Source organism: uncultured Maribacter sp. (assembly GCF_947496775.1).
In the GTDB taxonomy this organism is placed as follows: domain Bacteria; phylum Bacteroidota; class Bacteroidia; order Flavobacteriales; family Flavobacteriaceae; genus Maribacter_B.
Window position 1 is genome coordinate 922,742 of record NZ_CANMDU010000001.1, and the last position, 57,671, is coordinate 980,412.

Annotated in this window: 41 protein-coding genes (2 of these 41 running past the window's edge); 19 read left to right on the top strand and 22 right to left on the bottom strand. The window is 32.9% G+C overall.

Going from position 1 to position 57,671, the window contains the following annotated elements; all coding sequences use genetic code 11:
• Positions 1–1,239: the 3' portion of an NAD(P)/FAD-dependent oxidoreductase gene (locus tag Q0856_RS04075; protein ID WP_298502867.1), read on the top strand. It extends 3 nt beyond the left edge of the window; the window shows 1,239 of its 1,242 coding nt (coding positions 4–1,242); the start codon falls outside the window, past its left edge; the stop codon is at positions 1,237–1,239.
• A gap of 68 nt (positions 1,240–1,307) precedes the next feature.
• Here the strand turns inward: Q0856_RS04075 and Q0856_RS04080 are convergent, their stop codons facing one another.
• From Q0856_RS04080 to metG, 6 genes are all read right to left on the bottom strand, one after another.
• Positions 1,308–3,008, bottom strand: a complete 1,701-nt coding sequence (locus tag Q0856_RS04080) for a hypothetical protein (protein WP_298502870.1) — start codon at positions 3,006–3,008, stop codon at positions 1,308–1,310.
• A gap of 68 nt (positions 3,009–3,076) precedes the next feature.
• Complete coding sequence (locus tag Q0856_RS04085) at positions 3,077–3,916, bottom strand: phosphatase PAP2 family protein (protein ID WP_298502873.1); 840 nt, start codon at positions 3,914–3,916, stop codon at positions 3,077–3,079.
• Positions 3,917–3,952: 36 nt separating this feature from the next.
• Positions 3,953–6,070 carry a Tex family protein gene (locus Q0856_RS04090; RefSeq protein WP_298474510.1) on the bottom strand — a complete coding sequence of 706 codons (2,118 nt, stop codon included), beginning with the start codon at positions 6,068–6,070 and terminating at the stop codon, positions 3,953–3,955.
• 349 nt (positions 6,071–6,419) lie between these two features.
• Positions 6,420–6,938 carry a ferritin gene (locus Q0856_RS04095; protein ID WP_298502876.1) on the bottom strand — a complete coding sequence of 173 codons (519 nt, stop codon included), beginning with the start codon at positions 6,936–6,938 and terminating at the stop codon, positions 6,420–6,422.
• A gap of 18 nt (positions 6,939–6,956) precedes the next feature.
• Complete coding sequence (locus Q0856_RS04100) at positions 6,957–8,438, bottom strand: hypothetical protein (protein WP_298502879.1); 1,482 nt, start codon at positions 8,436–8,438, stop codon at positions 6,957–6,959.
• A gap of 33 nt (positions 8,439–8,471) precedes the next feature.
• Entirely contained in the window at positions 8,472–10,538 is a 2,067-nt protein-coding gene (metG, locus tag Q0856_RS04105) for a methionine--tRNA ligase (RefSeq protein WP_298502881.1), read from the bottom strand.
• Between the two features lie 177 nt (positions 10,539–10,715).
• On the opposite strand from metG, the gene Q0856_RS04110 reads away from it, so the two are divergent.
• Positions 10,716–10,889 (top strand): hypothetical protein, encoded by a 174-nt coding sequence (locus tag Q0856_RS04110; RefSeq protein WP_298474516.1) that lies wholly within the window; start codon positions 10,716–10,718, stop codon positions 10,887–10,889.
• A gap of 63 nt (positions 10,890–10,952) precedes the next feature.
• Here the strand turns inward: Q0856_RS04110 and Q0856_RS04115 are convergent, their stop codons facing one another.
• Complete coding sequence (locus tag Q0856_RS04115; RefSeq protein WP_298502884.1) at positions 10,953–12,692, bottom strand: DUF1501 domain-containing protein; 1,740 nt, start codon at positions 12,690–12,692, stop codon at positions 10,953–10,955.
• Positions 12,693–12,704: 12 nt separating this feature from the next.
• The gene (locus Q0856_RS04120; protein ID WP_298474520.1) at positions 12,705–14,207 is read right to left on the bottom strand and encodes a DUF1800 domain-containing protein; all 1,503 of its coding nucleotides are present in this window, start codon (positions 14,205–14,207) and stop codon (positions 12,705–12,707) included.
• A 179-nt stretch (positions 14,208–14,386) separates the two neighbouring features.
• Here Q0856_RS04120 and Q0856_RS04125 point away from each other — a divergent pair, with 179 nt between their 5' ends.
• Positions 14,387–14,746 (top strand): YraN family protein, encoded by a 360-nt coding sequence (locus Q0856_RS04125; protein WP_298474522.1) that lies wholly within the window; start codon positions 14,387–14,389, stop codon positions 14,744–14,746.
• Between the two features lie 55 nt (positions 14,747–14,801).
• Complete coding sequence (locus Q0856_RS04130) at positions 14,802–15,461, top strand: aspartate kinase (protein WP_298474524.1); 660 nt, start codon at positions 14,802–14,804, stop codon at positions 15,459–15,461.
• Between the two features lie 11 nt (positions 15,462–15,472).
• Here Q0856_RS04130 and Q0856_RS04135 read toward each other — a convergent pair whose 3' ends face one another.
• Both Q0856_RS04135 and mfd read right to left on the bottom strand, forming a co-directional pair.
• Positions 15,473–16,792, bottom strand: a complete 1,320-nt coding sequence (locus Q0856_RS04135) for a TlpA disulfide reductase family protein (RefSeq protein WP_298502887.1) — start codon at positions 16,790–16,792, stop codon at positions 15,473–15,475.
• Between the two features lie 76 nt (positions 16,793–16,868).
• On the bottom strand, positions 16,869–20,231 hold the full coding sequence (mfd, locus tag Q0856_RS04140) for a transcription-repair coupling factor (protein WP_298502889.1): 3,363 nt from the start codon (positions 20,229–20,231) through the stop codon (positions 16,869–16,871).
• A gap of 171 nt (positions 20,232–20,402) precedes the next feature.
• Between mfd and Q0856_RS04145 the strand changes: the two genes are divergently transcribed.
• Entirely contained in the window at positions 20,403–20,834 is a 432-nt protein-coding gene (locus tag Q0856_RS04145; RefSeq protein WP_298474529.1) for a TerB family tellurite resistance protein, read from the top strand.
• Between the two features lie 57 nt (positions 20,835–20,891).
• Here Q0856_RS04145 and fbp read toward each other — a convergent pair whose 3' ends face one another.
• On the bottom strand, positions 20,892–21,899 hold the full coding sequence (gene fbp, locus Q0856_RS04150) for a class 1 fructose-bisphosphatase (protein ID WP_298474531.1): 1,008 nt from the start codon (positions 21,897–21,899) through the stop codon (positions 20,892–20,894).
• 194 nt (positions 21,900–22,093) lie between these two features.
• On the opposite strand from fbp, the gene Q0856_RS04155 reads away from it, so the two are divergent.
• From Q0856_RS04155 to Q0856_RS04165, 3 genes are all read left to right on the top strand, one after another.
• The gene (locus Q0856_RS04155; protein ID WP_298474533.1) at positions 22,094–22,567 is read left to right on the top strand and encodes a GNAT family N-acetyltransferase; all 474 of its coding nucleotides are present in this window, start codon (positions 22,094–22,096) and stop codon (positions 22,565–22,567) included.
• Positions 22,568–22,610: 43 nt separating this feature from the next.
• Positions 22,611–23,861 carry an aspartate kinase gene (locus Q0856_RS04160; protein ID WP_298502891.1) on the top strand — a complete coding sequence of 417 codons (1,251 nt, stop codon included), beginning with the start codon at positions 22,611–22,613 and terminating at the stop codon, positions 23,859–23,861.
• 83 nt (positions 23,862–23,944) lie between these two features.
• Positions 23,945–25,756, top strand: a complete 1,812-nt coding sequence (locus Q0856_RS04165) for a lysophospholipid acyltransferase family protein (RefSeq protein ID WP_298502893.1) — start codon at positions 23,945–23,947, stop codon at positions 25,754–25,756.
• 294 nt (positions 25,757–26,050) lie between these two features.
• On the opposite strand, the gene Q0856_RS04170 is transcribed toward Q0856_RS04165, so the two are convergent.
• On the bottom strand, positions 26,051–27,418 hold the full coding sequence (locus Q0856_RS04170) for a glycoside hydrolase family 71/99-like protein (RefSeq protein WP_298502896.1): 1,368 nt from the start codon (positions 27,416–27,418) through the stop codon (positions 26,051–26,053).
• A gap of 179 nt (positions 27,419–27,597) precedes the next feature.
• On the opposite strand from Q0856_RS04170, the gene Q0856_RS04175 reads away from it, so the two are divergent.
• The 3 genes from Q0856_RS04175 (at position 27,598) to Q0856_RS04185 (ending at position 29,096) form a co-directional block, all read left to right on the top strand.
• On the top strand, positions 27,598–28,170 hold the full coding sequence (locus tag Q0856_RS04175) for a pentapeptide repeat-containing protein (RefSeq protein ID WP_298502898.1): 573 nt from the start codon (positions 27,598–27,600) through the stop codon (positions 28,168–28,170).
• Between the two features lie 80 nt (positions 28,171–28,250).
• Entirely contained in the window at positions 28,251–28,742 is a 492-nt protein-coding gene (locus tag Q0856_RS04180; RefSeq protein WP_298502901.1) for a DUF6265 family protein, read from the top strand.
• A gap of 3 nt (positions 28,743–28,745) precedes the next feature.
• Positions 28,746–29,096 carry a hypothetical protein gene (locus Q0856_RS04185; protein ID WP_298474545.1) on the top strand — a complete coding sequence of 117 codons (351 nt, stop codon included), beginning with the start codon at positions 28,746–28,748 and terminating at the stop codon, positions 29,094–29,096.
• Between the two features lie 11 nt (positions 29,097–29,107).
• Here Q0856_RS04185 and Q0856_RS04190 read toward each other — a convergent pair whose 3' ends face one another.
• Complete coding sequence (locus Q0856_RS04190; protein WP_298474547.1) at positions 29,108–29,572, bottom strand: CBS domain-containing protein; 465 nt, start codon at positions 29,570–29,572, stop codon at positions 29,108–29,110.
• Positions 29,573–29,757: 185 nt separating this feature from the next.
• Between Q0856_RS04190 and Q0856_RS04195 the strand changes: the two genes are divergently transcribed.
• The 4 genes from Q0856_RS04195 (at position 29,758) to Q0856_RS04210 (ending at position 34,171) form a co-directional block, all read left to right on the top strand.
• Complete coding sequence (locus Q0856_RS04195) at positions 29,758–32,037, top strand: M28 family peptidase (protein ID WP_298502904.1); 2,280 nt, start codon at positions 29,758–29,760, stop codon at positions 32,035–32,037.
• Positions 32,037–32,843 (top strand): SDR family oxidoreductase, encoded by an 807-nt coding sequence (locus Q0856_RS04200; protein ID WP_298474551.1) that lies wholly within the window; start codon positions 32,037–32,039, stop codon positions 32,841–32,843. The genes Q0856_RS04195 and Q0856_RS04200 overlap by 1 nt, the downstream gene beginning before the upstream one ends.
• A gap of 122 nt (positions 32,844–32,965) precedes the next feature.
• Positions 32,966–33,340, top strand: a complete 375-nt coding sequence (locus Q0856_RS04205) for a hypothetical protein (protein WP_298502906.1) — start codon at positions 32,966–32,968, stop codon at positions 33,338–33,340.
• A gap of 135 nt (positions 33,341–33,475) precedes the next feature.
• Positions 33,476–34,171 carry a hypothetical protein gene (locus tag Q0856_RS04210; protein WP_298474555.1) on the top strand — a complete coding sequence of 232 codons (696 nt, stop codon included), beginning with the start codon at positions 33,476–33,478 and terminating at the stop codon, positions 34,169–34,171.
• A 69-nt stretch (positions 34,172–34,240) separates the two neighbouring features.
• On the opposite strand, the gene Q0856_RS04215 is transcribed toward Q0856_RS04210, so the two are convergent.
• The 8 genes from Q0856_RS04215 to Q0856_RS04250 form a co-directional block, all read right to left on the bottom strand.
• Positions 34,241–34,744: a hypothetical protein gene (locus tag Q0856_RS04215; RefSeq protein ID WP_298474557.1), complete on the bottom strand. Its 504-nt coding sequence runs from the start codon at positions 34,742–34,744 to the stop codon at positions 34,241–34,243.
• A gap of 167 nt (positions 34,745–34,911) precedes the next feature.
• The gene (locus Q0856_RS04220; protein ID WP_298502909.1) at positions 34,912–36,561 is read right to left on the bottom strand and encodes a glycerol-3-phosphate dehydrogenase/oxidase; all 1,650 of its coding nucleotides are present in this window, start codon (positions 36,559–36,561) and stop codon (positions 34,912–34,914) included.
• 48 nt (positions 36,562–36,609) lie between these two features.
• Positions 36,610–38,097: a glycerol kinase GlpK gene (gene glpK / locus Q0856_RS04225; protein ID WP_298502912.1), complete on the bottom strand. Its 1,488-nt coding sequence runs from the start codon at positions 38,095–38,097 to the stop codon at positions 36,610–36,612.
• 19 nt (positions 38,098–38,116) lie between these two features.
• On the bottom strand, positions 38,117–39,769 hold the full coding sequence (locus Q0856_RS04230) for a solute:sodium symporter family transporter (RefSeq protein WP_298503051.1): 1,653 nt from the start codon (positions 39,767–39,769) through the stop codon (positions 38,117–38,119).
• Positions 39,770–39,794: 25 nt separating this feature from the next.
• The gene (locus Q0856_RS04235; protein ID WP_298502915.1) at positions 39,795–41,555 is read right to left on the bottom strand and encodes a glycoside hydrolase family 36 protein; all 1,761 of its coding nucleotides are present in this window, start codon (positions 41,553–41,555) and stop codon (positions 39,795–39,797) included.
• A 91-nt stretch (positions 41,556–41,646) separates the two neighbouring features.
• Entirely contained in the window at positions 41,647–43,236 is a 1,590-nt protein-coding gene (locus Q0856_RS04240; protein WP_298502917.1) for a RagB/SusD family nutrient uptake outer membrane protein, read from the bottom strand.
• 17 nt (positions 43,237–43,253) lie between these two features.
• Positions 43,254–46,265, bottom strand: coding sequence for a TonB-dependent receptor (locus tag Q0856_RS04245; RefSeq protein WP_298474567.1), 3,012 nt, complete (start codon positions 46,263–46,265; stop codon positions 43,254–43,256).
• 212 nt (positions 46,266–46,477) lie between these two features.
• Complete coding sequence (locus Q0856_RS04250; protein ID WP_298474569.1) at positions 46,478–47,425, bottom strand: GntR family transcriptional regulator; 948 nt, start codon at positions 47,423–47,425, stop codon at positions 46,478–46,480.
• Between the two features lie 364 nt (positions 47,426–47,789).
• Here Q0856_RS04250 and Q0856_RS04255 point away from each other — a divergent pair, with 364 nt between their 5' ends.
• From Q0856_RS04255 to Q0856_RS04270, 4 genes are all read left to right on the top strand, one after another.
• A complete protein-coding gene (locus Q0856_RS04255; protein ID WP_298502920.1) occupies positions 47,790–51,080 on the top strand; it encodes a TonB-dependent receptor in 3,291 nt (1,096 codons plus the stop codon).
• 45 nt (positions 51,081–51,125) lie between these two features.
• Positions 51,126–52,670: a RagB/SusD family nutrient uptake outer membrane protein gene (locus Q0856_RS04260; RefSeq protein WP_298502922.1), complete on the top strand. Its 1,545-nt coding sequence runs from the start codon at positions 51,126–51,128 to the stop codon at positions 52,668–52,670.
• 23 nt (positions 52,671–52,693) lie between these two features.
• Entirely contained in the window at positions 52,694–54,142 is a 1,449-nt protein-coding gene (locus Q0856_RS04265) for a carbohydrate binding domain-containing protein (protein WP_298502925.1), read from the top strand.
• 88 nt (positions 54,143–54,230) lie between these two features.
• A complete protein-coding gene (locus tag Q0856_RS04270; protein ID WP_298502928.1) occupies positions 54,231–57,566 on the top strand; it encodes a VCBS repeat-containing protein in 3,336 nt (1,111 codons plus the stop codon).
• 41 nt (positions 57,567–57,607) lie between these two features.
• On the opposite strand, the gene Q0856_RS04275 is transcribed toward Q0856_RS04270, so the two are convergent.
• A protein-coding gene (locus Q0856_RS04275) for a two-component regulator propeller domain-containing protein (RefSeq protein ID WP_298502931.1) crosses the window boundary here: on the bottom strand, positions 57,608–57,671 show its end. 4,154 nt of this gene lie beyond the right edge of the window; only the last 64 of its 4,218 coding nucleotides appear in the window; its start codon lies beyond the right edge, outside the window; the stop codon is at positions 57,608–57,610.

Sequence of the window (57,671 nt, forward strand, 5' to 3'; positions counted from 1 at the left end):
AAAGGGGAATTGATTGATGTTTTAATAATTGGCGCTGGTCCTTCTGGGTGTGTAGCCGCTTCTTATTTACACAAAAAAGGGTTGAAAATAAAAGTTGTAGAAAAAACTATTTTTCCAAGATTTGTTATTGGCGAAAGCCTATTACCAAGATGCATGGATCATTTTAAAGAGGTAGACCTACTACAACCCTTAAAAGATTATGGCTTTGAAGTAAAGTCTGGTGCTCGTTTTTTACAAGGAGACGTTGTATGCAATTTTGACTTTAGCAAAAAACATACTGCTGGTTGGGATTGGACTTGGCAAGTACCAAGAGCAGATTTTGATGAAGTGCTTACCAATACTCTTATAAAAAGAGGGGTAGATATTTCTTTTGAACAAGAAGTTGTTGATGTAAAATTAACAGACGAAGGTTCTGAAACCACCATAAAAGATAAAAATGGAAATTTAAATCAAATTACGGCTAAGTATATCATAGATTCTAGTGGCTACGGAAGAGTACTTCCTAGGTTTTTAGATTTAGAAAAACCTTCTCCGCTACCAAAACACTCTTCTATTTTTGCTCACGTACAAGACAAAAATAGACCAGAAGGAACCGAAGGAACCTTAATAACTTTTGATGTTCTAAGCAAAGAAACTTGGTTATGGGTAATTCCGTTTTCTAACGGACATACTAGTATCGGTTTAGTTGGTCCAACGGAATACTTAGAATCCTTTACGGGTACAAATGAAGAAAAACTACGAGAAATAATTAGGTTATCAGATTTTTACAAAGATCGTTTTGAAGATGTAGATTTTGATTTTGAACCTAAAATGATAAAGAATTATTCTAAAGCTGTAAAACAAATTTATGGTAAAGGATATGTTTTAACAGGCAATAGTGCCGAATTTTTAGACCCAGTTTTTTCATCTGGCGTAACATTTGCTACAGAATCTGCACTTTTAGCTTCTAAATTAATTGCCAAAGAATTAAGAGGCGGAAAAATTGATTGGGAAGACCAATATTATAATTATATAAAACAAGGAGTGGATGTATTTTCCACCTATGTAAATGAATGGTATTCAGGAAATTTACAAAAAATATTCTTTCATAGACCCGAAAATCCTGAGATTAAAAAACAAATATGCGCAGTTTTAGCTGGTTATGTATGGGACCAAACTAATCCTTTTGTAAAAAATCATAATCGCTTGGTAAAAACGGTTGCGAAGGTTATTGATATGGAATCTGAAGTAATAAATTAATAAGTATAAAAAAAGGGAGATCTATTTTTTTTAGACTCCCTTTATATACAACTAGACAGATAGTTTTTTTAGTTAATTTTGACCTTTATTAAAACATCTTCTTTTTTCTTTTTGTAAAACTCAATTACAAATTCATTTTCATCTGTTTTTACTACACGATTGTTACTAAACTGATGAACTTCTAATTTATCTCCTACATTTCTTGTGTCAAAAATATTGTCTTTTGATACATTTCCGGTAACATCATCTATTTTATATGCAGTTAAATATCCTCCATGACCATCACTATGTCTAGCTGGAACTTCATTCAATTTCAAATCTATATTTTTTACATTATCTAAATACACTAAATAATGATTCCCATTTGTAAAGAAGTGAGAATAAGACATCCCTCCTTGGTATGTTTTACTTGTGTCATAAACTTGCCCCAATTTTGGTGCTCCAGATTGTCGCTTTGGTAATTTTTTCATCCAAGCCAACTCTCCTGATGTATCAATTTTAGAAATTAACATATCATTATTATGAAAAGTATAATACACCCTTCCTTTACTTGTAGTATGCCTTACAACAAAAGACTGTTCTCCAATCAAAATTAAACTACCATCAGAAATGTTAATAAGTAAATCTCGCAACTTTAAATCTGCAAACTCTGCTTTGTCTTTTTTGTCCTTTTTTTCAATCTTCTTTTTGGTTCTATTACTTACGTATTGATTTAAGACTTCTACAGGAATTTCATAAGAGTTTTTATCTATTAGACTTCCTTCCTTATCAATTTTAAAAGTAAAAAGGCCGTCAGAATTTCCTAACCTATTATTCAATCCATTAGTATAAAAACCAGCACAAATCATCAAATTAGAAGAAGATTCGAACAAAGAAATACCATTAATAAATTTATCATCTAAAGCTATTTTGCTTATTCCTATATTACTCGAACCATCTAACAATCGAAATAATTCTATATGATAATTAGCTTCGGTATCTTTCTTTCTTTTCTTGTCATCATTACTGTCATCATGAAAAACTTTAGCCAATATATACCCGTAACCTCCTGAATCTACAGCAAAGTCAAGTAAATCCATTCGTCTCTCTGTGTATGGCATTGTATATTCGTTACCCCATAACGTATTTAAATCAACATCAAAGACATTCACACCTATAATATCAAAACTTTTAGTATCTCTTTTAACTTCGGGTTTTTTCCTATACTGTACCAGTAATTTTGATTCGTCTTTGGACTTTAAAAAATCAAATTTATCCGTTACTCCAAAACCTCCAAAGTTCGCAAAGCCTCCAAAGTTGCCAAAACTCATTCCAGTAGTATAAGTTGCCATAGGCGAGCCAGCTAATTTTCCAGGAACATCAATTAATTTAACAGGGTCTCCCTTAAATTCTCCTGAATCAAAGTTAATTTCCCTATAATACAAGCGCTCATGCTTTGTTTTTCTTCCAGACCATGAAGAATAGAAAAAATAATATTTTTCTTGTAACTCAATCATACCCTCAACAGTATAATTATCTGGCAAGTCTTCGTATTTTTTTTCTGAAATGACAGTAAGTCCATCCACATCAAACTTTTGGATAACTAAGTAACCTTTCCAAGGTTTAATTGTAAGTATTTGACGATTTTTACTAAAATAATATTTTTTAGCAGCATCGTACACTTTATATGGCTCACTAACTTCATAGTGGTAGTCCTCAGATAATTCATTTTGAGCATATGCTGTAGACAAACAAAAGCAAATGAATAAAAGTAGGTAGATTTTTTTCATGGTTATTATGTAAGTAATTATTTAAAAACATAACAACGTAATAAGTGTAAAATTATTCTTTCAACACCTCAAAACCTTCCTACAACCCCAATCTGACCCGGAGCAAAATTCAAATTCCAAGATATTTTTTTACTACCCTCATTGTATTTTTGGCTATATCTTGAATCTAAATATTTATCAATAGATTCTACTGTAAAAATACTTATAGCTACTCCTAAAGCCACATCGGACAACCAATGTTTTCCTTCCCATAATCTAGAAATGGCTGGTATGGAGCCTACAGCATAAATACCCGTTTTAATCCAGGGACTTTTAAATTGTTTAGCTATTGCGTGGGCATTGGTCATGGCCAAAATAGCATGACCAGAAGGAAATGAATGGTAATCCTTACCACCTCCCCAGAAAGGTCTAAACGTATCTTTAGACTTTCCACTTAAAGGTCTTGCTCTACCAACCGCAGATTTAACAACCTGTTGAAAAAAACCAGCAGAAGTTGCCGAAGCTATTAATAAAACCCCTGTTCTTCGTAATTTTTCATTTTTTAAAGATAAGCCTGTTAAATAGACTGCTCCCGTAATCAAATAATTATTACTTGGACTCCCAACATTAAAACCATAATCTCTTACGCCATAGGGAACGTCCTCTTTTATACCAACAAAATAATCGGAAACAGGCTTATCCACTACATAAAGTAATCCAGTTCCTGCAATAGTATACCCTGCAGTAGCCCATTGATTACTTTTCCAATGTAAAGGCCTTGTATAGGAATAACCAACACCCTTAAAAATGTTTCCAAAATCATAGGTAAACATTTGCCATCTACTATCTTCAAAATCTGTTTTTATATGTTGCGATTCAGAAAATAAAAAAGACAAAAGAAAACAACCAAGCAGTATTTTTTTTATCATATACTTATACTAGTAAATTGCAATAAAAGACAACTCTTATTTGTGTAATGCTAATTGAATACGTTTTCTACTTACATCTACATCTAAAACCTTTACTACAATTTGTTGATGCAGACTAACATGTTCATTAACGTCTTTAACAAAAGAATCTGAAAGATTAGAAACATGAATTAAGCCACTTTCTTTAATACCAACATCTACAAAACAACCAAAATTGGTAATGTTATTAACGATTCCAGGAAGTAGTTGCCCCTCTCTTAAATCCGCAATAGATTTTATATTTTGATTAAAAGTAAAAACTTTGGCTTTTTCTCGTAAATCCAAACCGGGCTTTTCTAATTCCTGAATAATATCTTTTAAAGTAGGAAGCCCTATTGCATCTGTAATGTATTGATTTAAGGCAACACTTTCTAATTCCTTTTTGTTTCCGATTAGACTCTCCATAGTTACTCTTTTATCTTTTGCTATTTTTTCTGCAATACTGTAACTTTCTGGGTGTATAGCCGAATCATCTAGAGGGTTTTTCGCATTTTTAATTCGCAAAAAAGCAGCTCCCTGCTCAAACGCTTTACCCCCTAAACGTGGTACTTTTTTAATTTCTGCTCTACTTTTAAATGGACCATTTTCATTTCTATAAGCAACTATATTCTCTGCAAGTTTTGGCCCTATACCGGAAACATAACTAAGTAATGATTTACTTGCAGTATTAATATTTACGCCAACGAAATTAACGCAACTCTCAACTACGGCATCTAATGATTTTTGCAATTTAGTTTGATCCACATCATGCTGGTATTGCCCTACCCCAATAGACTTAGCATCAATCTTTACCAATTCAGCTAAAGGGTCTGCTAATCTTCTTCCAATAGATACAGCTCCTCTTACCGTAACATCATAATTAGGAAACTCTTCTCTTGCAATTTTAGATGCGGAGTAAATAGAAGCACCAGCCTCACTAACTACAAAAACCTCTATGGTATTCTTAAAATGAATTCGTTTAACTAACTGCTCTGTTTCTCTGGAGGCTGTACCATTACCAATGGCAATAGCTTCTATCTTATACGCATCTACAAGAGAGCTAATTTTTTTAATAGCTCCTGAACTATTGTTTTGAGGAGCATGAGGATATATAGTTTCATTATGCTCTAAACCTCCCTGAGCACTTAAACATACCATTTTACAGCCTGTTCTAAAACCAGGATCAATAGCCAATATTCGTTTTTCCCCTAACGGAGACCCTAAAAGCAATTGTTTTAAATTTTTAGCAAATACAGAAATTGCAGATTCATCGGCTTTTTCCTTAGCCAACTTTAGCCTTTCGTTAGATAAGGACGGAAGTAGTAACCTTTTATATGCGTCTTTTATAGCCTCAGAAATTTGATCACTACAGGCGTTATTATTTTTTATAACACGATCTTCTATTTTCGACAAAGCTCTTTCATCATCAATTTCTATTTTAACACGAATATAACCTTCGTTTTCCGCTCTTAGAATAGCCAATAATCTATGGGAAGGACACCTTGATAAAGACTCGTTCCAATCGAAATAATCTCTGAATTTTTGTGCCTTTTCATCCTCTTTCTTTGTACCAATTACTTTGGTTGTTATTTGCGCAAATCTTTCTAGCTGATAGCGAATTTGCCCTCTAATATCCGATCGTTCGTTTATCCATTCCGAAATAATATGTCTGGCTCCTTCTAAAGCTTCATCCTCGTTTTTAATCGTATTATTTAAAAACCTACTAGCTGCGAACTCAATTTCTTCATTGCGCTGTGCCATGATAATTTTTGCTAAAGGCTCTAGTCCATTTTTGCGTGCAGTTTCTGCTTTTGTTTTTTTACTTTTTTTGTATGGTAAATAAATATCCTCTAGAGTGGTAAGGTCTACTACGGCATTAATTTTAGTTTGTAATTCTGAAGTTAAAACAGCTTGTTCTTCTAGGGCCTTTAAAATTGCTTTTTTACGCTTTTCTAAAGCGTTGTATTGCTCTTTATATTTTACAATTTCCCCTATCTGAACTTCATCTAAATTTCCTGTACGTTCTTTTCTATATCTAGAAATAAATGGAATGGTACAATCTTCATCTAAAAGTGCTATTGTATTTTGAATGCCTTTTTCAGGAAGATTAGTGCGTTTAAGTATATAATTTATCATAATAAAAAAGCCTTATAAGTATATTTTATAAGGCTTGTAATATATTTAACTCTGCGGAAATAATAGAACTATTTCCATTAAATTTATCTTCTTAGGCAACTTTTTGTAACAAATCAAAACACGGGCATTTTTTACAACGCTTATTTTCTGATTTTTTATACTTTTTACAGCATTTGCTTTTTACCTTATCAGGAATCAATGAAACCGATTTTGATAATTTTTTTAATGCTTTTTTCTCTTTCTTTTTTTTGCCCAAAACAAAATATTCTTTGCTAAGGCCAAATATAGTTATTTTTATTTAATCTAAATAAAATATTTAAGAGTATTAAATCTCAACTATAGCGTAAAACTATGCAGGGTTATCCATAGAAGCAGAGGTAACTGTTAATTGCTCAATATCTCTATCAAACAAATACAATCCTCCTTTATCATTACCAATTAAATTTATCTTGTCAAGTATAGTTCTTGCGACTGCCTCTTCTTCTATTTGCTCAGAAACATACCATTGTAAAAAGTTATGCGTAGCATAATCTCTCTCTCCCAATGTTATATGCACCAAATCATTAATACTGCTCGATACAAAAACTTCGTGTTCTAACAATTTTTCAAACATTTCTTTAAAAGAAGTAAACGTTACATTAGGTGCGGCTAATTCTGATACCTGTGCATGACCACCTCGTTCATTTACAAATTTTACCAATTTTAGCATATGATCACGTTCTTCTTGCGATTGCTTATACATAAAACCGGCCACCCCTTCTAAACCTTTAACTTCTGCCCAACAAGCCATCGCTAAATATATTTGAGAAGATTCTGCCTCTATCTTGATCTGACTATTAAGTGCTTTTTCTATTTTTTCGGATAACATATTCTTCTTTTTTAAAATTTAATTGAACATTACTAATTCATATTTTCTTTTCCAAGAGTCATAAAACCCTAAAACATATCTACCATTATACTTAAATATTGTCTCTCCTTTTGTGTCAACTCTATTTTCCTTTCTGTATTCTTTAATTTTATCAAATACGTTTTGAGGAATTTCACCATTAAGGTGATTAAAACTTTCATCAAACAAAGCTTTTATACTTACTGCTCTAGAAGTAGAATATCCTTCGAATGCAAAAGCCGTCGGATTAACGTAAAAACTAACTGCACCAACATTAGCAACAGGAACTCCCATTCCCATTGGCATCATCATCATTCCTCCTCCTCTATTTATTTCTTGAATTCCTCCATAAGTGACTGTATAGTTTGTATCATTTTTATATACTGATATTGCCAAATTACCCCCATTTATTTTTCTAATAAATTTTTTTGTTCCTTTAGGACCCTTTAATTCTCTATAATTACTATACATACCTCCTGTTTGGACTATCTCTGAGTTTTTAAAATAAATAGAATCTGTAACTAGTGCCCAATGGTTTTTATATTCTTCACCTGAAGAATAATTTTTCGCATGCAAAGCTACCAGCCTACTTGTTGCGGAAATAGTATAAATATTTTTGCCATATACAAATGTATTATTTCTTTTCTTTTTTTCTAAAGTTCTCTTAAGAGGCTTTTCAATAGTTCTTCGAGTACTTTCATAGGTATCTAAGTTAACACTAACAATTTGGGTATACTCTTTATTTTCATCAAAAGTGAAAACTACCTTATTATCCCGTATGTACATTTTAGAAAAATTTGAAGTTACTTCTAAAGAATTGGGATTATCTTCCTGTATTTTAACCAAATTTATCTTATCATTTAATGTAAACTGCCCCTGACCACCAATTAGTAGATCATAAAGAAAAACCTGTTTCCCTTTTACATTCTTAAATGCTTTCTTTGATAGATTAATTACTTTTTTTTCAGGGATAAGATTATTTTCATATTTATATAAATATAAAGTAGAAGAATTATTCCCTATTGTAATAATATACAGTGCATTTTTATAATGTGCCGTTTGTAAAAATTTTTGATTAGTTAAATCTAATTTCAATTCATTAAACTCTGAATCTCCAGTTTCAAAAGAAAAACTAACGGTAGCAAATTTGTTCCTTAATTTATTAGTCAAAAAAAGAGTATAATCTTTATTAAAAAAGACACTTTTCCCAATAATTTCTTTGTATTTCCTAGCCTTATCTTCAATATCAAGAGAATCTTTAATTTTTAAATTCTCATCCATTAAATATCCATAAACTCTTTTTCCATCTATTAAAAACAGAGACAAATCATTCTTTTCAGGATGAATAATAGAAACTGTTTTATCCACATACCCATTCTTACTTTTTAAAAAATCAGAGAGGTAAGCAACTCTTTTTTGAGCATGAATATTACTAGTCATCAAAAATAAAAACGACAAAAACAAAACCTTCTTTAAATACATTACAACATTTCTTTTAGGGTAAATAATTACATACTAATTAATAGTCTCTCCATTATTTACGCCCTCTTCATCTGGGTTAACAAAAACTAATTTTCCTTCGGCATTCTCTGTCATTAAAATCATTCCTTCACTTTCCACTCCTCGTAAAGCCCTTGGAGCAAGGTTAACCAAAACGGTAACTTTTTTACCTACTATTTCTTCTGGTTTAAAGCTTTCCGAAATACCAGAAACAATTGTTCTAGTATCTAAGCCCGTATCCACCTTTAGTACCAATAATTTTTTGGCCTTTGGCATTTTCTCTGCTTCTATAATAGTACCTACACGCATATCTAGTTTAGAAAAATCATCAAAAGTAATGGTATCTTTTTGAGCCACTACTTCTTTATTAGCGTTTTCATTTGCTTTTTTTGTGGCTTCTAATTTATCTAATTGCTTTTGCACTTCTTTATCTTCTATTTTTCTAAAGAGTAATTCTGCCTTATTTATTTCATGACCAGAAGCTATGAGCGCTTCTTTCTCTGCTACATCACCCCAAGTTATACTATCTAACTGTAAAATTCCTTTTAATTTGGCAGATGTAAATGGTAAAAACGGTTCGCTTAGAACTGCCAATGCAGATGCTATTTGCAACGCTACATACATGACTGTTTTAACTCGTTCTTCGTCCGTTTTTATTAATTTCCAAGGTTCTTCATCTGCCAAGTATTTATTCCCCAAACGTGCCAAGTTCATAAGCTCTTGCCCCGCTTCTCTAAAACGATACCTTTCTATAGAGCTAGAGATTATTTCTGGGTACTCTTTCAATTTCGCAAGAGTTTCTTTATCTACACTGGAAAAATTTGTCCCTGAAGGTACCTGTCCGTCATAATATTTATGCGTTAATACTACTACACGGTTCACAAAATTCCCAAAAATGGCAACCAGTTCATTATTATTACGAGCTTGGAAATCTTTCCAAGTAAAATCATTATCCTTAGTTTCTGGCGCATTTGCGGTTAATGTATAACGCAAAACATCTTGCATATCTGGAAACTCTTCTAAATATTCATGTAACCAAACTGCCCAGTTTTTAGAAGTAGAAAGCTTATTGCCTTCTAAATTTAAAAACTCATTCGCTGGCACATTTTCTGGTAAAATATAATCGCCATGTGCCTTTAAAATTGCTGGAAAAATAATACAATGAAAAACGATATTATCCTTACCAATAAAATGAACCATTTTAGTATCATTAGATTTCCAATAAGGCTCCCAATCTTTACCTTCCCTAGCCGCCCATTCTTTGGTAGATGAGATATACCCAATAGGAGCATCGAACCAAACATAAAGTACTTTTCCTTCTCCTCCTTCCACGGGTACAGGAATACCCCAATCTAAATCTCTTGTAACTGCTCTCGGTTTTAAACCATCATCTATCCAAGATTTACATTGCCCATATACATTAGACTTCCAATCTTTTTTATGCCCTTCTAAAATCCACTCTTTTAAAAAAGCTTCATGCCTATCTAAAGGTAAAAACCAGTGTTTTGTTTCTTTTAAAGTAGGAACTGCTCCTGTTATAGTAGATTTCGGATGTATTAAATCCGTAGCATTTAACGAAGAACCACAATTTTCGCATTGATCGCCGTAAGCTTCTTCGTTTCCACATTTTGGACATGTACCCACTACAAAACGATCTGCTAAAAACTGTTTTGCTTCTTCATCATACAGCTGTGCTGTTGTCTCTTCTATAAATTCTCCTTTTTCGTTTAAAATTGTAAAAAACTCTGATGCTGTTTTATGGTGAATTTCTGCGGAAGTTCTAGAATAATTATCGAAAGTAATCCCGAAATCATGGAACGACTTTTTTATTATACCATTATACTTGTCTATTACATCTTTTGGAGTTATGCCTTCTTTCTTTGCTTTCATAGAAATGGCTACACCATGTTCATCGCTACCACAAACAAAAGCTACATCATTATTTGTTAAACGCAAATAGCGAGCATAAATATCTGCAGGCACATAAACCCCTGCTAAATGACCAATATGTATAGGTCCATTTGTATATGGCAATGCTGCTGTAATAGTATATCTGGCTGGTTTCTTTTGTTCTGTAGACATGTATAAAATTAATTAAGAAACAAAAATACAGATTTTGCACCTAGTTAATAGCATTCGGTATTAAATGAATTGAAATTTGCCGTAACATAAGGTGCATGCCTGCAACTCATCGAATATTTATACGAAATTTAAAAGGAAGGAGTTATTTTATAAGATATATCCTACAAAAATATTATTATGAGTATTGGAAACCCAAAAAAGTTTACACTTGCAAAAGATGTCGCAAAAGCAAAAAAAGAAGAAAATAAAAAGCTAGAAGCTTCGGTTACTCGAGTATATAAAAAAAATGACCAAAGGGTAAAAAAAGAACTCAATTTCGCTACTAAAAAAAGTAAATCTAAACTGGTTTAAATTTAAAAAAGCCTTCCGGGTACCAGAGTACGCAAGAAGGCTAAGTACATAGTGGGGGTATTTTTAAGCTACCATTACGGATTTACTCATTTTCTTATTTTGCACATTTATCCTATAAATATATTTACCAGTTGCCAAATAGTTTGGCAAACGTTCTCTTATATTTATTTCGGTAGATCCTTCTGACATTCTTTCGCTATATATGGTACCAACATTCTGACCCATTATATTATACAATCGAATTTCTACCACAGCAGAAAATGGCATTTCTATATAGATATGTGGTGTTTCATCCGTTGGATAAAACGGTTTATGCACTATCGCATTTAAAAGTTCTGGACTAAACGGAGTTTCGCCATCTGCTCCGGGTTGTGTTGGCATAGTAGGATCTTCATTATCCATAGCAATATCTGGGAATACAGTTTCGGAATGACACTGAAAACCTAAATCTACAGGAGTATAATTATACCCAGCAATATTTAAAGGATTTAAATGTTGGTTTACAGTAGTTGGATCTACACATAACCATTCTGCGAGGACAGTTCCATACAAATCTCTAAAATCCATTGTATACTCTAAATTTCCTCTCCCATCTGGATCATCTAAAGTTGGGTGTTCCCCAACAAAAGCACTACCATTTAAGCCATTTCCAAAAAACAATGTTGGCGCCGCTTTACCATGATCTGTACCATTGGAACCATTTTCAAAAATTCGTCTTCCAAATTCTGAAAAAGTCATCCCTAATACTTTTTCATCCTGCCCTGTACAGGCTAAATCTTCATAAAAATTATTAATTGCAACAGAAAGATTTGTCATTAACCGTTCGTGCGCCAAAGGCTGATTACCATGAGTATCAAAACCACCCATAGAAATCATATATACTTTAGTACCTAGATTTCCTTTTATCAGCTTCGCTAAAAGTTCTAATTGCCTTGCAAAAGAATTGTCTTGATATTCTACACACTGCAATGCTTCACCACGAAGATAAGCCTCATGGATAGTTCCCGAATATTCATTAGTAACGTTAGAAACTCCTCTTAAAAAACGTAATTGATCACCATACATACAATCATCAAAAAGATTCTCATCTATAGGGTATTGCACACCAGTTTCTGCAATTTGCTGCAATTGATCTACATTATTAGTTACAAAAGCATAATTGGTTTCTTCTCCTTCGAACACTAAATTACCATAACTTCCAATTTGTATTGCCGCAGGGCCTTCTGGCCTACTCCCAGGGAAATCGGATAAATAATCTGGGTATAGATTTTCAAAATGTCTTCCCATCCATCCAGTATCTGTACCACTAAAGCCTGTTGTACTTAAATCTGTGTTTGCAAAAATATCGGAGCCTGTAAAATGAGATAAACTTTGTCCTTCATAACCAACACCATGTACTGCTTTAAATTGTCCTTCTCCCCACATAGACTCCAGAGAACTCATATAAGAAGGTACCCCAAAATCATCTGTAAGTTTTAATATTTTACTTTCAGGAATATATATATTAGGCCTAGCATTAGCGTAACTATCGTATTGATTTATTGGAATAACGGTACTAAGACCATCATTACCACCCGAAAGACGAATTAGAACTAATATATTATCGGTTTCAATATCTGCTAAAGCATTTGTTAACTTTGATGGCGCAGATGCGGTTAAAAGGTTAGAACCTAACATCATACTTCCAGAACCTGCAAGTCCTAATGTTTGCAAAAAGGAACGGCGGCTCCATGTTGTATGTTCTTCATTATGACCTTCATGTTCTTTGCCTTTGTGAGGAGAATTATGGTGAGTATCGCACATAGTAGTAGGTTTTTATTTTAATTGAAATTCAGGTTGTCTTCCAAGATGTTGTAATAGAAGATAAACTTGGGTCGAGGCATTTGGCAGCGTCATATTCCATGAAAAATTATTAGGATCAGGGCTATCTTCATAAACGCCATTATCCTCATAAGGGCCTCTAAAAATCCCAATTGCAGTATCATAATCTGCTTGTGTTAACAGACCTTTGGGTAGTATCTTATCTATAATAGATGTAGCTACCTCTGCTGGATCATTGTTTGTAATACCATTAGGATTTGCAGCTTGAACACCAAAATCTCTAAATTGTTCCGGGTTACTATCATAAAATCCCTGTAGAATTGTTTCTATTGTTAACCAACGACCAATCATAAAATTGGTATTAATCCAAGATCTATCTCTTTGCCAACCAGCAACATCAAAAGGCTCAAATAAGGTTTGCCCTAATAAAGATGTATAATTAATAACCTCACTAATATTGGTATTGGTAATTGTAAAATTTGTTTCTTTAAAAAGGTTAAAATAAAGATCAAAAGGGCTTTTAATAATTACCCCTACTGCCTCATCATCGAAAAAATGTTGACTCTTAAATAATTGACGTAAAACGGGTGCAATTTCAAAATTATTAGCAACAAATGTAGTTGCAAGACCGTCAATTATAGTTTGTGCATTATTAGCTGCATCTCTAGAATCAGGGTGTACAAAAAACTCATATAGTTTTCTACAAATAAATTCAGCTATTTCATTAGGACGTTGTGCAAAAAGAATATCATGCACATCTTGGTAATTCCAGTTTCCTGTTTGTCCGAATATTGTTTTACTACCTGCATCATGTTTAGTAGCATCAAACTGAACGGGCTCACAACCTATTTCTCCTCTTTCTACATATCCTGTAAGTGCTCTTGCAGTTTCAATAATATCTTCTTCAGTATAGCCATTACCTTCTCCTAGAGTAAAAAGCTCATAAAGCTCTCTACCATAATTTTCATTAGGATTGTTTCCATTATTAAATACACCGTCCAAATAATACAACATAGCATTAGTCAAACCAATTTCTACGACAAAATCTCTAAAATTGCCTAATGCATTCCTTTGTAAACAATTTATATAATGATATAAAAAAGAATTACAATCATAAACATCTATTTCCGTAACAAAATGGTTACTCCAAAAGAAACTCATTCTGTCTCTTAAGTTATTATTTAGCAAATCATTACCATATGCTAATCCCCATTCTTGTCTTTGGGAATTTTCCAATTGTCGCCTCTGGTCGTTGTCGGCCGGGTAATTATTATTATTCCAATCTGCCCAAGCTGGAGCAGGAGTTGGCGCTAAATTAAGAGCTTGGTCTACAAGCGAATCTATCAAAGTATTAGCTGTTTGACCAATTGCAGCGTTGATTGTATCTACAGAAGCACTGAATCCAAGTCTTCTGTATAGATGTGCTGCCTTTTGCTGATCCAAAGGAACAGTATAGACAGCTAGTGAAGAAGTATTACAATTAATGAAATATTCCATAGCGATTTAGGCATTAGTATTTTAGTTCTTAGAGTTGGGGCTCTATCTTAACGTAATGAAATTTGGTATAGTATGATTATACCATTATTTTCGTTAAGAATTCGAATTTACAATGTTTTCACTATAAAAACGCTGAACGGCCTGTATTTTCGATGAACTGCATAAAACCATCTAATTTTATGGGATTACATAACGAATTTGGAAAAAAAGGAGAGCAAATTGCGGTAGATTATCTACTCAAGAATGGATATCTTATTAAGTACAAAAATTACAGATACCTAAAAGCAGAGATTGATATTATTGCTCAAAAAGGACCCATATTGGCTATTGTAGAAGTTCGTTCTAGAAGTACAGATTTTATAGAAAACATTGCAGATACTATCACTAAAAAGAAAATTCAGTTACAAGTCTTAGCCGCAGATCATTATGTTACAGATTTGGATTTAGATGTTGAAGTTAGGTTCGATGTGATTACAATTCTTAAGAATAAATCCACTTTTGATTTAAATCATATAGAAAATGCATATTATCATTTCTGACAATTTGTTTTATTTGTAACAGTTTGTTATATTTGCACTACCAACAACTAAAGCAATGAAAACAATATCATCCGTAGTAGAACAGTACATTAAGAAAAAACCTTTTCTCCAAAGTGCTTTAGCACAGGGAATTATTAACTTAACTTCTCTTTCTAGAATAGTAAAACCAGAGATCGAAGAAGAACTTGGAAAAGACATCCGAAATGGTGCAATTGTAATGGCTCTTAAACGTTTGTCCGATGATTTGGAGTTTCGTGCTACGCATAAGATAATTAAAGTACTAAAGAATATTGGCGAAATAACGGTTCGCTCTTCCTTAACAGATTACACTTTCTTGGCTTCGGATACTATATTAAGACAACAAGCCAAATTATTAGAAGAGATAAATGCAAACCAAGATGTTTTCTATACTTCTTCTAGAGGGGTAAATGAAATTAATATTGTTATAAGCAACTTAATGGATAGTGTTGTTGAAAATCTGTTTGTTGCTGAAAAATGTACTCAAAAGGCCCAAGATTTATCTTCTATAACCGTAAAACTGCCTTCTGAAAATGTTTCTGTTCCAGGTATATACTATTTTATATTTCAACGATTAGCTTGGGAAGGCATCGTATTGTACGAAGTAATTTCAACTACCAATGAATTTACAATTTTAGTAGATGACGCGCAAGTTGATATAGCGTTCAAAACAATTAAAGACTTAAAAACTCTATAGATTAATTACCATTACTGAGTAAGAAATTCTATTACTGCTTTATCGTCCTCTGGTTTTGCAATAAAACGTTTATCCTTATCTAAAATAAAATAGGAAGGCGTTTGGTTAATGGCATATAATTTTGCGTATTTACCTTGCCACTTTCCTAAAGCAAGTGCATGCTCAAAATTTGGTAATTTGGCAATTTCTATTTTCCAATTAACCGCATCATCTTCTATACCTATTGCAACCACTTTAGTATTAGGGTACTTCTTTAACTCCTTATGTAACGCTGGCAATTCTTTTAAACAATGGGAACAAGTACTACTCCAAAATACCAATACATAGTTTTCTCCCCCACTTAAAGAACTAAGAGATTTTTCTTCCCCTTTTCCTCCCCAAATTACATCTGGAGCAATAGCCCCTATGCGTAATCTATTATGTAATTCTATAGCGTCTATTATATCTTGTTTATCTTCTTCTTCAGCAAGAACTTTTAAATAATCATCATAAATAAAGTCCGACAATTTATTAAATTCACTCGCTGCCGCCTGGGACCATAAATTATAGTATAGATGAAGTCTATATCCTTTAGAAACTGCCTGAGTATAATAATCCACTTTACGAACATTATTTTGCATTTCTTTTTCCGTGGCTTCTTTGGAAATGGTTTCTAATGGAAGCGCGGTAAAAACATAATTTACCACCTTATCTGTTAAAAAACCAGATGCTTGTAAAGTAGCGTTTGTAAAATCTAGTCCGTTAAAATAATTCTTTTTTTTATTCGCTATAAAATCCTGAATAGTTTCGTACTCTGTAGGCATATAAGGTTTGTTACCTTTAATAAACTCCCCAGCAATTAAGTTTTTTGTCTTTAATTCATAATTAGCTTGGGTTGCTTTTACGTTCTTAAAAAGTGCATTGTATTCTTCTAGATTGGTATTTCCAGAGGTATAATAGTTAATAATTCTGCGTTCTAAATCATGTAACTCCTTAAAATAGGAAGTAAAAAGAATATTCTCTTTAGAGCTAATAAAAGCTACACCACTTTCTGTAGTAAAAGACAATTCTATGTTTTCTTTACCGTTATACAACACGTCAAAATAAAATTCTTCTTGTGGCACTGCATATACCAATCTGTACGTTCCCGCAGGTGAATTAGCTGGCATATTTAAAACAAACTTTCCATTCTTTATCGCTGTATCGGCAACGTACACTTGTGTCCCCGGTTTTAACCTATAAGCTATTAACCAACTATAATCTTTAGCTGGCGCAAAAGTCCCTGAAATGGTATTTTGTGCAAAGGCTACCCAACTAAACAATAATACTAAACCAAGAATAACTTTTTTCATATCCATTATATTTTTCTTCTTCCAAATGTAATTAGCATTTAAAGGTTTTTCAAAAACAATACCAAAACGAAACTTTTTAAAACTTTAAAGGTTGCATTACTTTTAACGCCTTTTCTACAGTGTTTATATTTTCAAAAACCAGTAGTAATCGAAGTCCGTTTCTTGTCTGCTTTTCTTTCATTTTACAAACTTTAGTATGCGCTTGCACAAATTGAAGTACCTTAGTAAAAACAGGGCTTTGATAAAAATTAGACTGTTGATCTGCAATAAAATAACCAATAAGCTTCTTTTGTTTCATTACCACTTTCTCTAATCCTATCTGATTTGCAATCCATTTTATACGGACCGAATGTAACAAATCTACAGCTGGCGTTGGTAATTCGCCAAAACGATCTACTAGTTCTTTCTCATATTTAACAAGGGCTTCTTCGTCCTTAAGCGAGTTTAGGCTGGTATATAAGGTTAAACGTTCTGTAATATTATTTATATAATCGTCTGGGAAGAGTAATTCAAAATCCGAATCAATTTGAGTCTCTTTTACGTATACTTTTTCAGCTGCTCCTTCTACCTCTTCATACAAATCTTTAAACTCATTTTCTTTAAGCTCACTAATAGCTTCAGATAGTATTTTTTGATAGGCATCAAAACCAATCTCATTTATAAACCCACTTTGCTCTCCTCCTAAAATATCTCCAGCGCCACGAATTTCTAAATCTTTCATGGCAATATTAAACCCACTTCCCAATTCTGTAAACTGCTCTAAAGCTAGTATTCTCTTACGTGCATCATTCGTCATAACCTCATATGGTGGGGTTATGAAATAACAAAATGCTTTTTTATTACTTCTTCCTACACGACCACGCATTTGATGCAAATCGCTCAAACCAAAATTATTGGCATTGTTGATAAAAATTGTATTAGCATTAGTTACATCTAAACCGCTCTCAATAATAGTAGTTGACACTAGAACATCAAACTCCCCATTCATAAAAGAGATCATTAAGGCTTCTAGTTTTTTACCTTCCATTTGTCCATGACCAATCCCAATCTTAGCATCTGGTACCAACCGCTGGATCATCCCAGCAACTTCTTTAATATTCTCAATTCTATTATGAATAAAAAAAGATTGCCCTCCTCTTTGTATTTCATATGAAATGGCATCACGAATAGTCTCTTCAGAAAAACGAATAACTTCACTTTCTATAGGATACCTATTCGGTGGAGCTGTATTTATTTGAGATAAATCTCTTGCTGCCATTAAACTAAATTGCAAGGTTCTCGGAATCGGAGTAGCCGTTAAGGTTAAAACATCTACATTTTCTTTGATAGATTTTAACTTGTCTTTTACCGCAACACCAAACTTTTGTTCTTCATCTACAATTAGTAATCCTAAATCTTTAAACTTAACATTTTTATTTACTAATTGATGTGTACCAATAATAATATCAACTCTACCAGACTCCAAGCCCTCTAAGGTTAATTTTCTTTGTTTAGCTGTTTTAAATCTATTAAGGTAATCTACGGTAACTGGCATTTCTTTTAATCGCTCCGCAAAAGAACGCGCATGCTGAAAAGCCAAAATTGTTGTCGGCACTAATACCGCTACCTGCTTGCCATTATCTACAGCTTTAAAAGCTGCCCGTATTGCTACTTCTGTTTTACCAAATCCTACATCACCACAGACCAAACGATCCATAGGACGTTCACTCTCCATATCTTGTTTAATATCTGCCGTAGCCTTACTTTGGTCTGGCGTATCTTCATAAATAAAAGAAGCTTCTAGCTCATGCTGCAAATAACTATCTGGTGCATACTGAAACCCTTTTTCTAAACGCCTTTTGGCATATACTTTAATTAAATCGAAAGCTATTTTCTTAACCCTAGATTTTGTCTTTTGCTTTAATTTTTTCCATGCTGCAGATCCTAATTTAAAAATCTTGGGAGGATTTCCATCTTTACCTGTAAACTTAGATATTTTGTGCAGGGAATGAATACTTACGTAAAGAATGTCTCTTTCCCCATACATTAATTTTATGGCCTCTTGCTTTTTACCCTCTACATCTATCTTTTGTAAGCCTCCAAATTTTCCTATTCCATGATCTATATGCGTTACATAATCTCCTACCTCTAATTTTGTGAGCTCTTTTAAGGTAATAGCTTGCTTTTTGGCATAGCCGTTTTTTAATTGGAATTTATGGTAGCGTTCAAAAATCTGATGATCTGTATAACATGCTATTTTAAGATTGTCATTAATAAAACCTTGGTATAATGAAAAGACAATTGTTTTATAATGTACTTCTTGTTCTACCTCATCAAAAATATCATGAAAACGTTGCGCTTGTTGATCGGTTGCGCAAAAAATGTAATTGGTATATCCGTTGGAGTTATTTGTATTTAAATCTTCTATAAGTAAATCGAATTTCTTATTAAAAGAAGGCTGTGGTTTGGTTTTATAAATAACTTCTTCAGCAGATCTATCGGAGATAGTTATTAATGCTGATGCGTTTTTGCCAAGGGTTAATAATCTAAAATTAGATAGCTCCACTTTAAGTAATTTAGCATTTACAAAAAGCTCAATGGGTTCTGCATGTTTTATCTCTTCGGATAATTTTGCAAAAGCAGAAATAGCTTTTGCAAAGAAAGTATCTAAACGATCAAACAAAAAATCTAAATTCTTGACAAAAACTACTGTGTCCTTGGCTACATATTTTAGAAAGCTCTCCCGCGTTTCTTCGGAAAATTTATTCTCTACATTAGGAATAATCGTTATTTTATTAATCTTCTCAGTAGACAATTGTGTTTCCACATCGAAAGTTCTAATACTATCTATCTCTTCTCCAAAAAACTCAATTCTATATGGTTGATCATGAGAAAAAGAGAACACATCTACAATACCCCCACGAACAGAAAACTCGCCAGGTTCGGTTACAAAATCTACTCTTTTAAACTTATACTCAAATAGCACTTCATTTAAAAAGTCTAAACTTAAAGTGTCTTCGACTTTTATTTTTAAGGTGTTCTTTTCTAAATCTTTCCTAGTTACAACTTTTTCAAAAATAGCATCTGGATAGGTAACAATAATCGCAGGTTTTTTTCTAGAATTAATTCTATTTAAAACCTCAGCTCTTAAAAGAACATTAGCGTTATCTGTTTCTTCGATTTGATAAGGTCTACGATAGCTTCCGGGATAGAACAGTACATCTTTATCTCCAACAAATTGCTCTAAATCGTTTAGATAATATGCTGCCTCTTCCTTATCATTAAAAATCAATAAATAAGGAACCTCGGTTTGTTTAAATGTATCTGCTAGAACAAAAGATAGAGCAGAGCCTGTTACCCCTGTTAAAGCAATATTTTTTTCGGATTGGACAATAGTATTTTTCAGTTTCTGCGATTGCGGAGACTGTGCAAAACCTTGTTGAATAGTAGAATAGGTCAACGGTATAAATTTGTGCAAATATAACTTCTCCTAGTAATGCTAACAAAAAGCAGCTCTCTTTTTTATCGTAACTCATTACCGACATAATTAAACATCTAATCAAAAAAAAATATTAGAATCTAAATAATAATTTTAAAAATTTATATTTGTGATCTTAAACAACAAGAATTTATGTCAATTTCAAATTTATTTGATAGCGGATTTCGAAAAAGAAACCAAGATCATTTTGCAGCAATTGTAAAAGTTGCAATGAGTGATGGAGTAATTACTGAAGATGAAAAGGCTTTTTTAGACAGATTGGCTAAAAGATTAGACATCTCAGAACATCATTTTGCTGAGATTTTAGAAGATTACCATACTAGGCCTATTAATCCTCCAACTAGTTATGACAAACGTTTGGAAAGATTATATGATTTATCTCGCATGGTATATGCGGATAATGAATTAGGTGAAAAACAAACTGTAATATTGCAACGCTTAGGCGTTGGCTTAGGGTTTTCGCCTGCAAACATATCTTATGTTGTAGATAAAGCTCTAAAATTAGTAGATGCTGGAGTTGATTTAGATAACTTTATAGAAGAAATAAAGAACATGAATCGTTAGTTCAAGTCTAGAAATAAAATAAAAAAGGCGTTCTTTATAAAGAACGCCTTTTTTATTTTATGCATGTTTCGCAATACATTCATGTAATTTTTCTACCATATTTTTGCTTCCACAAAAGAACGGTACTCTCTGGTGTAATTCAGTCGGTTCTATATCTAAGATACGCCTAAACCCATCACTAGCAATACCATTGGCTTGTTCTGCTAAATACGCCATAGGGTTACATTCGTATAATAAACGAAGTTTTCCGTTTTCTGCTATATTACTTTTAGGATACATATAAATTCCGCCTTTTATCATATTTCTATGAAAATCAGAAACTAAAGAACCTATATATCTAGAAGTATATGGCCTATCTTCATCTTCCTCTTGACAATATTTTATATAATCTTTTACTCCTTGTAAAAAATGCACATAATTACCTTCATTTATGGAATATATTTTACCAGACTCTGGAAATTTCATATCCGGATGAGAAAGGTAAAACGTACCTAATGCAGGGTTCAAAGTAAACCCATTAACACCTGCTCCGGTACTATATACTAACATAGTAGATGTTCCGTAAACAATATACCCCGCAGCAACTTGTTCATCCCCTTTTTGTAAAAAATCTCTTAACTCCACAGGAGTTCCTACGGGAGTTACTCTTCTATAAATAGAAAAAATTGTACCTACAGAAACATTTACATCTATATTAGAAGAACCGTCTAAGGGATCTATTAACACAACATATTTATTCTGATGATTATCATCACTACTATTAATAGTAATAAAATCATCTTCTTCTTCCGAAGCAATACCACATACAATTTCGCGATTCTTTAGTGTCTGGATAAATATATCATTAGCCATCACATCTAATTTTTGCTGGTTCTCCCCTTGTATATTCATATCCCCAGCCGCGCCTAAGATATCTACAAGTCCGGCTTTATTAACCTCATGGTTTACAACTTTAGCAGCCAATCTTATAGCATTAATAAGTTTAGAAAGTTCTCCCGAAGTATATTGAAATGCGGATTGATTTTCAATAATAAACTCTCCTAATGTTTTGTGTTTTTTAAGCATTATACTGATTGTGTTTATTTGGTTACAAATATCGTCTATTTTGTGAAACTATAACGTTTTCGATATTTTTTGATTTTTAAATTTATAACTATGTGTTATATTTGTAACATGTATTAAAGTATAGATTGGAATGGTCAATAGCAGAACGCCATTTTTATATTAGAATTGCATTTTATATCTAAAATATTCAAAGCATGAACTTTACCATTAGAGATAGTCAAATAGCCGATATGCCACAGGTATTGTGCTTAATTAAAGAATTGGCTCTTTTTGAAAAAGAAGAACATGCTGTAGAGGTTACTGAAGAAAACCTTGTAGCAGACGGATTTGGAGAAAATCCGTTGTTTCATTGTTTTGTTGCAGAAAGTGACTCTAAAATCGTTGGTATGGCCTTGGTTTACCCTAGATATTCTACTTGGAAAGGACCTGTTCTACATTTAGAAGACCTCATTGTTTCTGAAAAATACAGAGGTACAGGACTAGGCAGTGCTTTACTAACTTCGGTCGTTACGTATGGTAATACTTTGGGTGTAAAAAGAATCTCATGGGAAGTAATAGATTGGAACGATCCCGCTATAGCTTTTTATGAATCTAAAGGGGCCAAAGTTATGAGAGATTGGGACGTTGTACAATTAGACGAAGAAGGAATTAAAAAATTTTTAAAATAAAAATACATTTTCCCCATAAAGGAAAACAAATAATATAAGAGTAATGAGAGTTTTTAAATTTGGTGGTGCGTCTGTAAAGGATGCTAATGGAGTAAAAAATGTTGTAAAAGTATTACAAGAAGTAGGTTACGAAAATACATTGGTAGTTGTTTCCGCAATGGGCAAAACAACCAATAGTATGGAAGCCATAGTAGATGCGTATTTTAACGAAAAAGCTAACTTACCTTCTAAAATACAAGAAGTTACTGAATACCATGCCAGTATTTTAAAAGATTTGTTTCCCAATAAGGAACATCTTATTTACCAAAGGGTAAAAGAATTGTTCGATGAAGTTAAGGGGTTTTTAGCATGGAATAAATCCCCGAATTATAACTTTGTATATGACCAAGTAGTAGGTTATGGGGAATTAACATCTACTAGTATTATAAGCGCGTACTTAAACGAAATAGGAATGCAGAATACGTGGTTAGATGTTAGAACTTTAATTAAAACAAATAATATTTATAGAGACACAACAGTAAACTGGGAAAAAACGCAGGAGCAAATCTCTGAAAAAGTAAATAAAAAAGTACTCAATATTACGCAAGGCTTTTTAGGCAGTGATGATAATAATTTTACTACCACTTTAGGAAGAGAAGGGTCGGATTATACTGCCGCAATTCTGGCATATTGCTTAAGTGCAAATTCTGTAACTATCTGGAAAGATGTACCAGGAGTTTTAAATGCAGATCCAAGATATTTTAAAGAAACACAACTCTTAAACAAGATATCTTATAAAGAAGCCATTGAACTTGCCTTTTATGGAGCCTCTGTAATTCATCCTAAAACCTTACAACCATTACAACGTAAGGAAATACCGTTACATGTAAAGTCTTTTTTAAATCCTAAAAATGACGGTACAACCGTTGGAAAAGGTAATGGCATTGAACCTAAAGTACCTTGTTTTATAGTTAAAAAAGATCAAGTGCTAATGAAACTATCTTCCTTAGACTTTTCCTTTATTGTTGAGAATAACATCAGTGATTTATTTAAACTTTTTCACGATTATAAAATGAAGGTAGATCTAATTCAAAATTCTGCAATTAGTTTTTCTGTTTGCGTAGATAATAGATTTGGTCGTTTGCAGGAGTTGCTAGACACTTTAAAAAGTAGATTTAAAGTAGTACACCAAGAAGGAGTTTCTTTATATACTATTCGCCACTTTAATACGGAAGCGATTTCTTCTTTACAAAATGGATATGAGGTTTTATTGGAACAGCGAGCAAAGGAAACAGTACAATTGGTTGTAAAATAAATAAGTCCAGTTACTATATATTAAAAAACAGTTCTTAGAGCTGTTTTTTGCTATATTTACAATTCCGAAATTTTTTTAAATCTATGGGTTTAGTAACCGCAAAGGAAGTAGCAAAAGCTATCAACCTAAGTAAATATGGCTTTTTAGGTACTTTTATTGGATGGGTTCTGATGAAAGTAACCAGAATATCCAGTATCAATAGATTTTATGACGAGCATAAACATTTAGAAGGGATTGCCTTTTTAGATGCTATTTTGGAATACTACGAAATAGATTTTGAAATTCCAGAAGAAGATTTTAGGCGTTTACCAAAAGATGGTTCTTACATCACCATATCTAATCACCCATTAGGAGGTATTGATGGTGTATTACTTATGAAGTTATTGGTTTCTCACCGATCAGACTTTAAGATTATTGCCAACTTTTTACTAAACAGGATTGCTCCTATGGAGCCCTACATTTTACCTGTAAATCCGTTTGAAAATAATAAAGATGCAAAAAGTAGTATAGCAGGCTTTAAAAGTGCCATGAGCCACTTACGTGCTGGCCACCCATTGGGAATTTTCCCTGCTGGGGAGGTGTCTACGTATAAGGATGAAAAATTAATTGTAGACAAGCCCTGGGAAGAACCCGCCTTAAAACTAATTAGAAAGGCAGAAGTACCTGTAGTTCCTATTTATTTTCATGCCAAAAACAGTTCTCTATTTTATCGTTTGTCCAAAATAAGTGATGTCTTTAGGACAGCAAAATTACCATCCGAAATATACTCTCAAAAAAACCGTCCTATAAAAGTGCGCATAGGGCAACCAATTAGTGTTAAAACCCAAAAAGAACAAAGCACTTTAGAAGAGTTTACAGAACTGTTAAGAAAAAAAACATATATACTATCTAATGCGTATGAAAAAGAGCGCTTAATAGATCAATTACCAAGTACTTTAAAAATTCCTAAAGCTCCTAAAAAAATTGCTTCTGCGGTACCATCGGAAGTAATGGAAGGAGAAATTGAAAAATTAAGAGATAAAGACTGTCGTTTACTACAAAGTAAAAACTATGAGGTTTTTTTAGCTCAAGAAAAGAATATGCCTTTTATTCTAAAAGAAATTGGTAGACAACGAGAAGTTACCTTTAGAGCCATTGGAGAGGGAACAAATAATGCAATAGATTTAGATGTTTTTGATTCCTATTATTATCATTTATTCCTTTGGGACAACACGGCAAAATGCATTGTAGGCGCGTATAGAATGGGAATGGGTTCCGAAATATTTCCTGAACATGGCATAGATGGTTTTTATTTACAAGATTTATTCCGAGTAGAACCAGAATTATATGGAATGATGCAAAACTCCATAGAAATGGGCAGAGCCTATATTGTAAAGGAGTACCAACAGAAACCAATGCCACTATTTCTGCTTTGGAAAGGTATTGTACATACTACTTTAAGGCACCCAGAACATAAGTACTTAATAGGGGGAGTTAGTATCAGTAATCAGTTCTCCAACTTTTCCAAATCGCTTATGATAGAGTTTATGAAATCTAATTATTGGGACCCCTATGTAGCCCAATATATACGTCCTAAGAAAGAGTTTAAAGTAAAACTAAAAGATGCGGATAAAGAGTTTGTTTTTGATGAAACTCAGGCAGATTTAAACAAGTTTGATAGAATTATTGATGAAGTAGAGCCTGGTAGTCTTCGTCTACCTGTTCTTATTAAAAAATATATAAAACAGAATGCTAAAGTAATTGCATTTAATGTAGACCCGCTTTTTAATAACTCTGTAGATGGTTTAATGTATATTAAAATAGCAGATTTACCAGAGAGTACTGTTAAACCTGTTATGGAAGAATTTCAGGCAGAATTAGAGCGTAAAATGGCTGACGCTAATACTACCAAATAAAGTATCCTATTCACTTAAGACTAATACAAACCCCTCCATTTTCACATCCAAATTAGTCCTGAAAAGCACAACTAAAAATTTCATTTTTCATTTACTATTAAAAAATAATTTTTAGGGATAAAAAAACCTAAAATATAGTACTAATTGGTATATTATAAATTTATATACCAATTAGACCATAATTAATTGCCTGACAATTAAACCTATAAATAAAAAGTAGTCGTGAATTAAGGTTTATAAAATATTCTTAAAAATTATATTAAAAACACATACCATTAAGTATATTATTAAGAATTACTTAGAACCATATAACCTATTTACAGCTCTTAATATTAAACGGGCCCTACCTAATTCTGATTGTTTAATTTTTTTGTACGTTCTATTTAAATAGTATTCTACTGCAGCATTACCTTTAAATTCTTTCCTTGCTTTATATAAATCTAATGCAACTTGTAAATCTTGGGGCACATAAGAAACTCCTGTATATTCTTGAAGTAATTGTAAATTAAGAAAACCATATTCTTCCGTTGGCTCTAACACAGTACCCTCTCCATAATCATTCCATGTAACCAATTGTATAAAATCAGCAGCTTCATGATGCGTATAATTAAGGGTTTCTACAAAAACATTCCCATTATCATGTGTTATACTCCAATCATGTTGCAGACCCCAACCTCCTTCTTCATAAAAACTGTTAAAGCCCGGATAACTACTTCCTACGGTTATTAAATTATTGCCTATATACTCATCATAGTAATATTCATGAGCAGTTAAATGATCTTCGGCCACCCACAAAAATTCTCCAGAAGCACTATTCCCCACCATGTTTTGGCTTGCCCATAAAGTTAAAAAATGAGGTTTTTCATTTATAGGAAAAACAGAAAAAATACTATCCCAATCTGCAGTACTAGTTATGCTGCTGGGGCCAAATAAAAACATAAGTTCTTCATTATTATGCTCTAGAAAATTAAGCTTATTAAAATACGTATCTTTAATATATTGAAAATCCATCGTTGCTGCCTCGACAATACTAGTTGCTAACCCCTCATTATATACCTCCTCCGCTGCTCTATCTTCATACATAATGGAAAATTCCATACCAAGATCATCTAAACGTTCCATAAAAGACTCCGTCGATTGCTTAATTAAATCGTAATCATGAACATCTTTACTACCGTACCAATCGAAAATAACTCCATCAATTCCAGATAATTTCATCATTAAAAAATGATACTCCTGTAAATCTGGATCATTAGAAGAATACGGACCTATTATAGGATAGTAATAAGAAGCTATTTCTCTTTTCCCATCTGCATCAAGAATATCCGGATTCTTATTGGCCATAGTCCAGTGTTGCCCCCAATAGCCATCATATTCCACACTTTGAAACCAGGGCATATAGTGCGCATAAACTTTCTTAGGATTTTCTTTAACCACATCCATCCCAGAGATATCAACCACCCTACCTTCTTTAGTCATTTTTCTAAAAGCATCTTCCTCCTCTAAAACAGAAAGCAAAAGAGAGTCCGATACAATAGAGTCCACCGCAACACTAAACACCCCGTCATCCGAACTTTCGTTGTTAATCTTGTCCTTTTCGCAAGATTGAAAAAAAACAAAAAATACTAATAACCCAAAAACTAACTTTTTACAATACCTCATACAATTAAATTAAAAATTAATAAATTGGGGGTTATTGCAAAATATAACATGCTACGGTTTATTCTTACAAATAATAAAAAATTAACAAAATTTTAATAATATATTTTTGTGCAAATTAAAAACTCATATACTAACCGTTAATAGAGTCTCAAGTATTTTATAATTTTAAAGAAAAACTTATGTCAAAACCCTTTATTCTGGATTCCACTTTTTCTAATGAAAACTACACTCAAAATCGTCTTCCCCGAGGAGAATATGAAAACTGCATTTTTGAGCGCTGTAATTTTGAAAACAGCTTACTAGATAATCAAAACTTCATGGAATGTACATTTATAGAGTGTAATTTAAGTTCATCGAATATTACAAATACCATTTTTAAAGAAGTCTCCTTTGTTCAATGCAAAATGTTAGGGATACCTTTTGAAAGTTGTAATACTTTTTTAATTGATTTTACATTTGATACTTGTGTCTTAAACTTATCTTCTTTTTATGGATTAACTTTAAAAAATCAATTCTTTAAAGGATGTACTTTAAAACAAGTCGATTTTACAAAGACGCAACTATCCGAGGTAATTTTTAGTGATTGCGACTTAGAGCAATCCATTTTTGACAGAACCTTACTCCAAAAGGCAGATTTAAGTACGGCATATAATTATACCATTGATCCAGCAATAAACAATATCACAAAAGCAATATTTTCGAAAGAAGGGATTTCAGGCTTACTTACAAAACACAATATTGTAATAAAATAAAGCCTAATTATTCACTCTTCCATAGTATTTCTTCCTAAAAGGATAATTTGTAACTTGTAACGAGCATAAATACTTTTCTTATGAAATTTATTACATTATTATTACTACTATCTACTCTAACGACTTATAGTCAAAACACGATAAAATTAATAGAAGGGGGAAAATCTCCAAAGGCAAAACTATCAGATGTTAAATGGATATCTGGCCATTGGAAAGGTCATGCATTTGGAGGAACTACTGAGGAAATATGGAGCCCGCCATTGGGAGACTCTATGATGTTTGTATTTAAACTTGTAGTAAATGACAAAGTTTTATTTTATGAAATTGGGCATATTCAAGAAAAAGAAGGAACACTTATACTACAATTAAAACATTTTGCTTCCGATTTAAAAGGTTGGGAAGCGAAAGAAGAAACAGTAGATTTTAAACTCGTAAAACTAGAAGAAAATAAAGTTTTTTTTGAAGATTTTACAGTAGAAAAGATTGGGGAAAATGAAATTAATATATACGTAGTAATTAAAGATGAGCATGGTACTAATAAGGAAGAAAGGTTTAATTACAAAAGGCAGTAGTATATGAAAAAACAATGCCTAGAATGTAGTACCGAAATAATAGGAAGAGTAGACAAAAAATTCTGTTCCGATTACTGTAGAAATGCATACAACAACAAAATAAACAAAGACAGTAAAAATTTAATTAGAAATATTAACAATCGACTCCGAAAGAACTATCGAATTCTGGATAGCTTTGCTCTTAAAGATGGTAAAACCAAAACCACAAGAACTAGGCTTTTAGACCGAGGTTTTGATTTTGATTTTATCACCAACTTATATACTACAAAAAAAGGAACTACTTACTTTTTTGTTTACGATTTAGGATACTTACCCTTAGATAACGATTATTACATGATAGTTAAAAGAGAGTAACTGTCCTAAAACTACTTATAATTTTGTCCGCTTAATTTTAAAGCAGCAATTACAATATCTTTACGGCTTATTTGTCCGACTAAAATTCCATTTTTCATTACAGGAAGTCTACGTCTATTTCCTTTATGAAAAACTCCTGCAGCATCAAAAATACTAATATTATGTCCTATTGTTTCCACGTTTTTTGTCATAAAACGCTCCACGCTTTTATCTAAAATTGGTTGATTAAAATAACGACTTTCGGAGATTTGTTTCATACAATCTGCTTCGGAAATAATCCCAACCAAAAAACCATTATTATCAATAACTGGTCCTCCAGAAATGTGGTTTTTTGCAAAAAGTTCCATTACCTCCAATATAGACTGCTCTGGACTAAATGTAAGCAACTTTTTAGTCATATAATCTTCAACCAATAATGGAGCATCAAATTCCTTCTTCGTAGTCTTTCTAATCCCTTGAAAACTCTTAATTCCCATATGCTTTTATTTTTAGGTTGATTACTAAAGATAGAAAAAAATTACGAAATTCCTAATAATATTCACTTTATTATGTCATTATATTATCATTTATCACTTTTTAGCATTAATTTTACATTAAATAAAAAGCAAAAAAAATTGCCTCTCAGTATTTTTAAAATAAGCATCTTTTAATAATTTCTTAAATGAAAAAAAGTACAGTCCTAAGTACCTTAATTCTTATTGCAATTGCCATTTATTGGTCTTTTAAATCTTCTATGCCCACATATACGGAAGATACTACAACACTTAAAACTGAATTTTCTACAGATCGTGCATTAGAACACGTAGAACAAATATCTCAAAAACCGCATGGAGTAGGTTTTCCTGAACATACTGTTGTAAAAGGCTATATAGCTAATGAATTAAAAAAATTAGGTCTTGAAGTCACTTTTCAAGAAGGCTATACAGCCGGAGACTGGGGGAACTTAAGTAAAGTAAACAACATTTTAGCTCGCATAAAAGGAACTGACTCTAAAAAAGCGTTACTTCTCCTTAGTCATTATGATAGCCACCCACATTCTTCCTTAGGAGCAAGTGATGCCGCTAGCGGTGTAGCAACTATTTTAGAAGGAGTTCGCCAATTCGTAGTAAAAGAAAAGAAACCTAAAAATGATATTATTATCCTAATATCAGATTCCGAAGAGTTAGGCCTTAACGGTGCAGATTTGTTCGTGAACAAACACCCTTGGATAAGAGATGTTGGCCTAGTTCTTAATTTTGAAGCGCGTGGTAGTAGCGGCCCCAGCTATATGTTAATAGAAACCAATAAAGGAAATAAAAAACTTATTGAAGAATTCACTAAAGCAAATCCAGAGTATCCCGTTGCTAACTCTTTAGTGTATAGTATTTATAAAATGCTCCCCAACGACACGGATTTAACCATTTTTCGAGAAGATGGAGACGTAGAAGGTTTTAATTTTGCATTTATCGATGATCATTACGATTATCATACCGCCAAAGACAACTATGAGCGTCTGGATAAAAACACTTTAGCTCATCAAGGAAGTTATTTGGTTCCTTTACTAGATTATTTTTCAAATTCTGATTTAAGTAATTTAAAAAGTCTTAGTGACTTTATCTACTTTAATATTCCATTTTTTAAATTAGTTTCCTATCCTTTTGATTGGATTTTTCCCATGTTAACATTAGGCATTATAGTATTTATACTCCTACTTTTTCAAGGATTTAAAAAGAAAACATTACAAAGAAAAGCCATCCTAAAAGGTTTTTTTCCTATGCTTATATCTGTAGGAATAAATGGCATTGTAGGATATTTTAGTTGGACTCTCTTAAAAACATTATATCCGCAATACAATGATATTTTGCATGGATTTACTTATAATGGCCATACCTATATTGCCGCTTTTGTGCTATTCTCTATTGGTGTTTGTTTTTTAGCTTACTATAAATACAACAAAATAACAACGCCAAATCTTTTAGTAGCCCCTATATTTTTATGGTTATTACTATGTACTGGAGTTTCTGTTTATCTTAAAGGCGCAAGCTTTTTTATTATCCCTGTTTATGGCTTACTAGCGAGCTTATTTGTTACACAAAATCAAAAAAAACCAAATGGCATGCTACTCGTTTTTTTAGCATTGCCTGCATTGTGGATTTTTGCTCCTTTCATTAAAATGTTTCCCATAGGATTAGGTTTAAAAATGATGGTTGCTTCCACCTTACTTACTAGTCTAACATTTATTTTATTATTGCCCGTATTTGGATTCTACAAAAACAAACGTTTTTTAGCCATATTATCTTTTATTCTGTTTATAGGGTTTCTCTTCTCTGCTCATTTAAATTCTAATTTCAATGAAGAAAACGCTAAACCAACAAGTCTAATGTATCTTTTAAATACCAATACTAATTCTGCCAAATGGGTAACTTATGAACAACAATTGTCTCCTTGGACATCTCAATATATTGGGGATACAAAAAAGGCTCCAGAAACGAGCTCCAAGACCTTGAGCAGTAAATACGGTACACATTTTACTTTCGAAGCAAATGCCCCTTTAAAAAAAATTAAATCGCCTTTAATCCAAAAAACAAGAGATACTATTATTGGTAATCAAAGATTTTTAGATCTATGTATAACTCCACAACGAAATGTAAATAGGCTAGAATTAATAACGAATGACATAGAAATACAAAGCGCAGAGGTAAATGGAGTAACTTTATCTGAATATTTTTTAAAAAATAGAAAACGAAATAAGTTAATAACACATTATATAACGGATAATGCATATACAGATATTAGATTAAGCTTTCCTAAAAACGAAAAATTAGAACTTACATTTTTTGAAGCCTCTAATGATTTATTAAGCAATCCTCTTTTCAGTATTCCCGAGAGACCAAAAAACAATATCCCCATGCCTTTTATATTAAATGATGCTATAGTAACTACAAAAACTTTACAATTTTAATGCAAAATATAGGAATTATAGGTTGCGGTTGGCTAGGGCTTCCTTTAGCTACATTTTTGTTACAAGATGGCTATTCCGTTTACGGGACTACCACTTCGGCGACTAAAATAAATACACTAGAAAGTAACGGAATTGAGGCTTTTCCTATTTCTCTGTTCGAAGATAGAATAGAAGGACCCATTTCTAAATTTCTTGAATCCTTAGATGTACTAATTATAAATGTTCCACCACGATTAAGAGGGAAAAACAAGGAGAATTATGTTCAAAAAATGACTCTTTTAAAAACTCAAATAAAAAAGAGCCGGTGCAATAAAATTATCTTTGCTAGCAGTACGGCTGTATACGGAAATACTCCTGGAGTAGTAACTGAAAAAACTATTGTTTGTCCTAACACTGAATCTGGGAAACAATTAGTAGTTTCCGAAAACATATTTTTAGAGGATTCTACTTTACAAGCTACCGTAATTCGGTTTGGAGGATTAATAGGACCCAACAGACACCCAGTTACTATGCTTTCTGGTAGAAGTAATTTAAAAAATGGAAACGCCCCCGTAAACTTAATTCATCTTAATGATTGTATTTCCATTCTAAAAGAAAGTATAACCAATAATTGGACCAACACCATTCTTAACGCCGTTCATCCAAGTCACCCAACAAAAAAAGAATATTATACTCAAGAAGCGCAAAAAAGAGCTATAGAACCTCCTAAATACGAAGATTTTTCGGGTATAAACTCTAAAAAAGTAGACTCTACTTTCCTTCTAAATGTTAAAAACTACCGTTTTCACACCTCAATCTTCACTTAAAACACCACAAACAAAAGGGATTTTACAACAAAAACGTCTTTTCTACGTTAATTATATAGCTGATTTTAAGATAGTTATCTACGAAATACATAACTTTACTTAAATGATTAAATATAAAAGCCATGGAAAATTCAAATCTAAAAGGGAGAATTTTAATGGATGTAGAAAATCTAATTTCCCGTAGTTGTAACAAACCAACCCGAACTTTAAATTTTGAAAACCTACATATTGCATTACTTAAAAAATATTATAATGCAGCGGATGTTTCTATAGATTACCATAGACATCGCATAAAAATGAGTATTATAATCGATGATAAACAATATGATCCAAAAACCGCAAATATTAACTTAGCGGTAGTACATGCAAATCTGTTTTTTAAAAATTTAAAAAAATTTTTAAAGTCCTGCATTGACAAGGACTCTAAGAGTTTAGGCTTTTATGCGGCATTATTACGTTCTTTTGCTCAACAAGATATTAAACTGAGCATTGTATAGTTCTTTACTATTTAAATTTATTAGAAAAGAGGTGCTTAATGCACCTCTTTTCTCTTTTATTCCCTTTATTTAAAGGTTTTATTAACAGAATACTAGAAATAATTTCAATAGATTAGCAAACCAAAATTTAACAAAATGAAAAAAGTACTTTTTGCTTTTGCATGTCTTATAGGATTCTCTGCAATAGCGCAAACTAAAACAGAATTACAAAAACATTATGAAGCTTTTTATAACGAAATGCGGCAGCAGGGAGATATTACTGGTGTTATAAATGCCCTTACTCATCTAAATGTAATATCCCCTTCTAAACAAAGAAAAGACACCTTAGCATATATTTATGCTAATGACAACCAACATTTACAAGCACTAAATACTATAGGCATTGAAAAATTAGATACAGATTCTGATTTAGCGGTACAAGTAAAAGCGATTTCATTAAAAGCTCTAAACCAACCTAAGAGAGCACTAGAACAATTTGAGTTATTAAACAAAAGAACACCAAATGTTTATTTAGCCTATGAATTAGCCGATTTAAAAATACAAACCGGAGATAAGGTTGGCGCAGCTGCGCATGTAGATTATGGCCTTACCAATGCTAAACCAGAAATGAAATATGCATTTTACGAGCGTCAACAACCATATGAAGTTCCATTAAAAGCTGCTTTTCTTCATTTAAAAGCCCTTATTACATATAACAACGATAAAACTAATATAGATGCTTCTATCGCATTACTAGATGAGGCCTTAACCTTAGACCCAAATTTTAATTTAGCAAGTTTAAGCAAACAAGCCTTAGTTTCAAGAAAAGAAACTCCAGAGGAAAAAAAATAAACTTTATTACAAACAAAAAAGGGTGAAGTTATACTTCTCCCTTTTTGTTCATTAATCTTAATAGTATTCTTAATTTTCTTCCTCTTCGATTATTAAAGAATTATCCAAAGGGTTATTAACCTCTACATTAAACTGAGTTCTCATCGCATTATTTGCCCTTAACATCTCCAAAACAGCCTCTTCTACTGGCAATCTGTATTCCAAATCTGCCTTTAATTTTAGCATAAAAGTAAGCACCACCTTTTGTCTACTTTTTATCTGTGGAACATCGTATTCCTCAGGATAATCAGACTTTAAAAGAAGCTTTTGTTTTTCTATTAAATCTTCTAAGCCTATAGCTAAATCTTCCAAATTTTCTGACTCATAAAGCACATCTAAGCTTGTGTCAAAAGCACTATACTCCGACCATGAACTTATAATGCTGCTTGCTTTTGCATTAACTACTGCTTTTTTAATCCATTTACTTGTATCAAAAACCAATATATCGTTCTTGGTAATAGTAGTCTCCATGTTTTTGTTCTTACAAGAAAGAACACCAAGAAACATAAAACTAAAAAGAAAAATTTTTCTCATAAAGCGAATTTACAAATTAATCTTAGAGCTCTTGGTAATAGTATATAACCTTAACAAAACTATATAAAAACTATAGGTTACTTCAATAACCAATTATAATCCGCTTTACATCTCATTAAAAAAAGCTGCACAAAATGCAGCTTTTAGCCCAAATTTAACACGGGGGATTAAAATTCAGAATGTTTAATTACTTCTCTTTCTATGGTATTCCTAAAATCATTTATCTGTTCTGTAGAATAGTTAAAAGAAGATTCGAAAGCCGTCAAAACTTTCTCAAGGTATTTGGTTACACTTTCTATATCAAAATACAACCTCCCCGTTCTTCTAATAAAGAAGTCCATTGGTGTTACAATCATTTCATTTTCCATACAAAAATCGAGTTCCGAGAGTATTAAATTCTCATTTATATCTACTCCGCTTTTTGTTTTAAAAATATCTATAATTTGCTCCGATTGTTTCCCATATGTAGTTGTTAAATACCAAGCGGTATACGAATCAAAGCCAAATTTATCTAAATCTAGAGTTAAAGTTTTAATGTACTTTTTAACCTCTTTATATTTCTTCCAAGGGCCACCAATTAAAGGAATTTTATCGGTATGCACCTTTTTATAATACTGATTGGTATCTTCTTCAAGTCTCTTTTGAACTTTATTTACCACCCTTTCTGCCATTTTTCTATAACCGGTAAGTTTACCCCCAGCCATACTAATTAAACCTGAGTCCGAAACAAAGATTTCATCCTTTCTAGAAAGCTCTGAAGGTGATTTACCTTCTTCATGTATTAAAGGTCGTAAACCAGCCCAAGAAGAGGCTATATCTTTACGTTCCAAATTTACAGCAGGAAACATATTATTTATAGCATCTAATAAATAATCTGCATCTTCTACGGTTGTTCGTACATCGTTTTTATCCAAGGTATAGTTAGTGTCCGTTGTACCTGCATATGTAATTTTTCCCCTTGGAATAGCAAACATCATTCGGCCATCCGGAATATCAAAGTAAACAGATTGTTTTAATGGTAATTTTTCTTTTGGAAAAACCAAATGCACTCCTTTTGTAAGATGTAATTGCTTACCATTCTTAGACTTATTAACTTCTCTAAGTTCATCTACCCAAGGACCAGCAGCATTAATCACAAATTTAGATGTGATACTATATGCATCTCCACTGATAGCATCAGTAACTTTTACTCCCGCTATCTGCTCCCCATCATAAACAAAATCATTTACTTGCGTATAATTTAAAGGCGTACCGCCATAACTAATAGCCGTTTTTATGTTTTCTAAAGTAAGTCTTGCATCATCTGTTCTATACTCGGCATAGTACCCCGAACCTTTTAAAATCTGTTCTGGCAAAAGAGGTTCTAATTCTAACGTTTCTTCTTTATCCATCATCTTACGTTTATCATCCCCTTCAACATTGGCTAAAATATCATACACTTTAAGCCCTATAGAAGTCATCCATTCGCCATAAGAACCATTTTCTATTAATGGTAAGAGCATTTTTTCTGGTATAACTAAATGCGGTGCCAGTTTATGTACAATAGCTCTTTCGGTTCCTACTTCTTTTACCAAAGACAATTCAAATTGCTTTAAGTATCGTAATCCTCCATGAATAAGTTTCGAAGATTTACTACTAGTTCCTGAGGCAAAATCTCCTTTTTCAACTAAAGCAACTTTCATTCCTCTAGAAGATGCATCTAAAAGTATTCCTGCTCCTGTAATTCCTCCTCCAATAACCACTAAATCGTATTCTGTTTCTTTTAATTCCGAAACGATTTTACTTCTATTATGGTTTGTAAATTTTTTATTTTTCATAATCTATAAGCCTATTACCTAGCATTACAATGCAATAAGCTGAATTTTTTAATTAATTTCCCAGTTCATTGTACGTTTTACAGCTTTTTTCCAACCTTTATACAACTTCTTTCTTTGTTTTTTTGAGATTTCAGAGTTAAAAACTCTATCTACCGTTTTACTTTCTATAACATCCTTCTCTGTCCAAAGTCCTACAGTAATTCCTGCCATATATGCTGCTCCCATAGCTGTAGATTCTACGACCTTAGGTCTTACAACAGATTTGTTTAATATGTTGGACTGAAACTGCATTAGATAATTATTTGCAGATGCCCCTCCGTCTACTTTTAATTTCTTTAGTTCTATTCCTGAATCGGCCTGCATTGCATCTAAAATATCTCTAGTCTGATAAGCCAAACTATCTAAAGTAGCTTTAGTAACATGTTTAGCGCCTGTATCCCTAGTTAATCCAAAAATGGCTCCTCTGGCGTACATGTCCCAGTATGGCGCTCCCAAACCCGCAAAAGCTGGCACCACATATACAGGGTTTTCTACTTCTAAATCTAGAGCTAGCTTTTCTGAATGTCGGGCAGATTCTATCACTTTCATTTGATCCCGTAACCATTGCACAGCAGCACCTGCTATAAAAATACTTCCTTCTATGGCGTACTTAACCTCTCCATTTAATCCCCATGCAATTGTGGTAAGTAATCCATTTTTAGAATATTGCGGTTTTTTGCCAGTATTCATTAATAAAAAACAACCTGTACCGTAAGTATTTTTAGCATCTCCTTTTTTAAGACATGCCTGGCCAAATAAAGCAGCTTGTTGATCCCCCAAAATACTTGCAATTGGGATTTTAGTTCCATTATACTCAAACTCTCCAAAAATACTAGAGGAAGGTTTTACTTTGGGCAACATACTTATAGGAACCTCTAACTCTTTTAAAAGTTTTTTATCCCACGAAAGTGTATTTATATTATACATTAATGTTCTAGACGCGTTTGTATAATCTGTTACATGATGCTCTCCTTTGGTTAAATTCCAAATTAACCAAGAATCTATCGTTCCAAAACGCAATTCTCCTTTTTCTGCCTTTTCTTTAGTTCCAGCAATATTTTCTAGAATCCAATTTATTTTAGTTCCCGAAAAATAAGAATCTATAACCAATCCCGTATTTTTTCTTATGTACTTGGTTAGCTTTCTTTTCTTTAACGTTTCGCAATAATCACTTGTTCTTTTATCCTGCCAAACAATAGCGTTATATACTGGTTTACCTGTAATACAATCCCAAACAATCGTTGTTTCTCTTTGATTAGTAATGCCTATTGCTTTTACCTTATTTAAAGGAAATGTAATATGCTCTAATATTTTATGAAGCACGCGTAATTGAGAATTTAATATATCCTGAGGATCGTGCTCCACCCAACCAGACTTTGGATATATCTGTTGAAATTCTTCCTGTTCTATTTGTATAATTTCTCCTTTTTCATCTATCAGTAAAGCTCTAGAGCTTGTAGTCCCTTGGTCCAAAGAAATTATATAGGATTTTTCCATAACGAAACTATTTTAAATTTTAAAAAATGAAATACGTACTCAAAACTAATATGGTAATTAAACCTCCTACTAAAATAGCGTACTTCCATGGTTGAATATTTACCTTCCCCGAATCTTGTAAAACAAAATCTGTGTCTCTCGGATATAGCTTTCCTATCGCTAATAATACTATAATATTAACTACAAATAGAATACCCATTACATGTAAAAAATGAGGATAAGCTTCTGCTTTAATTATACTTAATACTTTACCATCTGTTATACCATCTATTCCTGCTTGAACCAATGCCTCATTTACAAAATAAGGACTTAACACAAACTGACTAATTAAATACGTAACAACTCCAAAGACCAATACAATTTTTGCTCCCAAAGCAGGTACTCTTTTGGTATATAACCCAATAATTACTACTGCAAAAATTGGGACACTTAAACTACCTAACATTACTTGAATGTAGCTAAACAATCCATCGGGCGCATTACTAATAAATGGAGCTATTGTCATGGATACTAAAGCTAAAATAGTTCCAAATATTTTTCCTGCCTTTACTGTTTGTATCTCCGAAGCATCCTTTTTAAAGAATTGCTTATACAAATCAAAACCAAATAAAGTTACACTACTATTTAACAAGCTATTGAAAGAACTTAATACTGCACCGAAAAGAACTGCCGCAAAAAAGCCCATAAATGCCGGTGGTAAAACTGTTCTTACTAAAGTCGGGTATGCTAAGTCTGCATTGGTTAATTCTCCTTTAAAAAGATGCCAAGCAATAACCCCTGGTAATACTACCACTATAGGGATAAGAAATTTTACAAGAGCAGCTAGAATAACCCCTTTTTGACCCTCCGCTAAATTTTTAGCTCCAAAAACACGCTGCATGATAGCTTGGTTAGTTCCCCAATAATATATCTGAGCCAACATCATCCCGGTAAAGATAGTGCCAACGGGAATTGAGGAATCTACTCCTCCTGTTAGATTAAATTTTTCCGGATTACTCTCCCAAAGTGTATTAACTCCTGACAAAATAGTACCATCTTCTGCTATCGCCATTAATCCAAAAATGGGTATCGCTATACCCCCAATTAATAATCCTATAGCATTTATTAAATCGGAAACAGCTACTGCCTTTAAACCTCCAAAAATGGCATAAACAGAACCAATTAAACCAATACTCCAAACACATACCCATATAGTTGCACCCTCTGACAGGCCTAATAAGGTAGGTAAATTGAACATTGTACTAAAGGCCAAAGAACCAGAATATAGTACTGTTGGTAATAAAACAAGGCCATAGGCTACTAAAAACAAAACAGACATTATCGTTTTTGTTTTTTTATCAAATCTATTTTGAATAAACTCAGGTATGGTAGTTATACCTCCTCTCATATACTTTGGAAGAAAGAAAATTGCTGTTGCAATCATTGCAATCGCCGCCAATGTTTCCCAAGCCATTACCAATATTCCTTCTGTAAATGCTTGCCCATTTAATCCTACAATTTGCTCTGCAGATAAATTAGTTAATAACAATGACCCCGCAATTGTTATAGCCCCTAAACTTCTTCCTCCTAGGTAATAACCATCCGCTGTTTTTTCATTGGTTTTTCTTGATGCATACCAAGCAATGACTGCTACTAAAACCGTAAATCCAACAAAAGAAATAATGGATAACATTCCCATATATTATAAGTTTAAGAGGTTATTTTTTTAAAATTACTATTCCGCATGAAGGAACTTCCAACGACAAAACACCTTTAATTAAATGTACTTTTTCAGTACGTACTATAACTCCCTGGCAGTTAAAAATAGTACAATGATACATGCCAAAATCATCTTTATTATTTATAATTAATTCATTTTCTATTTTTCCATTTAAAAAATGAATTGTTTTACTACCATTATCTAAGTTAGCTATTACATTGTCATAAACACCGATGATAGTAGTATTTCCTTTAATAGTCCTTTTTATTGGATAGTTAGCTAATGGCTTAGAGGGAATAAAAATTCCTTCCATAAAAGTATCTGCATTATCATTCCAATATTGGGTATAAAATGCAATCATTTTTTTCTCTTCTTCCGAAGCCTTAGTTAAGAAAATAGATAACTGCGGCACTCCAAATAGTGTATTTATTAATTGCAATGCTGCTATTTCTACAGGTTCATCCTTATGCCACGTAACCATATCGGAATGCGGTGCGGTATTACCACACAACATTTTAATATCGGCAATTCTTATTCTGTTCATAGTAGCATCACCAGGACAATCAAAAGCTCTAAACATATTACCATATTTACGCATTGCGGGTCCTGTATATTTCTGACGAAACTCAATAAAAACCTCTGGGTTTATTTCTTGTAATGCCCTTGCAACATCTGTTAAAAGGCAATCTACAGCTGCATTTATAGATGCATAATCTCTTCCATCTCCTTTATGAGTAGGTGTATCTACATACAATCTAAAATCGTCAATAAAATCTAATTTAAACCCATCTAAATTCCACTCTTTTAATGCTTTTGAATAAATATTTATAAGATATTCTCTTACTTCAGGATAACGTGGATCAAATACCGGAGCCCACCGGTGGTTTTCTGTTAAGAATTTCCCTTTAAATTTTTTATAAGCTTTTGATTTTTTTCCACAAAAAGGAACTGAATACCATAATGCAATCTTCATTCCTGTTGCATGAACTTGGGCTACATATTCTTTCATATTAGGAATACGATCTGGTTCCCAGTCACCCGTATAATCATACCCCCTATTATTATCATTAGTTTGCCAACCATCATCTATGATAACAGCTTTATACCCTAACTCATAAGCCATTTTACATTCTTCTAACAATACATCGCAGTCTAAATCTTGATGAAATTGATACCATGTAGAATATAAAGGCATTTTAGCAATATCGGGTACATGTGTAGGTTTTAAAGCTTCAAACTCTTCCCACCATCTAGAAACATCTTTTAAACTCTCTGAAAAATGAATTTTTCTATAGTCTAAGCGAATTTTAGTATTAAAATATTTTATAGGATAGTTTTGTTCTATAAAAAAAGTAATGTGACAATAAAAGTTATTATCCTCTTCTCTTATTCTTGCATTTAACTCTAATTTATTAATGGCATTTGAACATGCAAAAGTTAAAACATTAGAATCATCATGACCAAATAAATTAATAACTGGGGCATCTATAGAAATTCTGGATTCCATATGATCTAACTCCCAATCTGCCTGAATTCTTTTATTATAATCTGTTGTTGGCTTCCAAACTCCTTTAACATTAATTGCTGGAACTTTCCACTCTAAAGTTATAGGTTTAGGGTTTACTTCTATTTCTGAACGTATTTGTAAATTGTATTCTAAAATTCCATCAACATCTTTTACTTTCACCAATGACACCTCTATGGGTTGCTCTAATCCTTTAACATTTATATCTTCTATTAGGCTAGCATTTGTAATCATTCTCTCTCTTATTTAGATTTTTAAAGGGTATAAAGCCAAGCAGTTTTTATATACCGCTTGGCCATACCAACTCAACAACTCAAACTAAAAATTAATATCCTGGGTTTTGCTTTAAATTAGGGTTAGCATCCAATTCAGAACTTGGTATCCAAACTAATTCATGTTTATTTGCTTGGAATACACCACCACTTAAAGATTTTGGGTTGCTCCCGTGTAAAGAATTTGCACCTAGGTAATCATCTGCTAATCCCCAACGAACTAAGTCAAAGAAACGATGACCCTCTCCTGCTAATTCCATTGCACGTTCATCTATTATCGCAGTGCGCATATCATCTTGACTTAGGTTTAATGGAGTTACTGGTGTTAATTCTGCTCTTTCTCTTACCATGTCTACATATATTGCAGCCTCTGAAGTCATATTGTCCTCATTTAAAGCTTCTGCAAGCATTAGTAATACATCTGCATATCTAATTATTCTCCAGTTATTTCCAACATTAGTTCCTAAAAAATCTACCTGATCTCTTGTTCCTAAATCCATTCCTGAATATTTTTTTCCAAAAATGGGTTCTACTCCAGCGGCTGTAGCAATTGTAATATCTCCAGCAACAGTACCTCCATCTTCATCTGTAGTATCTCCTAAATCCTCTATAAATGGCAAACCTCCATAACCCGTAGCTCCAGGATAATCGTAAACTAAAGTTTCATTTCTTCTTACTACATCATTATTAGCTTCGAATAAATCTTTAAGCCATGGGTTAATTACATGTCCTTTATCCGGAGATTTAGATGGGGTAGCATAATCAATATGATAATTACCCATAGTACCCGTACCAGGAATATCTGTTCCCCAAATAAAAGTGGTTTGTCCTAAAAATTGTAATTCAAAAACCGACTCTTGGTTATTTTCATTTACATCAGAAAAGTTATCTCCGTATGCTTCCGCAGGTAATAAGCTGTATTTACCTATTAAAGTTGCTAATGTAGTTCTTGCATTAGTCCAATCTTTCATATATAAATAACTCTTCCCTTTTAAAGCTGTTGCAGCTCCAGAAGTTGGTCTACCAGCATTATCTCCTTCCCAGGTTTCTGGTAACATAGCTTCTGCCATTTCTAAATCTGCTATTATTTGTGCCCAGATTACTGAAGGCTCTGCCTGATCCACTAAAAGATTATCTAAATCTGGTAATTCTGTAATTAATGGTACGCTACCATAAAGCGTTGTTAAATACCAATAATCAAAAGCTCTTAAAAAATAAGCTTGCCCTATAAGACCATTACGAACCGTTTCATCTGCTATTTGCTCTTCGCCAATGTTAATTATAACATTGTTACAGCGTGCAATAGATTTGTATAGTTGTTGCCAAGGCTCTGTTGCCCAACGATCTCCGGGGTTACCTAAGTGAGTAGCCATTGCTGTGTTACTTCCAAAAGGAAAAACATTAAATTCATCAGACCTTTGCATTGCTCCGGTATGTATAATTCTACCCCAGAAAAACGTATCTGTTATTGGGTGGAATGCTCCATTAACTGCTGATTCCACCTCTGCAACTGAACTACCAAAATTAGCAGTAGAAGTTGCATTGTTGTTAGATTGATCTAGCAACTCTTCTGAACACCCACCTAGCATTATTGCGACAGTAAGTGTTACTATCATCGGATTTAATTTGAATATCTTTTTCATCTTTATATTTATAAGAATTAAAATTTGGCTTGTACTCCAAACATGAATGTTCTAGCATTAGGATATGCTCTTGCATCTAAACCTCTACCCAATAATGGATTTACTTGATCTCTTAAACCAGGAACCCCTGTATTTCTATTAGCACGACCACCATTCGTAGAAGATACATCTGGGTCATAACCGCTATAATCTGTTAATACAAATACATTCTGAATATTTAAAGACAAACGAATGTTTTTAACCCACTCTAACCCAAAAGAACCTTCTTTAAAATTATAACCTATGTCTATATTTTTAAGCCTAAAATAGGACCCATCTTCTACAAAGAAAGAGGATGGAGCTTTGTTACCAGCGGCATCTGAAATAGACGCTCTAGGAATATTAGTATCTGTATTAGAAGGTGTCCATGAATTTAAAACCTCTGACAGCTTACCACCATCTTGCCATAATATACTGTAGTATCTACTTAGGTTGTAAATTTCATTCCCTTGCACTCCATTAAAACTTAATCCAAAATCAAAGTTTTTATATTCTCCATTGAAATTTATCCCATAGGTAAAATCAGGAGTAGGATCTCCGATATTTGTAATATCATCTGCTGTAATTTGCCCATCTCCATTAACATCTATACGAACAAAATCTCCAGTAGCAGGATCCACTTTATTTTCTACCTTATAACCATAGAAGGCACCAATAGGTTGATTTGCTCTAGTTGCATTTACTACACGTAAATCTTCATCAATTGCAGGGCCTAAAATTGTATTAGGTATATCTCCTGCTTCACTCTTTAAATTAAAAGAGAAGTTAGTTCCTGCCGTGAAAGTAAAATCTCCATCTGTTTTACGGTAAGTTAAATCCCATTCTAAACCTTTATTAATTAAAGTTCCTGCATTTCTAGTAACTGGTAAACTAACACCACTAGTAGAAGGAACATTAATTGCTACTAAAACGTCTTCTATATCCTTAGTATAATAGTCCATAGAGAAAGTCATTCTATTATCTAAGAACCCTAAATCTACACCAACATCAAACGTTTTTGTTGTTTCCCATACTAAGCTTGGATCTGCCAAAGTAGTTTGTGCTAAACCATTTGCTAAACCACCACCAAAAGAAGTGTTAGATGCATTAGCTGCAAAAACCGCTTGTGTAGGGTAAAAAGTATCTGGATATGAACCTAACTCCCCGTAAGAAGCACGAAGTTTAAAATAATTTACGGTTTCAGATTTCCAAAAATCTTCATCACTTATATTCCAACCAGCAGAGAAAGAAGGGAAATAACCTACTCTATTGTCTTCTGCAAAACGAGAAGAAGCATCTCTTCTTAAGGTTGCAGAAAATAAATATTTACTATCATACCCATAATTAAATCTTCCAAAGTAAGACTGTAACGCTGCATTATTATTTTGTCCTAATAACACCAATTGATCACTAGATGGTAATGCTCCTACATTTCTAATTACATTAGACGGTGTTCCTTGACCAAAAACACCATTACTTTTTTGAGTTTCTTTAAAATAAGTATATCCTAATACAGCAGAAACCTTATGCGCATTGAACTCTTTTTCATAAGAAATAGTTGGCTCCACTTGTACATTTACATCTTCTTGTCTATGATCCGTAAGATCATTTTCTGTATTTACATTTAGTACTGCATCTACAGTACTCATAAAGTATGTTGGCGTAAATTGATATGAGTTTCTACTAGTATAATCAATACCAAAGTTTACAGATGCTTTTAAACCTTCTAAAATTTCATAATCTAATTTTGCACTACCAAAAATAGTTCTTGTAGTAACTTGATTATCTTCTAGGGTTGCTAAAGCGTATTGATTAACACCACCTGGTCCATGTATTGCTGAGGAAGGTCCTTCAAAGCCACCATCATTAGCATCATTTCTAAATGCTAAAGTTGGCGCAGAAGCTCCATCCCAACCATACCAGTTGTTTTCTTGTAATTTACCCTCTGTTATACCTAAAGATTCGGTTAAAGTAAATTTCCCAAAATCAAATCTACTGTTTAATCTAAAGTTAATTCTTTTAAAACCAGAACCCACTAAAATACCATCTTGGTTAAAATAGTTTCCCGAAGCGAAATAGGAAGAATTTTCTCCTCCTCCAGATACAGAAACCCCTATTTCCTCAACAATACCAGATTTTAAAGATTCGTCTTGCCAATCGGTATCTACACCATTCCAAGTTACAGAATTTGCCTCTCCATCATTTACAAAACGTTGGTTTAAATAATCTGCATACTGTTCTCCGTTAATATAATCTAATTTTTTGCTTGGAGTGTCAAAACCAACTCTAGTATTTAAAGTAACTTCTGTAGCCCTATTTTTTTGACCATGAGTAGTTTTAATAAGAACCACACCATTGGCTGCTCTAGCACCATAAATAGCAGATGCAGCTGCATCTTTTAATATTGAAATATCTTGAATATCGTTTGCATTAACATAATCCATATTATCTACAAAAAGACCATCTACAACAAATAAAGGCGATGCATTACTTAAAGAGTTTACCCCTCTAATAAATACGTTGGCCCTACCACCTGGCTGGCCACCAAAACTTTCTACCTGAATTCCCGATAGTTTTCCTTGTAATGCTGTAGTCGGATTACTAGCTACTACATTTACAATAGCATCTTTTTTAATTGTAGATACAGAACCAGTAAGCTCTCTTTTATTAGACGTACCATAACCAATAATAACCACCTCACTTAATGCCTGCGCATCTGCTTGCATTGTAACATTTAAAGAAGATTTTCCGTTTAAAGCTATTTCCTGAGTAGCATACCCGATATAACTAAAAACAAGAATGCCATCTTGAGCAACATCTGCAATAGCATAATTACCATCAAAATCGGTTGTTACACCGTTAGTAGTCCCCTTTACCACAATGTTAACCCCTGGTAAAGGGCCATCAGCGTCCGAGACAGTACCCGAAACCTGTGTAGTTTGCGCAATAGAAATGTAACTGAATAACATCATTGCCAAACTCATAAACTGTTTGAGTGTTTTTCTGTTCATAAGAATAAATTGTTAATAGATTAATTTATAATAAGTTAGTTTTTTGAGCAGTTGAAAATCAATTTATTGTGCTATGATAGTCTATGCTACTATGCAAATATAAATTAAAATTTTACATATTAAAATTTTACTGAACAAAAATTAAATATATGTTAAAATTATGGTATCAAAATTTAGATATCGTAAATCCGCCAATTTCGCAAGTAGAAAAACTATAATGAATTTCTTTTAATAAGGTTAGAGGGCACTATTATCTGCGTCTTATTTTGAAGTTTAATATGATTTGCTGCCTTTTTTGCCATTTCTTTAAAATCTGTAGAAATTGTTGTGATACCACCAAATACTATTTCTTTGACAACGTGATCATTATGAGAAAGCACCCCAATATGTTTTCCTATAATATATTCATTATTTTTTGCATCTCTTAAAACTTCCCATAGAAATGTATCACTTATAAAGAAATATAACGTCCCCTTTTTAATAGACCCAGATTTATACTTCTCTTCAACCTTTCCTATTACATTATAGTCGGCACAAAACCTATTAAACGCATTTAAAACTCCCAAAGGATAATCCTTATCGTCTTTATAAAATAATATAAACTTCTTATAATTTGATATTTCCGGCAATAGCTCCACAAGTTTGCTATAAGTAGAATCTTCGAACTCCTGAGAGATATAAGAATAGGTATTATCTAACGTTAAATACCTATCTATTATTAAAATTTTATTTGGATTAATAGATTCTATTAAAGGTCGTATACTAGGGTTCGGTATAGGAGCAACTACATACATACCGTATTTTCCTCTAATAGTATTAAATATACTTTCAAAAACGGACTCATTATTATGATGAAAAAATAAGTCTATTTGATATCTTTTTCCTAATTCTTTCCTAAAAGCATTATAAAATTCCTCTTGAAACCGCTGCAGAGAAAATAAAAGTAAAGCAATCTTTAAAGTAACTTTAGTCTCTTTACTAACAATGAAATATCCTTTTAATTTTTTAGATTCTACTAAACCTCTCTCTTTTAATTCCTCATATGCCTTAACAATTGTTTTTCGAGCATATCCCAAATCTTGTACCATTGCATTTATAGATGGTAATTTATCGCCGACTTGTAAAATACCAGAATCTATAGCCTCTAATATTCCATTCACAAGCTGTTCATGTTTAGAAAGAGAATTAATTTTTTGAAGACTTTTTATTTTAGAAATAAGAGACATGTAAGAAGAATTAATTCTGTAATGATAAGAAAATTATAGCATTTTTGAAATTTTTTAAAAACAATGACCCTAAATCATTCTCTTGTTAAAAAAATTATACTAATAACATTACCTGCCAACCAAATTTCCTAAACGATAATTTTTTGTTCTCCATATAAGTGCAACTACCTAAACAAGTGATTCGGAACATTTGTTCTGTCAATCGGTACATCTGAAACCTTGATATTATTGTAATGATTTCATATTTGTTTAACAAAACTTTAATGTTTGTTTAACTAACTTAAACTCAGTAAAAATTATGAAATTTCAATTAGTATTTAGTTGGAAAACCAAGGCTTACCTAATGACACTTTTAGGGATTCTAAGCTTTGGCATTTCACACGCTCAATCAAAGACCATTTCGGGAACAATCTCCGCTGGTGGAACACCTTTACCAGGTGTTAGTATTGTGGTTAAAGGAACCAATAATGGAGCCGTTGCAGATTTTGACGGAAATTATTCTATCGAAGCCAACTCTTCTGATGTACTAGTATTTAGCTACATAGGTTATGCCACTAAAGAATTAAAAGTAGGCAGTAATACCAACATAAATGTAAGTTTATTAGAAGATGTGGCAGCATTAGAGGAAGTTGTAGTATACGGTTACGGTTCCGTAAAAAGAAAAGATTTAACGGGCTCTGTTGTTTCCATAAAAGCGGAAGACATGCAAAAAGTTAAAACAGTTTCTTTTGAAGGAGCTCTATCAGCTAAGGCTGCGGGTGTGCAAGTAGTAACATCGCAAGGAGGTCCGGATGCAGGTTTTCGAGTACTTGTACGTGGAGGCACCTCTGTTAATGCTTCAACAGACCCTTTATATGTTGTAGATGGTTTTGCTCTTGAGGGCAACTCACGTTCCACTGCACTTGGTTTAGGTAACTCCAATACGAGCCCCTTATCTACAATAGATCCCGCAAACATAGAATCCATAGAAATATTAAAGGATGCCTCTGCAACAGCTTTATATGGGTCTAGAGGAGCAAATGGTGTAGTTATTATCACCACAAAAAAAGGTAGAAAAGGTAGAACAGATATGGATTTTAACATGTACACTTCCGTTTCTACATTAGCTAATAAAATTGATTTAATGACAGCTCAAGAGTTCGTTGATTATAGACTGGAATATACGCCATGGGACGAAAATAACCCCACAGATCAATTTGTCGGTGCATATAGAGATGGCTTTGGTAATCCTATTGATTTAAATGATTCCAGAGTTATTTTAACAGATTGGCAAGATGAAATTATGAGAACTGCCATCACTAAAAATTACAACTTTGGAATTAGAGGTGGTTCAGAAAACAATTCTTACTCTGCATCTATATCTTATTTAGACAAAGAAGGTATTGTTAAAAACACCGATTTTGAACGGTATAATATTAACTTAAATATTTTTCAAAATCTAGGAGAAAAAGTAAAAGCTGGTGTAACTTCAAATATAAGCATAAGTAATAGGTCCGGTATTGTTTCAGCGGCTGGATCAGATGCTAATGGACAAAGCGGTATTGTAACAAGTGCTTTATTATTTAGTCCTGTTCAAGGATTAACACGTTATGACGATGCGGAGTATGATGAAAACGGGTTATTACTTACTTTAAGGTCCGGTGATATTACTAACCCTGTAAGAAGGCTAGAAGGAGATACAAACACAGGGAACACACTTGGCTATACTGGTAGTGCATTTTTAAGTTATGAAATAACAAAAAACTTAACCTTTAGAACTTCTATTTCAGGAAATTACAACAAAACCAAGAGTAAATCTTACTTCAATGAAAACTTCGGTTGGGGTAAAAGTGCTAATGGTAGAGCTTTTGTAGGCCAATCAGAATTTGCGGGTCTTACAACAACTCAAAATTTCACTTATAACAATAACTGGAACAAACACTCTCTAAATGTTATTGCTGTATATGAACAACAAGAGGGTTATTTTGAGCAGTTAACATCGAGCGCCACAGGTTTTAACTTACCGGGTTTTAATGTTGATTTATTACAATCAGCCACAGAAACTCTAAACAACAGAACACTTAGATCAGAATCTTCTATAAGATCCGCTATTTCTAGAATTCAATATGACTTTGATGACAGATTTGTATTTAATGCAAGTGCACGTTGGGACGAATCTTCGAAGTTTGCTCCAGGAGAAAAATGGGGATTTTTCCCATCAGCAGGTTTTGCTTGGAAAGCTTCTAATGAGAGCTTTTTAAAGAACAATAAAACAATCTCCAATTTAAAATTCAAAGTAAGCTACGGTGAAACGGGTAATGCCAATATTCCCTCTTACCAATCTTTCGGTTTTGGTGAATTAGAAAATTATTTTTATGATGGAAATTTAGCTACTGGTGTATCTGTTAATCGTATTCCCAACCCCGCTCTGACTTGGGAAACCACCACGCAACTAGATGCAGGTTTTAACTTAGGCTTATTTAAAAATAGAGTTAATTTAGAATTCGATTATTACAATAAACAAACCTCAGATTTACTATTAAGAACGCCCATACCCACAAGTACCGGATTCGGTATAATTTTCAAAAATACTGGTTCATTAGAAAATAAAGGATATGAATTTGCTTTAAATACAGTTAACATCGATACTGAAAACTTTAGTTGGAACACTAGCTTTAATATTAGTTTCAACAAAAACAAAATCCTAGATTTAGGAGGCGCAGATCAATTCTTAATAAGAGCAATTGGTAACAACCAAGTTAATAATGACTATATCGTAAGAGTTGGCGAATCTTTAGGTACTTACTACGGAATAGAACAAGACGGTGTATATAACTATAGCGACTTTGAAGAATTTGACGGTTTAAGCAATGCAGAAGCTGCAGCTAAACTAAGACAAGATTCTGCGGATAGTGGAGAGGCCTATTTCGATATTTTTTATACCCTTAAAGATGGCGTGGTTAAAACAGGTGGAGTAAATAATTACAGACCAGGCTTACCTAAGTTTAAAGACCAATTAACTGTAGACACCAATGGCGATGGTATACCAGATGAAGCTGACGGAACCGCAAATGATGAGGATCAAGTTATTCTAGGAAGATCAGCCCCAAAGCATTTTGGTGGTTTTACAAATAACTTTAGATACAAAAATTTTGACTTAGGAATAGTAACACAATGGGTATACGGTAATGATATCTATAATAAAAATAGAGTAAGAGGTAATTCTTTAGCAGTACCATACAGCAATAAATATGCGGTAGCTGCTGATAGATGGACACCTGAAAACTACACTTCTAATATTCCCGGTATTTGGGGGTACGGTGATGGTGGTTTTGGTAGCGCCGCTAAATCTGTTTACGTAGAAGATGGTTCTTACTTTAGAATATCAAATATAACTATTGGGTATACGCTACCCTCAGATGTTGTAGAGAAGATTGGTATTAAAAAGGTTCGCCTATATGGTTCTGTTGATAATGCCTTTTTGTTCACTAATTATACTGGTTTTGATCCAGATGTAAATGTTGGAAGCAATCAATTAACTCCTGGTTTAGATTCTGATGCCTATCCAAGAGAAAGAACTTTTAACCTAGGTCTTAATGTTGGATTTTAACAAAGAAGATAATTTGTTAAGTAAAAAACGCAAAAAATAAGAAAAATGAAAAAAGTAAAAAATATAATATTATCGATAACGGCCCTTATAGCCCTATCATCATGTTCAGATAGTTTTGTGGAAGAAAACCCACCATCTGAAATTACTCCCGATGGTTTATTAACTACTGAGGCTGGTGCACAAGTTTATTTAAATGGAGCCTATGGGGCCATTCAGCACACTTTAGCATCTGGCGGCGGTGGCACGAATGCTGCATGGCAAATTCATTGGGGAACTATTGCTACAGATGAAGTAGTTGTTCCTGGTTGGGCTGGTGACAGAAAGCTTATGTTCTTACAACAAGTAACACCTTCTAACAATACTGTTCTTGATGTATGGCAAGAGTTATACGAAGCAGTAAATATAGCTAATAGTGTTATTGACAGAATTGGAGCTATGACAGAAGATCAAATAAATAATGAAGCTAAAGAAAAAATGATTGCTGAAGCTAAATTCTGTAGAGCAGCAGCATATTTTGGATTAGTTGTGCCTTTTGAAAACATACCATTACACAAAAATGAAACTGTTACTGTAGAAGATGCTATTTTACCTCAATCCTCAGCTGCAGAGGTTTATGAATTTATTATTTCGGATTTAAAAGTTGCCTCTGCTGTTTTGCCAGAAGAACAAGGCGGTGCAAAAGCTACTAAAGGAGCTGCGCAAGCTTTATTAGGTAAAGTATATTTACAAATGACTGGCTTTCCTTTAAACCAAACAGATAAGTTTGCTTTAGCAGAAAAAGAATTCGAAGATGTAATCAGGAGTGGTGTATATGATTTATTAGATAATTATGCAGATGTTTTTAAATTAGATTTTGAGCAAAGTGCAGAAATTGTTTATGCTTTTCCAATGGATGGTCCAGGTCAAAGTGAAGGTGGGAACTTAAGTACTTTTTATGGTCCTAATGGTGCTGTATCTAATGGCGGTGGCTGGGGAACATGCTATATAAACCAAGAATTTGAAACATCATACGATAGAGATGATTTAAGGTTAAGAAACAATGTAGCTGTTCATAATGCAAATGACATGACAAGAGAAGAAGCTGTAGAGGTTGACCCTAATGATTGGGGAACAAATAAAGTTTCTTGGAGAGGTTGGAAAACACATGCCGAAAAACCAAATGCATATGCCAATGACACCCCATTTGACAATCCTTATATTAGATATTCTGATGTTTTGTTAATGTACGCCGAGGCATTAAATGGGCAAGGAAAACTTACGCAAATAGACATTGACCAAACCGTAAATAGATTAAGATCAAGGGTAAGAAATATTCCTTCCGCAGTACCAGATATGGTTCTTGGAACACAAGAGCAAAATGCTGAAGAAATTTTATCCGAACGTAGAAAAGAACTATGTTTTGAAGGTTGGAGACGCAATGATCTTATTAGGTTTGGAAAATATAAGGAGACCATTTTAGCTATAGATCAAGGTGGTTGGAGTACAGCAGGTAATCCAGGCCCTAACTATGAGGATTTTGAAATTAGATGGCCCATACCTAGTTCTGAGCTAGAAATAAACCCCAACTTAATACAAAACGAGGGATATTAATTCACCTACAAAAATCGCAAAAAATGAAAAATTATATAAATAACAAATTTAGTAAGTACCTCTTTGCTATATCTATTCCATTAGGAATAGCATTAAGTTGTACTCCAGAATCTAATATTAGAGACGGTATTAAGGAAATAACCTTTAAACCAACTGCCAGCACTACGTTAATTACAGAAGGTGAAACTATTAAATATCAAGATTCCTCGCTTAACGTAAGTAAAAGAATTTGGACGTTTGAAGGTGGTAGCACAGAAACTTCCGATGAAAAAATTATAGAAATTACTTATGATGATGCATCGGAAATTAATGATGGTATCCCTGTTGGTTATCTTACCACATTAGAGGTAACACATGAAGATGGTTCCATTACTAAAAATTCATTTAAAGTAGATGTATATAACCATGTAAAACCAGAATTTAGTGCCGATAAAAATGCTGCATTAATGGGTTCCGAAATTTCATTCACTAACCTTTCTGAATACGCAGAATCTAAATGGGAAGATGCACAAGAAAAAGATGTATACTTTTGGTCATTTCCTGGTGGTATTCCAGAAACTAGTAATGAAGAAAACCCTAAAGTTACTTATCCTAACACAGGAGATTATCCAGTTGCTCTGGCAATTTTTCGCTCTGCACCAGAGGACAAAGCCGTAATTGTAAAAGAAAATTTTATTAAAATTGTAGATGTACAGGTTATAGGGGCAACGTCTAACAGAATGGCTGAGTTAGGTTCAAAAATAGCTTTAACTTATGAGACAGCCTTACAAGCTACAGATGCCAGTAAGTTTAGCGTTCTAGTAGATGGTACGGCAGTAAATATCTCTGCTGTAAACATTAAATCTGGAGATGATACAACATATGAAATTGTTCTAGAAACACCTATAGTTGATAATCAAGTTGTAAGCCTATCATATGAAGGAGGAGATTTCGCTTCTACAGGGGAACTTTTAGGACCAATAGTAGATTTAGGAATAGAAAACAACGTAATAAATCTATTAAAAGATAAAAACCCAGGCTTTGAGTCCGATGGGCCAGGAGGTTTCCCTGGTGCTGGTTGGGGTAACTGGGATGGTACTGCTAATAATCCAGAAGTTTATGCTGTGATTGATTCTGATAAGCATAGTGGTAATAATAGTTTACAAATTACAATGGACGGAACAGGAACAGGCTGGATTCTCAATACTACTGGTCACGAAGTAGTAGAAGAAGGAATATACAGATTAACCGTTTGGGCCAAAGCATCTGTTGATGGTATTCCATTAGACTTTAGATCCGTTACTCCAAACTGGTCTAATGTACATACTGCCAATGAAACATTAACAACCGAATGGGCAGAATATACTTTAGAGTTCTCTACTGTTGGTGATGAAAATCTTAACAGAAACTACTGGCATGTTCTTAGACCTAATGAAGCTTCTAATGGTGTACAAGTTTTTCTAGATGATATTTCATTATATAGAATAGACTAGTAAAACATCTTGCCAAAATTTAAAGGTCTATTTGAAACATCAAATAGACCTTTTTTTAGTAAATTAAGCTTTCATATATTTCTTCTCTATGAAAAAAAAGTACACTCTTGTCAACCTCATAATATGCTGTTGTTTATTACTATGTATAAATTGTAATAAACAAGAAAAAATAACGAATAAAAACAATTCTCATCATAAAGAAAATCAGCTCTTCAGCCTCATTTCTCCGAAAAAAAGCAACATAAATTTCAATAATCATATTGATGAAAATTTTAAAAATTTCTTTGCCGTTTTTAATTACGTTTATAATGGTGCCGGTGTTGCTATAGGAGACATTAATAACGATGGCTTATCGGATATATATTTTGTGGGCAATGAAGTCCCCAATAAGTTATATTTAAACAAAGGTGATTTTGAATTTGAAGATATATCTACAAGTGGAAATGTTAGCAACGAAAAAGGCTGGCACAATGGAGTTGTAATGGCAGATGTAAATGGAGATAATTTACAAGACATTTACGTTTGTCGAGGAGGGTATAATGATTTAGACAAGGATAGAGAGAATTTACTATATATTAACCAGGGAGATAATACATTTAAAGAAGAAGCAAAAAAATACGGCATTAATGATAAAGGATATTCCATTATGGCTTCTTTTTTTGATTTTGATAAGGATAACGATTTAGATCTATACGTTACCAATAGACCAAACACTTTCTTCTTGGGATACCAACAAGTTCTTCAAGGAAAACAAAAGCAAGATGATTTATTCCGGGATAAATTTTATGAAAATGTAAATGGCTCATTTGTAGAAATTGGCCTTAATGCTGGCATTAAAAATAATTTTGGTTATGGTTTGGGTATCGCTACCACCGATATAAATAGCGATGGAAATGCTGATATATATGTTGCTAACGATTATTTAGAGAGAGATTATTTATATATAAACCAAGGGAACAAAAAATTTAAAGATGAACTTAAAACTCGCTTCAATCATATTCCTTTCTATGCAATGGGTGTAGATGTGGTAGATTTTAATAATGATGGTTTTGAAGACATAATGCAATTAGAGATGCGCCCTGAAGACTATGAACGTAGCAAAACTACTATGGCTTCTATGAATACCAAACTTTTTAAAGACATGACCTCAAACGGCTTTCATTACCAATACATGCACAATAACTTACAACTAAACAGAGGCAATGGGGTTTTTAGTGATATTGCCCAATTCGCAGGTGTTTCTAAAACCGATTGGAGTTGGTCTTGTTTAGGTAGCGATTTTGATAATGATGGCTATAGAGACTTATATATTACAAACGGTTTTAAAAGAGATATTTGGGATAAGGACGCAAATGCTGCCTTTAGAAAATTCATGCAAAGTGCCCAAGCAAGAAAAAACTCTAATGCCCAAAATGCGCAACATATAATTAATTTATTTAAAGAAAATAAAATACCTAATTACATATATAAAAACAATGGAAATCTATCCTTTAGCAAAAAGATTAAAGCCTGGGGCGTAAATCATGATAGTTTTTCCAGTGGTGCTGCAGTAGCAGATTTGGATAATGACGGAGACTTAGATTTAATTGTAAATAACATAAATGACACCGCATTTATTTACCAAAATAATGCCGAAAAATTAAATAATAACTTTATAAAATTAAAATTAAATGGACCTAAAAATAATACCACAGGTTTAGGTGCCAAAATAACAATATATCATAATAAAAAAATTCAATTTCATGAATTTAAAACCGTTAGAGGATATTTATCTTCGGTAGAACCATTAATTCATTTTGGGTTAAAAAAAAATAAAGAAATAGATAGCCTAAGAATAGTTTGGACAGATGGTAAAGAACAAATGATTACAAAACTAAAAACAAACCAATTGGTAGCCATAAGCTATAACGAGGCCAATATTCCAAGCACTTCAGAAACAAAAATCCCTACCCTACTATCCGAGAAAACAGACCACTTTTTAAAAACTCCCTTTATTCATAAAGAAAAAATATATAACGACTTTAAAGACCAAATTTTACTGCCTCATAAATTATCGCAAGATGGCCCTTGCATAGCCGTTTCTGACATTAATAATGATGGGTTAGAAGATTTTTATATTGGAGGCGCTTCTGGACAAGCTGGTGCCTTCTATAAGCAAACGAAAAATGGTGTTTTCAATAAACTAGATCAAAAAACCTTTTTAACTGATAAAGAAAAAGAAGATGTCGGAGCTATATTTTTTGATGCCGACGGAGATAATGACCAAGATTTATATGTAGCAAGCGGTGGTTATGAGTTTGCTATAAATGATTCTCTGTTACAAGATAGGTTGTACCTCAACAACGGTAAAGGCATTTTCACTAAATCTAAAAAATTGCCTAAAATTCATGAAAGTAGTTCTACTGTAATTCCGTTAGACTTTGATACCGATGGCGATTTAGATTTGTTTATTGGGGGTAGATTAATTCCTAAGAATTATCCCTTCACCCCAAACAGCTATATCTTAAAAAATGAAAATGGAAAATTTATAGATGTAACTTCTATCGTAGCTCCTGAACTTTCAAAAATTGGCATGGTTACTTCTGGCACTTGGAATGATATTGATGGGGATAATAATCGGGAACTTATCTTGGTTGGAGAATGGATGCCTATTTCTATTTTTAAAATAGATAATGGGGTTTTTAAAAACATAACCAAATCTTATAACTTACAAGACTCAAATGGCTGGTGGAATAAAATAATAGCTACTGATTATGATAAAGACGGAGATACCGATTTTATTGTTGGTAATTTGGGTTTAAATTATAAGTTTAGAGCAAGTAAAAAAAGTCCTTTCTTAATCTATGCAAATGATTTTGACAAAAACGGAACGAACGATATTTTTCTCGCTAAAAAATACAAAGACCGAGAAGTTCCTATTCGCGGACTTCAATGTACTTCAGAACAAATGCCCATTATTGCAAACAAATTTAAAAGCTATTCCGAATTTGCTCGAGCGGATATAAAAGAGATTGTGGGCGATAGTTTAAAATCTGGAAGTGTATACCACGCCAATGAATTTGCTAGTATTATTTTAGAAAATAATAATGGAAAGTTAGCCCCCAAAAAACTTCCAAGTGAGGCTCAATTTTCAGTAATAAATGGCATTATTGTAGACGATTTTAATGGCGATACCATTCTAGATATTTTGGTTGCTGGCAATAAATTTGAAACAGAAATAGAAACCACCAGAGCAGATGCATCATTAGGTTCTTTATTGCTCGGAACTAAGAAGGGAATATTTAAACCTATTTCTTATTTGCAAAGTGGGTATTTTGCTCCTTATAATATAAAAGACATTCAAAAAATTACTATTGGCAAAAATAAGACTGGGATTATTACTGGCATTAATAATAGTACAATAAAGTTTCATATCTTAAATTAACTTTAATCATAACCTATATATACTTTGCAAGTGCCAATCTTTTAATCTTCCAAATTACCTACAGGTTTTTTACGAACATATTGACTAGGTGTAACGCCAAATTGT

Bases quoted from the DNA above. Each gene is read 5' to 3' on its own strand.
- Q0856_RS04080 (WP_298502870.1), bottom strand. From the start codon at position 3,008: ATGAAAAAAATCTACCTACTTTTATTCATTTGCTTTTGTTTGTCTACA.
- Q0856_RS04085 (WP_298502873.1), bottom strand. From the start codon at position 3,916: ATGATAAAAAAAATACTGCTTGGTTGTTTTCTTTTGTCTTTTTTATTT.
- Q0856_RS04090 (WP_298474510.1), bottom strand. From the start codon at position 6,070: ATGATAAATTATATACTTAAACGCACTAATCTTCCTGAAAAAGGCATT.
- Q0856_RS04095 (WP_298502876.1), bottom strand. From the start codon at position 6,938: ATGTTATCCGAAAAAATAGAAAAAGCACTTAATAGTCAGATCAAGATA.
- Q0856_RS04100 (WP_298502879.1), bottom strand. From the start codon at position 8,438: ATGTATTTAAAGAAGGTTTTGTTTTTGTCGTTTTTATTTTTGATGACT.
- metG (WP_298502881.1), bottom strand. From the start codon at position 10,538: ATGTCTACAGAACAAAAGAAACCAGCCAGATATACTATTACAGCAGCA.
- Q0856_RS04110 (WP_298474516.1), top strand. From the start codon at position 10,716: ATGAGTATTGGAAACCCAAAAAAGTTTACACTTGCAAAAGATGTCGCA.
- Q0856_RS04115 (WP_298502884.1), bottom strand. From the start codon at position 12,692: ATGTGCGATACTCACCATAATTCTCCTCACAAAGGCAAAGAACATGAA.
- Q0856_RS04120 (WP_298474520.1), bottom strand. From the start codon at position 14,207: ATGGAATATTTCATTAATTGTAATACTTCTTCACTAGCTGTCTATACT.
- Q0856_RS04125 (WP_298474522.1), top strand. From the start codon at position 14,387: ATGGGATTACATAACGAATTTGGAAAAAAAGGAGAGCAAATTGCGGTA.
- Q0856_RS04130 (WP_298474524.1), top strand. From the start codon at position 14,802: ATGAAAACAATATCATCCGTAGTAGAACAGTACATTAAGAAAAAACCT.
- Q0856_RS04135 (WP_298502887.1), bottom strand. From the start codon at position 16,792: ATGAAAAAAGTTATTCTTGGTTTAGTATTATTGTTTAGTTGGGTAGCC.
- Q0856_RS04145 (WP_298474529.1), top strand. From the start codon at position 20,403: ATGTCAATTTCAAATTTATTTGATAGCGGATTTCGAAAAAGAAACCAA.
- fbp (WP_298474531.1), bottom strand. From the start codon at position 21,899: ATGCTTAAAAAACACAAAACATTAGGAGAGTTTATTATTGAAAATCAA.
- Q0856_RS04155 (WP_298474533.1), top strand. From the start codon at position 22,094: ATGAACTTTACCATTAGAGATAGTCAAATAGCCGATATGCCACAGGTA.
- Q0856_RS04160 (WP_298502891.1), top strand. From the start codon at position 22,611: ATGAGAGTTTTTAAATTTGGTGGTGCGTCTGTAAAGGATGCTAATGGA.
- Q0856_RS04165 (WP_298502893.1), top strand. From the start codon at position 23,945: ATGGGTTTAGTAACCGCAAAGGAAGTAGCAAAAGCTATCAACCTAAGT.
- Q0856_RS04170 (WP_298502896.1), bottom strand. From the start codon at position 27,418: ATGAGGTATTGTAAAAAGTTAGTTTTTGGGTTATTAGTATTTTTTGTT.
- Q0856_RS04175 (WP_298502898.1), top strand. From the start codon at position 27,598: ATGTCAAAACCCTTTATTCTGGATTCCACTTTTTCTAATGAAAACTAC.
- Q0856_RS04180 (WP_298502901.1), top strand. From the start codon at position 28,251: ATGAAATTTATTACATTATTATTACTACTATCTACTCTAACGACTTAT.
- Q0856_RS04185 (WP_298474545.1), top strand. From the start codon at position 28,746: ATGAAAAAACAATGCCTAGAATGTAGTACCGAAATAATAGGAAGAGTA.
- Q0856_RS04190 (WP_298474547.1), bottom strand. From the start codon at position 29,572: ATGGGAATTAAGAGTTTTCAAGGGATTAGAAAGACTACGAAGAAGGAA.
- Q0856_RS04195 (WP_298502904.1), top strand. From the start codon at position 29,758: ATGAAAAAAAGTACAGTCCTAAGTACCTTAATTCTTATTGCAATTGCC.
- Q0856_RS04200 (WP_298474551.1), top strand. From the start codon at position 32,037: ATGCAAAATATAGGAATTATAGGTTGCGGTTGGCTAGGGCTTCCTTTA.
- Q0856_RS04205 (WP_298502906.1), top strand. From the start codon at position 32,966: ATGGAAAATTCAAATCTAAAAGGGAGAATTTTAATGGATGTAGAAAAT.
- Q0856_RS04210 (WP_298474555.1), top strand. From the start codon at position 33,476: ATGAAAAAAGTACTTTTTGCTTTTGCATGTCTTATAGGATTCTCTGCA.
- Q0856_RS04215 (WP_298474557.1), bottom strand. From the start codon at position 34,744: ATGAGAAAAATTTTTCTTTTTAGTTTTATGTTTCTTGGTGTTCTTTCT.
- Q0856_RS04220 (WP_298502909.1), bottom strand. From the start codon at position 36,561: ATGAAAAATAAAAAATTTACAAACCATAATAGAAGTAAAATCGTTTCG.
- glpK (WP_298502912.1), bottom strand. From the start codon at position 38,097: ATGGAAAAATCCTATATAATTTCTTTGGACCAAGGGACTACAAGCTCT.
- Q0856_RS04230 (WP_298503051.1), bottom strand. From the start codon at position 39,769: ATGTTATCCATTATTTCTTTTGTTGGATTTACGGTTTTAGTAGCAGTC.
- Q0856_RS04235 (WP_298502915.1), bottom strand. From the start codon at position 41,555: ATGATTACAAATGCTAGCCTAATAGAAGATATAAATGTTAAAGGATTA.
- Q0856_RS04240 (WP_298502917.1), bottom strand. From the start codon at position 43,236: ATGAAAAAGATATTCAAATTAAATCCGATGATAGTAACACTTACTGTC.
- Q0856_RS04245 (WP_298474567.1), bottom strand. From the start codon at position 46,265: ATGAACAGAAAAACACTCAAACAGTTTATGAGTTTGGCAATGATGTTA.
- Q0856_RS04255 (WP_298502920.1), top strand. From the start codon at position 47,790: ATGAAATTTCAATTAGTATTTAGTTGGAAAACCAAGGCTTACCTAATG.
- Q0856_RS04260 (WP_298502922.1), top strand. From the start codon at position 51,126: ATGAAAAAAGTAAAAAATATAATATTATCGATAACGGCCCTTATAGCC.
- Q0856_RS04265 (WP_298502925.1), top strand. From the start codon at position 52,694: ATGAAAAATTATATAAATAACAAATTTAGTAAGTACCTCTTTGCTATA.
- Q0856_RS04270 (WP_298502928.1), top strand. From the start codon at position 54,231: ATGAAAAAAAAGTACACTCTTGTCAACCTCATAATATGCTGTTGTTTA.